The organism is Faecalibacterium sp. i25-0019-C1 (assembly GCF_042854225.1).
Lineage (GTDB): Bacteria > Bacillota > Clostridia > Oscillospirales > Ruminococcaceae > Faecalibacterium > Faecalibacterium taiwanense.
This window is the reverse complement of record NZ_AP031428.1, coordinates 626,166-682,430: the sequence shown is the minus strand read 5'-3', so window position 1 is coordinate 682,430 and position 56,265 is coordinate 626,166. Positions and strand designations below refer to the sequence as shown.

Annotated in this window: 62 protein-coding genes and 13 pseudogenes (2 of these 75 running past the window's edge); 60 read left to right on the top strand and 15 right to left on the bottom strand. The window is 46.7% G+C overall.

Annotated features, from left to right (window positions below; genetic code table 11):
* The 11 genes and pseudogenes from ACGHUK_RS03330 to ACGHUK_RS03280 form a co-directional block, all read left to right on the top strand.
* A protein-coding gene (locus ACGHUK_RS03330; protein ID WP_390574980.1) for an AAA family ATPase crosses the window boundary here: on the top strand, positions 1-39 show its 3' portion. 957 nt of this gene lie to the left of the window's left edge; 39 of the gene's 996 nt are visible here — the last part of the coding sequence; its start codon lies beyond the left edge, outside the window; it ends in the stop codon at positions 37-39.
* An 8-nt stretch (positions 40-47) separates the two neighbouring features.
* On the top strand, positions 48-575 hold the full coding sequence (locus ACGHUK_RS03325; protein WP_002304315.1) for a hypothetical protein: 528 nt from the start codon (positions 48-50) through the stop codon (positions 573-575).
* A 54-nt stretch (positions 576-629) separates the two neighbouring features.
* Entirely contained in the window at positions 630-1,271 is a 642-nt protein-coding gene (locus ACGHUK_RS03320; RefSeq protein ID WP_002588969.1) for a DUF3846 domain-containing protein, read from the top strand.
* 10 nt (positions 1,272-1,281) lie between these two features.
* A complete protein-coding gene (locus tag ACGHUK_RS03315; protein WP_002304317.1) occupies positions 1,282-1,593 on the top strand; it encodes a DUF5720 family protein in 312 nt (103 codons plus the stop codon).
* 36 nt (positions 1,594-1,629) lie between these two features.
* A pseudogene (locus tag ACGHUK_RS03310) lies at positions 1,630-1,851 on the top strand (DUF3801 domain-containing protein); the annotation flags it as partial.
* Positions 1,851-2,420: pseudogene (locus ACGHUK_RS03305) on the top strand (C40 family peptidase); the annotation flags it as partial. The pseudogenes ACGHUK_RS03310 and ACGHUK_RS03305, both read left to right, overlap by 1 nt.
* A 14-nt stretch (positions 2,421-2,434) precedes the next feature.
* Positions 2,435-2,692, top strand: coding sequence for a DUF4315 family protein (locus ACGHUK_RS03300; protein ID WP_002304378.1), 258 nt, complete (start codon positions 2,435-2,437; stop codon positions 2,690-2,692).
* A complete protein-coding gene (locus ACGHUK_RS03295) occupies positions 2,682-3,365 on the top strand; it encodes a DUF4366 domain-containing protein (RefSeq protein WP_002578950.1) in 684 nt (227 codons plus the stop codon). The genes ACGHUK_RS03300 and ACGHUK_RS03295 overlap by 11 nt, the downstream gene beginning before the upstream one ends.
* 151 nt (positions 3,366-3,516) lie before the next feature.
* Positions 3,517-4,749 (top strand): ATP-binding protein, encoded by a 1,233-nt coding sequence (locus tag ACGHUK_RS03290; protein ID WP_002304383.1) that lies wholly within the window; start codon positions 3,517-3,519, stop codon positions 4,747-4,749.
* A gap of 177 nt (positions 4,750-4,926) precedes the next feature.
* A pseudogene (locus ACGHUK_RS03285) lies at positions 4,927-5,241 on the top strand (toprim domain-containing protein); the annotation flags it as partial.
* A gap of 87 nt (positions 5,242-5,328) precedes the next feature.
* Positions 5,329-5,611, top strand: a pseudogene (locus ACGHUK_RS03280) (DUF6061 family protein).
* Between the two features lie 813 nt (positions 5,612-6,424).
* Here ACGHUK_RS03280 and ACGHUK_RS03275 read toward each other — a convergent pair.
* Positions 6,425-6,781 (bottom strand): helix-turn-helix domain-containing protein, encoded by a 357-nt coding sequence (locus ACGHUK_RS03275; RefSeq protein WP_270478675.1) that lies wholly within the window; start codon positions 6,779-6,781, stop codon positions 6,425-6,427.
* 167 nt (positions 6,782-6,948) lie between these two features.
* Here ACGHUK_RS03275 and ACGHUK_RS03270 point away from each other — a divergent pair, with 167 nt between their 5' ends.
* The 14 genes and pseudogenes from ACGHUK_RS03270 to ACGHUK_RS03205 form a co-directional block, all read left to right on the top strand.
* Positions 6,949-7,665, top strand: coding sequence for a LytTR family DNA-binding domain-containing protein (locus tag ACGHUK_RS03270; RefSeq protein ID WP_270478677.1), 717 nt, complete (start codon positions 6,949-6,951; stop codon positions 7,663-7,665).
* Positions 7,653-8,975, top strand: a complete 1,323-nt coding sequence (locus tag ACGHUK_RS03265; RefSeq protein WP_270478679.1) for a sensor histidine kinase — start codon at positions 7,653-7,655, stop codon at positions 8,973-8,975. The genes ACGHUK_RS03270 and ACGHUK_RS03265 overlap by 13 nt, the downstream gene beginning before the upstream one ends.
* A 95-nt stretch (positions 8,976-9,070) precedes the next feature.
* A complete protein-coding gene (locus ACGHUK_RS03260; RefSeq protein WP_270478682.1) occupies positions 9,071-9,634 on the top strand; it encodes an accessory gene regulator B family protein in 564 nt (187 codons plus the stop codon).
* 15 nt (positions 9,635-9,649) lie between these two features.
* Positions 9,650-9,802 carry a hypothetical protein gene (locus ACGHUK_RS03255; protein WP_270478684.1) on the top strand — a complete coding sequence of 51 codons (153 nt, stop codon included), beginning with the start codon at positions 9,650-9,652 and terminating at the stop codon, positions 9,800-9,802.
* Between the two features lie 257 nt (positions 9,803-10,059).
* Positions 10,060-10,791, top strand: coding sequence for a hypothetical protein (locus tag ACGHUK_RS03250; protein WP_270478686.1), 732 nt, complete (start codon positions 10,060-10,062; stop codon positions 10,789-10,791).
* Between the two features lie 24 nt (positions 10,792-10,815).
* Entirely contained in the window at positions 10,816-11,073 is a 258-nt protein-coding gene (locus ACGHUK_RS03245; RefSeq protein WP_223388074.1) for a hypothetical protein, read from the top strand.
* A 99-nt stretch (positions 11,074-11,172) separates the two neighbouring features.
* Positions 11,173-11,490, top strand: coding sequence for a DUF3847 domain-containing protein (locus ACGHUK_RS03240; protein WP_390507694.1), 318 nt, complete (start codon positions 11,173-11,175; stop codon positions 11,488-11,490).
* Between the two features lie 269 nt (positions 11,491-11,759).
* Positions 11,760-13,337, top strand: a complete 1,578-nt coding sequence (mobQ, locus tag ACGHUK_RS03235; RefSeq protein WP_390575766.1) for a MobQ family relaxase — start codon at positions 11,760-11,762, stop codon at positions 13,335-13,337.
* Positions 13,338-14,226: 889 nt separating this feature from the next.
* Positions 14,227-14,568, top strand: a complete 342-nt coding sequence (locus ACGHUK_RS03230; protein WP_097786354.1) for a replication initiator protein A — start codon at positions 14,227-14,229, stop codon at positions 14,566-14,568.
* Between the two features lie 223 nt (positions 14,569-14,791).
* Positions 14,792-14,974, top strand: coding sequence for a hypothetical protein (locus ACGHUK_RS03225; protein WP_005924684.1), 183 nt, complete (start codon positions 14,792-14,794; stop codon positions 14,972-14,974).
* Positions 14,975-15,055: 81 nt separating this feature from the next.
* Entirely contained in the window at positions 15,056-16,693 is a 1,638-nt protein-coding gene (locus tag ACGHUK_RS03220; protein WP_390574974.1) for a recombinase family protein, read from the top strand.
* A complete protein-coding gene (locus tag ACGHUK_RS03215) occupies positions 16,680-18,500 on the top strand; it encodes a DNA topoisomerase (protein ID WP_117506259.1) in 1,821 nt (606 codons plus the stop codon). Before ACGHUK_RS03220 ends, ACGHUK_RS03215 begins: the two co-directional genes overlap by 14 nt.
* A pseudogene (locus tag ACGHUK_RS03210) lies at positions 18,497-18,910 on the top strand (LPD16 domain-containing protein); the annotation flags it as partial. The gene ACGHUK_RS03215 and the pseudogene ACGHUK_RS03210, both read left to right, overlap by 4 nt.
* Positions 18,911-19,248: 338 nt before the next feature.
* Positions 19,249-19,557: pseudogene (locus ACGHUK_RS03205) on the top strand (23S rRNA (uracil(1939)-C(5))-methyltransferase RlmD); the annotation flags it as partial.
* 588 nt (positions 19,558-20,145) lie between these two features.
* Here the strand turns inward: ACGHUK_RS03205 and ACGHUK_RS03200 are convergent.
* The 3 genes from ACGHUK_RS03200 to ACGHUK_RS03190 are packed head-to-tail and all read right to left on the bottom strand — an operon-like array spanning position 20,146 to position 21,407.
* Positions 20,146-20,589, bottom strand: a complete 444-nt coding sequence (locus ACGHUK_RS03200; RefSeq protein WP_015534247.1) for a hypothetical protein — start codon at positions 20,587-20,589, stop codon at positions 20,146-20,148.
* 3 nt (positions 20,590-20,592) lie between these two features.
* Entirely contained in the window at positions 20,593-21,051 is a 459-nt protein-coding gene (locus tag ACGHUK_RS03195; protein WP_015537323.1) for a DUF1700 domain-containing protein, read from the bottom strand.
* Positions 21,048-21,407, bottom strand: coding sequence for a PadR family transcriptional regulator (locus ACGHUK_RS03190; protein ID WP_015534245.1), 360 nt, complete (start codon positions 21,405-21,407; stop codon positions 21,048-21,050). The genes ACGHUK_RS03195 and ACGHUK_RS03190 overlap by 4 nt, the downstream gene beginning before the upstream one ends.
* 157 nt (positions 21,408-21,564) lie before the next feature.
* Between ACGHUK_RS03190 and ACGHUK_RS03185 the strand changes: the two genes are divergently transcribed.
* Together ACGHUK_RS03185 and ACGHUK_RS03180 are read left to right on the top strand one after the other, a co-directional pair.
* A complete protein-coding gene (locus ACGHUK_RS03185) occupies positions 21,565-21,891 on the top strand; it encodes a TnpV protein (RefSeq protein ID WP_390575764.1) in 327 nt (108 codons plus the stop codon).
* Between the two features lie 16 nt (positions 21,892-21,907).
* Positions 21,908-22,207: a hypothetical protein gene (locus ACGHUK_RS03180; RefSeq protein WP_005933668.1), complete on the top strand. Its 300-nt coding sequence runs from the start codon at positions 21,908-21,910 to the stop codon at positions 22,205-22,207.
* Between the two features lie 27 nt (positions 22,208-22,234).
* On the opposite strand, the gene ACGHUK_RS03175 is transcribed toward ACGHUK_RS03180, so the two are convergent.
* Positions 22,235-22,603 (bottom strand): helix-turn-helix transcriptional regulator, encoded by a 369-nt coding sequence (locus ACGHUK_RS03175; RefSeq protein ID WP_005933665.1) that lies wholly within the window; start codon positions 22,601-22,603, stop codon positions 22,235-22,237.
* 144 nt (positions 22,604-22,747) lie between these two features.
* Between ACGHUK_RS03175 and ACGHUK_RS03170 the strand changes: the two genes are divergently transcribed.
* From ACGHUK_RS03170 to mobQ (ACGHUK_RS03120), 11 genes and pseudogenes are all read left to right on the top strand, one after another.
* Complete coding sequence (locus ACGHUK_RS03170; RefSeq protein ID WP_005933662.1) at positions 22,748-22,936, top strand: helix-turn-helix domain-containing protein; 189 nt, start codon at positions 22,748-22,750, stop codon at positions 22,934-22,936.
* Positions 22,929-23,621: a response regulator transcription factor gene (locus ACGHUK_RS03165; RefSeq protein ID WP_007037412.1), complete on the top strand. Its 693-nt coding sequence runs from the start codon at positions 22,929-22,931 to the stop codon at positions 23,619-23,621. Before ACGHUK_RS03170 ends, ACGHUK_RS03165 begins: the two co-directional genes overlap by 8 nt.
* A gap of 5 nt (positions 23,622-23,626) precedes the next feature.
* Entirely contained in the window at positions 23,627-24,544 is a 918-nt protein-coding gene (locus ACGHUK_RS03160) for a sensor histidine kinase KdpD (RefSeq protein WP_002596319.1), read from the top strand.
* A 135-nt stretch (positions 24,545-24,679) separates the two neighbouring features.
* Complete coding sequence (locus ACGHUK_RS03155; protein ID WP_002594743.1) at positions 24,680-25,606, top strand: ABC transporter ATP-binding protein; 927 nt, start codon at positions 24,680-24,682, stop codon at positions 25,604-25,606.
* A pseudogene (locus ACGHUK_RS03150) lies at positions 25,599-26,383 on the top strand (ABC transporter permease). Before ACGHUK_RS03155 ends, ACGHUK_RS03150 begins: the two are co-directional and overlap by 8 nt.
* Before the next feature lies 1 nt (position 26,384).
* Positions 26,385-27,164: an ABC transporter permease gene (locus ACGHUK_RS03145; protein ID WP_390574970.1), complete on the top strand. Its 780-nt coding sequence runs from the start codon at positions 26,385-26,387 to the stop codon at positions 27,162-27,164.
* Positions 27,165-27,180: 16 nt separating this feature from the next.
* Positions 27,181-27,549 (top strand): YxeA family protein, encoded by a 369-nt coding sequence (locus ACGHUK_RS03140; protein ID WP_390574967.1) that lies wholly within the window; start codon positions 27,181-27,183, stop codon positions 27,547-27,549.
* A gap of 474 nt (positions 27,550-28,023) precedes the next feature.
* Positions 28,024-28,413 (top strand): annotated as a pseudogene (locus ACGHUK_RS03135) (RNA polymerase sigma factor); the annotation flags it as partial.
* Entirely contained in the window at positions 28,353-28,838 is a 486-nt protein-coding gene (locus ACGHUK_RS03130; RefSeq protein ID WP_390575761.1) for an RNA polymerase sigma factor, read from the top strand. The pseudogene ACGHUK_RS03135 and the gene ACGHUK_RS03130, both read left to right, overlap by 61 nt.
* 28 nt (positions 28,839-28,866) lie before the next feature.
* On the top strand, positions 28,867-29,157 hold the full coding sequence (locus ACGHUK_RS03125) for a DUF3847 domain-containing protein (RefSeq protein WP_390574965.1): 291 nt from the start codon (positions 28,867-28,869) through the stop codon (positions 29,155-29,157).
* Between the two features lie 186 nt (positions 29,158-29,343).
* On the top strand, positions 29,344-30,789 hold the full coding sequence (gene mobQ / locus ACGHUK_RS03120; RefSeq protein WP_390574963.1) for a MobQ family relaxase: 1,446 nt from the start codon (positions 29,344-29,346) through the stop codon (positions 30,787-30,789).
* Between the two features lie 107 nt (positions 30,790-30,896).
* Here mobQ (ACGHUK_RS03120) and ACGHUK_RS03115 read toward each other — a convergent pair whose 3' ends face one another.
* Positions 30,897-31,187: a type II toxin-antitoxin system YafQ family toxin gene (locus ACGHUK_RS03115; RefSeq protein ID WP_002596328.1), complete on the bottom strand. Its 291-nt coding sequence runs from the start codon at positions 31,185-31,187 to the stop codon at positions 30,897-30,899.
* On the bottom strand, positions 31,184-31,462 hold the full coding sequence (locus ACGHUK_RS03110) for a type II toxin-antitoxin system RelB/DinJ family antitoxin (RefSeq protein ID WP_005924829.1): 279 nt from the start codon (positions 31,460-31,462) through the stop codon (positions 31,184-31,186). The genes ACGHUK_RS03115 and ACGHUK_RS03110 overlap by 4 nt, the downstream gene beginning before the upstream one ends.
* Before the next feature lie 126 nt (positions 31,463-31,588).
* On the opposite strand from ACGHUK_RS03110, the gene ACGHUK_RS03105 reads away from it, so the two are divergent.
* Positions 31,589-31,987, top strand: coding sequence for a cysteine-rich VLP domain-containing protein (locus ACGHUK_RS03105; RefSeq protein WP_390574960.1), 399 nt, complete (start codon positions 31,589-31,591; stop codon positions 31,985-31,987).
* A gap of 113 nt (positions 31,988-32,100) precedes the next feature.
* Positions 32,101-32,247 (top strand): annotated as a pseudogene (locus ACGHUK_RS03100) (phage replisome organizer N-terminal domain-containing protein); the annotation flags it as partial.
* Here the strand turns inward: ACGHUK_RS03100 and ACGHUK_RS03095 are convergent.
* Positions 32,225-32,383 (bottom strand): annotated as a pseudogene (locus ACGHUK_RS03095) (Tat pathway signal sequence); the annotation flags it as partial. The pseudogenes ACGHUK_RS03100 and ACGHUK_RS03095 sit on opposite strands and share 23 nt — an antisense overlap.
* Positions 32,376-32,909 (bottom strand): RNA polymerase sigma factor, encoded by a 534-nt coding sequence (locus tag ACGHUK_RS03090; RefSeq protein WP_390574958.1) that lies wholly within the window; start codon positions 32,907-32,909, stop codon positions 32,376-32,378. The pseudogene ACGHUK_RS03095 and the gene ACGHUK_RS03090, both read right to left, overlap by 8 nt.
* A 382-nt stretch (positions 32,910-33,291) precedes the next feature.
* Here ACGHUK_RS03090 and ACGHUK_RS03085 point away from each other — a divergent pair.
* A pseudogene (locus ACGHUK_RS03085) lies at positions 33,292-33,570 on the top strand (DNA topoisomerase); the annotation flags it as partial.
* A gap of 88 nt (positions 33,571-33,658) precedes the next feature.
* Entirely contained in the window at positions 33,659-33,940 is a 282-nt protein-coding gene (locus ACGHUK_RS03080; RefSeq protein ID WP_390574956.1) for a DUF6061 family protein, read from the top strand.
* A gap of 776 nt (positions 33,941-34,716) precedes the next feature.
* Here ACGHUK_RS03080 and ACGHUK_RS03075 read toward each other — a convergent pair.
* The 6 genes from ACGHUK_RS03075 to ACGHUK_RS03050 all read right to left on the bottom strand — a co-directional run bounded on the left by ACGHUK_RS03075 (position 34,717) and on the right by ACGHUK_RS03050 (position 38,908).
* Entirely contained in the window at positions 34,717-35,688 is a 972-nt protein-coding gene (locus tag ACGHUK_RS03075) for a trypsin-like serine peptidase (RefSeq protein ID WP_390574954.1), read from the bottom strand.
* Between the two features lie 166 nt (positions 35,689-35,854).
* A complete protein-coding gene (locus tag ACGHUK_RS03070; protein WP_015536562.1) occupies positions 35,855-36,562 on the bottom strand; it encodes a hypothetical protein in 708 nt (235 codons plus the stop codon).
* Between the two features lie 11 nt (positions 36,563-36,573).
* The gene (locus ACGHUK_RS03065; RefSeq protein WP_223383318.1) at positions 36,574-36,966 is read right to left on the bottom strand and encodes a hypothetical protein; all 393 of its coding nucleotides are present in this window, start codon (positions 36,964-36,966) and stop codon (positions 36,574-36,576) included.
* Between the two features lie 156 nt (positions 36,967-37,122).
* Positions 37,123-37,509, bottom strand: a complete 387-nt coding sequence (locus ACGHUK_RS03060; protein ID WP_223383317.1) for a hypothetical protein — start codon at positions 37,507-37,509, stop codon at positions 37,123-37,125.
* Positions 37,510-37,680: 171 nt separating this feature from the next.
* Positions 37,681-38,376 (bottom strand): DUF4367 domain-containing protein, encoded by a 696-nt coding sequence (locus ACGHUK_RS03055; RefSeq protein WP_005924698.1) that lies wholly within the window; start codon positions 38,374-38,376, stop codon positions 37,681-37,683.
* On the bottom strand, positions 38,369-38,908 hold the full coding sequence (locus ACGHUK_RS03050; RefSeq protein WP_223383315.1) for an RNA polymerase sigma factor: 540 nt from the start codon (positions 38,906-38,908) through the stop codon (positions 38,369-38,371). The genes ACGHUK_RS03055 and ACGHUK_RS03050 overlap by 8 nt, the downstream gene beginning before the upstream one ends.
* Positions 38,909-38,988: 80 nt before the next feature.
* On the opposite strand from ACGHUK_RS03050, the gene ACGHUK_RS03045 reads away from it, so the two are divergent.
* The 18 genes and pseudogenes from ACGHUK_RS03045 to ACGHUK_RS02960 form a co-directional block, all read left to right on the top strand.
* Positions 38,989-39,312, top strand: a complete 324-nt coding sequence (locus ACGHUK_RS03045; RefSeq protein ID WP_005924694.1) for a DUF3847 domain-containing protein — start codon at positions 38,989-38,991, stop codon at positions 39,310-39,312.
* A 269-nt stretch (positions 39,313-39,581) separates the two neighbouring features.
* Positions 39,582-41,159 carry a MobQ family relaxase gene (gene mobQ / locus ACGHUK_RS03040; protein WP_390575758.1) on the top strand — a complete coding sequence of 526 codons (1,578 nt, stop codon included), beginning with the start codon at positions 39,582-39,584 and terminating at the stop codon, positions 41,157-41,159.
* 771 nt (positions 41,160-41,930) lie between these two features.
* The gene (locus ACGHUK_RS03035) at positions 41,931-42,395 is read left to right on the top strand and encodes a replication initiator protein A (protein WP_242699957.1); all 465 of its coding nucleotides are present in this window, start codon (positions 41,931-41,933) and stop codon (positions 42,393-42,395) included.
* 223 nt (positions 42,396-42,618) lie between these two features.
* Complete coding sequence (locus ACGHUK_RS03030; protein WP_005924684.1) at positions 42,619-42,801, top strand: hypothetical protein; 183 nt, start codon at positions 42,619-42,621, stop codon at positions 42,799-42,801.
* Positions 42,802-42,882: 81 nt separating this feature from the next.
* Positions 42,883-44,520, top strand: coding sequence for a recombinase family protein (locus tag ACGHUK_RS03025; RefSeq protein ID WP_390574950.1), 1,638 nt, complete (start codon positions 42,883-42,885; stop codon positions 44,518-44,520).
* The gene (locus ACGHUK_RS03020; RefSeq protein ID WP_390574948.1) at positions 44,507-46,321 is read left to right on the top strand and encodes a DNA topoisomerase; all 1,815 of its coding nucleotides are present in this window, start codon (positions 44,507-44,509) and stop codon (positions 46,319-46,321) included. Before ACGHUK_RS03025 ends, ACGHUK_RS03020 begins: the two co-directional genes overlap by 14 nt.
* Positions 46,321-47,208, top strand: coding sequence for an LPD16 domain-containing protein (locus tag ACGHUK_RS03015; protein ID WP_390574945.1), 888 nt, complete (start codon positions 46,321-46,323; stop codon positions 47,206-47,208). Before ACGHUK_RS03020 ends, ACGHUK_RS03015 begins: the two co-directional genes overlap by 1 nt.
* An 8-nt stretch (positions 47,209-47,216) precedes the next feature.
* Positions 47,217-47,732 (top strand): YodL domain-containing protein, encoded by a 516-nt coding sequence (locus tag ACGHUK_RS03010; protein WP_390574943.1) that lies wholly within the window; start codon positions 47,217-47,219, stop codon positions 47,730-47,732.
* Positions 47,722-47,925 carry a transposon-transfer assisting family protein gene (locus ACGHUK_RS03005; protein WP_044954181.1) on the top strand — a complete coding sequence of 68 codons (204 nt, stop codon included), beginning with the start codon at positions 47,722-47,724 and terminating at the stop codon, positions 47,923-47,925. The genes ACGHUK_RS03010 and ACGHUK_RS03005 overlap by 11 nt, the downstream gene beginning before the upstream one ends.
* Positions 47,926-48,028: 103 nt before the next feature.
* Positions 48,029-48,481 carry a VOC family protein gene (locus ACGHUK_RS03000; protein ID WP_005945543.1) on the top strand — a complete coding sequence of 151 codons (453 nt, stop codon included), beginning with the start codon at positions 48,029-48,031 and terminating at the stop codon, positions 48,479-48,481.
* Between the two features lie 54 nt (positions 48,482-48,535).
* Entirely contained in the window at positions 48,536-50,062 is a 1,527-nt protein-coding gene (locus ACGHUK_RS02995) for a hypothetical protein (RefSeq protein ID WP_390574940.1), read from the top strand.
* Between the two features lie 211 nt (positions 50,063-50,273).
* Positions 50,274-50,498: pseudogene (locus ACGHUK_RS02990) on the top strand (hypothetical protein); the annotation flags it as partial.
* A 33-nt stretch (positions 50,499-50,531) separates the two neighbouring features.
* The gene (locus tag ACGHUK_RS02985; RefSeq protein WP_044954185.1) at positions 50,532-50,735 is read left to right on the top strand and encodes a transposon-transfer assisting family protein; all 204 of its coding nucleotides are present in this window, start codon (positions 50,532-50,534) and stop codon (positions 50,733-50,735) included.
* Between the two features lie 218 nt (positions 50,736-50,953).
* A complete protein-coding gene (locus ACGHUK_RS02980) occupies positions 50,954-51,256 on the top strand; it encodes a DUF6054 family protein (protein WP_242821966.1) in 303 nt (100 codons plus the stop codon).
* Between the two features lies 1 nt (position 51,257).
* Positions 51,258-51,644, top strand: a complete 387-nt coding sequence (locus ACGHUK_RS02975; protein WP_015536783.1) for a DUF2500 domain-containing protein — start codon at positions 51,258-51,260, stop codon at positions 51,642-51,644.
* Between the two features lie 41 nt (positions 51,645-51,685).
* A pseudogene (locus tag ACGHUK_RS02970) lies at positions 51,686-55,555 on the top strand (DEAD/DEAH box helicase family protein); the annotation flags it as partial.
* A 1-nt stretch (position 55,556) separates the two neighbouring features.
* Positions 55,557-55,886, top strand: coding sequence for a plasmid mobilization protein (locus ACGHUK_RS02965; protein ID WP_154261224.1), 330 nt, complete (start codon positions 55,557-55,559; stop codon positions 55,884-55,886).
* A 108-nt stretch (positions 55,887-55,994) separates the two neighbouring features.
* Positions 55,995-56,265: the 5' portion of a hypothetical protein gene (locus ACGHUK_RS02960; protein WP_154261226.1), read on the top strand. 8 nt of this gene lie beyond the right edge of the window; 271 of the gene's 279 nt are visible here — the first part of the coding sequence; the start codon lies at positions 55,995-55,997; its stop codon lies beyond the right edge, outside the window.

Genomic DNA, 56,265 nt, shown 5'->3' with positions numbered 1-56,265 from the left:
CAATGGCAGAAAAAAAGAGAAAAATCAATGGAAAGGTAAGGTAAAAAATGTTTACACCCAAAAACATTCAGGGCGCTTTGGAAGAACTCTACGACCTTTGCGATCCTGATTATATGGTAGATATGCTCGTAAACTACAGTGAGGAGTTCGATGATATTTCTCCTGCGCTTCTGGCAAAGTCGTTTCAGAAAAATGCCGAGATGATTAGCGAGTATCGAGTATTGTCCTCTGCTGGTGAGGGTATCGACTATCAGGGAAAGGTACTTCTGAACAGCAGAGCCGTGCGGCTTCTGTCCTATGTAGAAGATATGAGCGGCGATGAAAAAGTTCGCACGATTCAGAGCAAGGAGCTGTGGTTAGCAGAAGATATGACATTCTATGTGGTGTCCTGTATGTCTACGATCACGATGGACAAGGAAGAAGCCATTTGTCTTAACGAACACCGCAGCGTGGTTACTACGGTGGAATGCGAGGACGATATTTTCTTCGACATGGGTTCCCTGATTTGCGAACTGGACGATATTTGCTTGTTCGAGCTTTTAGCCGATGTGGATGCGACTATTTATGAACTGTAACAGGTTCATGGATGGTCGCTTTTCTTATTTCCAAAGAAACGGAGGTATCGAAACTTGAAAGAATACGATGTGAAGATCACCGAAACCTTGGAGAAAACGGTTACGGTGCAAGCAGAATCTCACGATGCGGCAGAGGAACAGGTTAGAGCCGCTTATTACAATTCGGAGTACATTCTGGACTCCGAAAACTTTACCGGTGTTGCGTTCGGCACGACCGAGGAACGGGAGGTTCAGAAAGAACAGGCAGATACCATGAATGTGTTGCTGGTAAAGCCGTTCATGTATCCGCAGGCTGTGCAGATCGGCTGTGAGCTGGAGGATTTGCAGAAAGCCGTAGGTGGCGATATTGAGGCAACTTATCCGTTCAATGAGCCGGTTGCACTGGTGATGCACGACGAAGGTAAACTCGTAGGCAAAGAACTGAACCGTGCGCTGCGTGATGATGACGGCGATATTTATGACATTATCGCCGGTGATTTTCTGGTTGTGGGATTGGGCGAGGATGATTTTTGTTCTCTGTCCCCGGAACTGATGAAGCAGTTTGAGGAACACTTTCATCAGCCTGAGACTTTTGTACGCATGGGGCGCAGCATTATGGCGCTTCCCCTGCCGGATGACATGGTGAAGAAAGAAGATGCACCTGTCAAAGCTGATTCGGTTCCCCACAAAAGTAACCCTGACCGAGATGTTCTGTAAGGAGGTTCTTATGCAAAGAAATTCGACGATTGGAGAGCTGATGGAGCGAAAGCGGATTCAGGATGGTGCCAAGGAGTACCAGGGACATACCTATATGGACTTGGCACGATTTGATGACGCCACCAAGCACATGATTATTTTCGATGTGCTGACCGATGAATCGCCTGTCGGTTGGAAAGGCGAAAGAAATCGCCTGTATTTGAGCGATGTGGGTTATCAGAAGGCTCTGGATAACCAGAAAGCTGGCAATATCAAGATTATCAGCCATGCCGCAGTTGCCAAGGGCAATCTGTATTACGACCACAGAGATATGGCACGATAATCTGTTCACTCTACTGCTTGCAGGAGGTGATGAATCATGCAGGAAGAAGTTGAAAACAGAACAGTAAACCTGGCGATCAGCACAACCAAGCTGACGGGGCGCACTATCATTGCCGGTATCCGCAAGTATTTGCAGCACCGGGAAAAAGTGAAGATGAAAAAGGCACGAGACCCTGCCGTTCATGGAAAGCAATCCGTGAAACAGCTTTTGGGACAGAATCAGGGTGCTACGAATGTTGAGATCGACAAAGAGAGTATGTGAAGCTCAGAAATAAGGGCTTGAACAGTGTGATTTCAAATTCCGGCTTGTCGGAAGATGATATGGAGCGATATAGAATTTTGCTTCAGACAAGGGGCAACAGACCGGATATTTTCGGAAATGACATTTACGCCACCCCTGGCGGCGAGTACACCGATTATGATATTCCGGGCGAAGCGCTGACAGACACAAGATTTGCCAATATGATTCGGGAAGCTGAAAAATATCTGGGATACCCGTATGTGTGGGGCGGCAGCAGCCCGTCTACCTCCTTTGACTGCTCCGGATTTGTTTCCTATGTAATCAATCACTGCGGAAACGGTTGGAGTGTTGGTCGTTTGACCGCAAACGGTTTGATGGGCGTATGCGACATTATCCCGAAAAGCTCTGCCAAACCGGGAGATTTGATTTTCTTCCAAGGCACTTATGATACCTCCGGTGCATCACACGTTGGTATCTATGTTGGCAATGGTATGATGATCCACTGCGGAAACCCCATTTCCTACGCTTCTATCGAATCGAATTACTGGCAACAGCATTTTTACTGCTTCGGCAGAATCAGAAACTAAAGGAGGGATGGCGATTGAGTGCCAAGTTAGACAGAATAGGTGCAGACCTTGAAAAAGCCCGTAAGAAACGGGCAGAATGGGATGCTAAGGTGAAAGACCTGGAACGCAGATACCGTGAGGAGGAAAATTCCGAAATCCATGAGATGGTTCATGCTGCGAACCTGAATCCCGAACAGCTTTCCGAGCTGCTCCGTATGTTTGCTGCGGATATGGCTCCGAAGCCTGATACGATCAATACTATGAATGAGGAGGAAACGCAGAATGAGATTTAAGAAAATTGGAGCCGCATTGCTGGCGTGTGCAATGTGTTTTGGCGTGTTTTCTACAACGGCATTTGCCTATGTAGATGAAAGCGTAGCGACTGAAGAACCTGCGGTCGAAGAAAAAGTTCCCGAAACAGAGCCGGAGGAGCCGATGCTACCGCTTACTCCCGACGGCAATCTGACTTTGGTTGATGACGCTGGCTCGCCTACGAAAAGCGGAAAGCAGTTCATTACCGCTGTAACCAAAAACGGAAACTACTTCTATATCATCATTGACCGTGATGATAAGGGCGAGGAAACCGTGCATTTTCTGAATCAGGTGGATGAAGCCGACCTGCTCAAGCTGATGGACGAGGAAGAAGTTGCAGAGTTCACCAAGCCGGTTGAGGAAACAAAGCCGGAAGTAGTTGAAACAGTTCCTGAAATTACAGAACCGACACCGGAGGAAAAGCCGAAATCCACAAATATGCTCCCGGCGATTCTTACTCTGATTGTGCTTGCCTGTGGTGGTGGATTCTTCGTATTTAAGAAAGTCCAGGAAAAGAAGAAGGCACAGGAAGCGGCAAAGCCTGACCCAGATGCTGATTATGTGGACGATGACGAGGACTATGGGTACGATCCGGAGTTTGAGGACGACGATGAAGATAGCTCCGTCGATGAAGATGATAATGAACCTGTGTAAACAGGATAGGCTTGATGCCTGGGGCAGCCTTCGGGTTGCCTTTACATAGTTTCCGCTTTCAAAAAATAAAAAAATTTGCGTTTTTGAAAGTGACATCTTGCATATACTATTAGCAGACAGTATAATAAGTACAGCGAAGCGGTTTCGAGAAATGAAAAAACTTCAATTTTTGAAAGCGGGTGACTATATGAAAACAATCACGAGAGCAAAATATCTCGATAGAATCATTGAACTGAATGGTACTCCTGACATCAAGATCATCACGGGCATTCGTCGATCTGGTAAGTCCAAATTGATGCAGGCGTATATTGCGTATCTGAAAAGCAATTTTGAAAACATCAATATTATCTTCATCGACTTCATGGATTTGGCGTATGAAGAAATCAAGGAATACCATGCCTTACACGCCTATGTGGAAGAACATTATCAGGAAGGAAAAACGAACTACCTGTTTGTAGACGAGGTTCAGATGTGTCCCAAGTTTGAGTTGGCAATCAATAGCCTGTACTCTAAGGGAAAATACGACATCTATGTAACAGGCTCTAATGCTTTCCTGTTGAGTGCAGATCTGGCAACTCTGTTTACCGGACGCTATATTGAAATTCATGTGTTTCCTTTCAGCTTCCAGGAATATTGCCAGTATTATGATGATATTAGTGACAAAGATAAGCTCTTTGATGAGTACGCTATCAAGGGCGGTTTAGCAGGTTCCTATGCTTATAGAACCGAAAAAGACAGAACAAACTATATCAAAGAGGTCTACGAAACGATTGTTACAAGGGATTTGGTACAGAAATATACTCTCCCGGACACTTTGGTTTTACAACGTCTGAGCGAGTTCCTTATGGATAATATCAGCAACCTGACTTCTCCGAATAAGGTCAGTCAGCTACTGACAGCAAATGAGACTCCAACCAATCATGTAACCGTCGGCAAGTACATTAAGTATTTGTGCAATGCTTTTGTATTTTATGATATTAAGAGATATGACATCCGAGGTAAGAAATACCTTGAAAGCTCTGAAAAGTTCTATTTGTGTGACAGCGGTATTCGATATGCAATACTGGGAAGCAGAAATATAGACTATGGCAGAGTATATGAAAACGTTGTTTGTATCGAGCTTCTTCGCCGTGGATATGATGTCTATGTCGGCAAGCTCTATCAAAAGGAAATCGACTTTGTTGCTCAGAGAGGTAGCGAAAAGATTTATATTCAGGTCAGCGACAACATTTCCGGGCAGGAAACATTTGAGAGAGAATGCTCTCCTCTGCTTCAGATTCGAGACGCTTATCCGAAAATGATTATTGCCAGAACCAAACATCCCCAATATAGCTATGAAGGAATCGAAATTCACGATATAGCCGATTGGTTGCTACAAGAATAAGCAAGGTGAAATATCTCCGTCATTCTCTTTTGAAATGATGGAGATATTTTTATTATGACGGAGATTGTAGAACAGAAAATTGTATCAGGTTGCAAAAATCCTTTCCGAACTTTTTACATAGCAGTCATGCACTACGGTGTGTGGCTGCTTATTTTTTTGTGAAAGGAGCAGATGCAAATGAAATTAGTTTTGGCTGAAAAGCCTTCGGTTGCACAGAGTATTGCCAAAGTGTTAGGTGCTGCCAAGCGTGAGGATGGCTACTTAGAGGGAAACGGATATGTGGTCAGCTGGTGTGTAGGGCATTTGGTGGAGCTGGCACAGCCGGAAGTCTATGATGCGAAGTACAGCAAATGGGCTTATGCAGACCTTCCTATCTTCCCGATGGACTGGCAGTATGAGGTTTCTGCCGGTACGAAAAAACAGTTTGGGATTCTGAAAAAGCTCATGGCCAGAGAAGATGTTGCGAGTCTTGTGTGTGCAACAGATGCAGGATGGTGCGGTTAGGTGACTTAAGAGAAAGAAAAAGAGACCTCATATCGTTGAAAATCAAATTTCAAAATCATTAAAGGAGCTATTCAAATGAAACGAAATCAGAATTTCGACCATAATCACTCTCAAAAAGTGCTTTCCTGCCGCTACAACATGGACACCAACCGGGTGGAAGCCCGGTTCGGGGATGGCACTACCCTTTCCATCGACTGCATCGTCATTGAGGACGAATATGGCAACACCCCGGCACAGCGAGCAGAACTGGACTGGCTACTTATATAACAAGCCCTTGGAATATACCCAGCTTATGCTGAGTGGGGAAATCGAACATTATCTTTCACTTGGTTGCGATCACGGTAGACTAGAAGATTGACCTTTTTTCATAGAAATGTGATTGGCTGTTACAGAATGGCTCTTCAAAAAGCATTACAGAAAATCCGGAAACTTTTTTGAACCATAATAACTCAAAAAAGTTTCCGGATTTCTGTTTTTGTACGATTGCTATCGTATTTTCATTTTGCAATAGTTTTCATAATTGACCATTGTCCATTACAGAGAATATAGGTCTCTTCCTATAATTGGCTGACATTTTATAGCACACACATTTATTTCTGCATGGAATACCCACTGCTTCCATAAAATATTTACTCGAATAATTTTCCGCAAAATGGACAACGATCTTTCACTGTTAGTACAATTGAAAAGTGCTTCCCACAAAAAGGACAACGACGTGTTATAAAATCAAAAATATAGTCTATCAAAAGTACAACAACAGCTGCTATACGAAACTCAAATGCCCATAGTGCGCATACGACTATTGCTATGAAGATGAATACAGCTTTGCATAATGTGAGTTTTGTTTGGAATTTCATTTTTTATTCTTCTTTCAAGCATTTTCCTTATAAGACGGAAGATTATACGTTTCTTCAACTCTGCATTGGAATCACCCTTTCATGTAAAAACAAAAGACACGAAATTGTTACGTCCACCTTAATTCTTAGATTAACTATTGATAGCATCAAAGCACAATAATCAATCGCTGTCCATAATTTTGTAACAACAGAGAGAAAACTTGTAACGAAATCGGTGTAGCTGCAAATAATATGACCCTCAACACTGGGCATCCAGTATTGAGGGTCATATCTAAATAATCTTTTTGTACCAGCACTTTATTGAAAATCAATCGTTAACCAAAGGCTTTTATTATGTCATGAAGAATTTCCATTTGCTGCGGCGAAAGATCATTTCCTTTTTGACTTGGTGAAAGCAATTCATCACGGAGTTTAATCAAAGTTTTCTTTTGCGCTTCAGTCAATCCAGAAAGAGATAGTACTTTTGGCGCATCCAGTCCTAGGAGTTCATCTGTTGAAATGCTAAATAAAGACGAAATGCTTGCAAGAACATCCAACGGAATTGCATGTGCATCACTTTCATATCCACTGACCGTGGATACAGCCTTATTTAACCGTTTAGCCAAGTCCGCCTGCGTCCAGCCACGACCTTCTCTCAGCTTTTTTAGCTTTTCTCCTAAATAATGCTCCATTCCCGTACACTCCTATCCTATATAAAGTGTACTATTTGAAATTTCAACATAATCGTACTATACTACATATAATGTTCGATTATGTTGAAATTTGATTGACTTGTGAGGAGCAGGGCTGTATGTTGTGTGATAAAAAGCATTCCCTTGTGCAATGGAGGGATTTCAAAATGAATGTCTTGGTTTGTGACGATGACCAGCAGATCGTTGATTCTATTATTGAAGAACTCAAAAAGAAAAGCGAGGAAACGCATGTATCATCAAGATTTTATGGTTTTTCTCAACCAAGCCAAATAGACTTATCACTTCCTTATGATATTGCGCTTCTGGATATTGATATGGGCGAAACAAATGGAATTGAGCTTGCCAGAAAGTTACGAGCGAGCAATGAAAACATTGTGATTATCTTCATTACGAATTTCATTCAGTATGCTCCAGAGGGATTTGAGGTTCAAGCCTTTCGATACTTACTAAAAGCAGATCTCTCTGCTAAACTTGATTCTTACTTTGATTCAGCCGTCCAAGAAGTGCTTCGGCGGAAACAGCTTATCACAATTTCAATCAACTCTGAAATTATCGATGTACCTGTAAATGACATTCTGTATTTAGAATCTCATCGAAGAATCATTGTCATGCACCTGTTGGACGAAAAACGTCCAGCATACCAGTTTTACGGTAACATAACGGAACTATCCGAAAAAATTGAGCCACTCGGTTTCCTTCGTATTCAAAAAAGCTATCTTGTCAATATGCACTATGTCGAAATCTTTCAATACAATAAAGTCCAATTGCGCGGTGGTCTTTGTCTGGCTCCAAGCGAAAAGAATTATAGTGAGCTAAAACAGAAATATTTACACTGGCGAGGTAAAAGTAGATGGATGCTTTAATCAGTTTGGTTTACACAATCATAGATTCAGTCTGTGTATGTCTGTTTTTAGACGCTTTTGCTTCGCACCGTTGGAGGGATCATAGATTCCTTGTCGGTGTAATAGTTCAAACTATTTTAATGTATGCATCTATTGAATTCAGTGTTATTGCCTTAAATCGAAACCAAATCGTCAAAATTCTCTTGATTCTACTATCCTGCTTTATTGTTGCCAGAACTCTATATGAAAATATCTCAGGAAGGTTTTTATTATTTCTTATTGTTGTAGAATATCTCTTGACTTATAGTTTATCTTTTGCAGTCGGAATGCTTGCAACTTCGGTTTGTGGGATGGATGCTCAGACGTTTCAAGCCGATAAGACTTTATCTCTAATCTATGGAATCTCTTATTATTCTGCTGAATTGTTTATTATTGCACTGTTTCGTAAAATAATGCTTCAGCGTATAGGCAACAGACCCAGAAGCGATGCTCAACATTCGCAGCTGATACTGTACTTTCTATTTCCATGCGCATCGTTTGTAATGCTTGTGATCCTACTTTACGTTACAAGCGGTCATAATATAGAAGAGTTTGTTTCTGCTGGCTGTTGTATTCTCATTTTTATTTCAAATGTCGCAGTCCTCTTTTTATTGGAGCGAATGGAGTATGCCGCATTGGAAAGAGAACAGTTATTGATGCTTAACCAGCAGATTCAGCTGCAATCGAAAAACATGACTTCGGCAAGCGAACTTTATTCTGCCCAAAGGAAAAAAGTTCACGATTTTCGAGCGCACCTGAATATCCTAAATCAATTGATGAAGAATCAAGAGTATTCTGCCGCTGAAGAATATCTTGAAAAAATCACCGAACAGCAAACTGATCGGCTATTCCTTGTCAACACACATCATCCCATCTTGGACGCACTTTTCAATACAAAAGCCGCCGAAGCAACTCAAAAGAAAATCAGCATTGATTTTGAAGTGAATGATTTATCAAATCTTCCATTTGATGCCTCTGATATGGTAGTACTTCTATCAAACCTTTTGGATAATGCCATTGAAGCGTGTCAGCAGTATGATAAGGGCGATAAAGCGATTCATGTCATGGCCGTTGCACAGCAAGACTTTTTTGTCTCTGTCCGAAACACATCGGAACCTGTTGTAATTATAAATGGTTCCATTCCAACTACAAAACCAGAACCACAGCTACATGGTTTTGGACTTGCGAACATCCGGCTGATTCTTGAAAAATACAGTGGAGAGTATACGATGTTCTATGAAAATGGGTGGTTCCAGTTCACCGCTGATATACCGTTCACTCCGATTTCGTGACAAAAGAAGTCCATTTCGTTACATTATTGTGGAAATTACGGCTCAACTTGTGTATTCTTTCTTTCAAGAAAGTTCTTTTAATGAGGATTGTCGCAATGAAAGATTTTGCAATGCAATTAACACAAAAGTGCGTGTCGATGGGATTGCTTGATGAATCTTATTCTGAATGGTTTGCATATAGCATCGAAAAAAGAGTGGCAACCTTATTAACTTGGCTTGTGCAGTGTCTGATTGGTGGTTTTTTCTTTGGCTGGACCTTAACAATCTCATTTTCTGTGTTCTTCCTCTTAATTCGGAAATACACAAACGGTTATCATGCTGCTACTTATAGTAAATGCCTGTTCCGTTCCATTTTATTAGAAGTAGTTCTTCTTGCTTCAATCTCCTACGTTTTCCGTACAGGCTTGGCGTTGTTTTTCTTAACTATAGTTTCTGATGTTACAATTTGGTGTATTGCGCCGGTTAACAATAAAAGCATTCATTGGTCAACAGATGAATTTAAGGCTGCAAAAATAGCTGTTCGTTGGTTATTATTGATTCTAAATATTTTTGCAATTTTGTTGGTGGGAGTTCAAATTGCTCCTTCCATACTACAAGGGTTGGTCGCAGCATTGACTGCTGATGCAATAACACTATCCATTTCACGCTGTCAAAATTGAAAGGAGGGCATACAAATGAAAATTCAAGTCAAACAGTTCACCAAAAAGAAAATTGAAGCTCTGGTAAAGAAGGATATGCAGGAGTGGCCTCCGGGTTGTGCGGGCTGGATGTATCAGCCGAAGCGTCCCTATGTACCTGAGAAGCATCTGCAAGAAAAACGAAAATAAGTTTAATCCTGAGATGGCATGGTTGCTTTCCTGTTTCACCAACAAAAAGCACTATGCCATTTTTCTTTGTTGGTGACTCCGATTTCGTTACGAATTTTCTCCATCTTATTACAGAAACGTAGACAATATTGCTTGCTGCGTATACAGTGTAAGAAAGGATGGCACAATGCACAAATCGAAAGGAGTTACTCCGATGCAGCAATATAGCTTTGAATGAAATTCAAACTTATCCATTTAATGAGAAAGGATTGCTTATTATGAAACATAAAAAAGTATCACAGCTTTTAGCTGCTTCGCTTTCTTTCTTGATGATTGCGATGCTTTGCGTTTCTAGCGTTGCAATGGAACCTTCTATGAGAATCGGCAGTGTCACCGTTCATTCTTCGCTCTTTGCTAAAATGGCTTCTGAATCGCCGGAAAAAGATTTGATTACCCAATCTAATATTGTTAAGGCAACCGATGAAATGATTCAGTTCGAAGAAAAAAACGTTCTGGATGTTCAACATTTGGATGATGGTTCGTCCCTTACTTCCTATCGAAAAGATGTCGCAACCATTCTGCCTAGCGAATTTCCAACATCTATAAGCCCCAGTGCAGATGGAAGCATCAACCAAGATTCTTGGGACTCAAGCAACACCGTACGAGCATATACTACAATTTATTATGATATTGTTAAAGACTCCGGCGATCGTTCGTATTATAAGTTGACAAAGGTTACTGGAAAGTACTATTGCAATAACTCTGCAACAAAAATTACGAGCCAAACTCTAAGAATTGGTCAAACTGGATGGACGAGTAACGGATATCGAGAGCAGACCAAGGATTTTGACATTCCTGCATCTCAGAAAAACTGGACAAAATACCCTGATTCCTCTTGGGCTGGTGTTCTGGTAGATGCGACAAATCACGTTGGCTGCTACTATGTTGTCAATATTGCTGCAAAGACCGGAAAGACTTGGTATGTTGAAATTTCAAATAATATCCGATAACCGTTTTTGAGCAAGGAGTTTTTTATGCTACCGTTTTTCAATCAAAAAGAGCTGGTTGTTTGCTCGAATCAATCTCAATACCAAAAATACACATCTCTTTTAGAAAAAGAAGGAATCGGATATAGAACAAAAGTACGCGATTTATCATCACCGTCTCTGTTTTCAATGGGAACCCGTGAAAGAGCCGGAACGGCATTTCAAAAGGTCAATTATCAAATGCTCTACACAATATATGTTCGCAAAGCCGATTACGAACGCGCTGTTCACGTTATCACTGTTTGATTAAACCACCAAAACCATATACGCTTTTCCTCGCCAAACAATCAGTTGCAAAGCAGGTCTGATTGTTTGGCTCTTTATTTTGCAAAGGAGCGTGATGCCATGACCGAACCCAAATCCGACCTTGCCTATCTCCGCAACGAAAAAGCCAAAGCAGAACAGAAGCTGCGCTCTTGCCAGCACCGGGAAAAGATCCTTAAACGCAGGATGTCAGAGCTGAACCGGAGAGAGCGTGTGCACCGTCTTTGTACTCGTGCCGGAATGCTGGAAAGCTTTCTGGTCTGTCCGGGAGAACTGACCGACGATCAGGTGATGGAGCTTTTGAAGATCTCATTCCGTCAACCTGAAGTCGTGCTGGCGCTTGCAAAGATGGTGCATGACGTTCACGAACGAAGCAACGTCCAAAACCCTTTAGAATAAAGGGCGCAATTATACACCGTTCCGGTGAAATTGCGGTCTTGCAGACGGCTCGATGAAATCGAAGCTGGCGTTTGTGCGCCAGCCCGATTCCATCCCAAGGAAAACTGCATTTTCCTTGCGCTGCTTTGCAGCTATCCTTTTGCGGCTCCCGCCTAAGAACGAAGCGCACAGCACTCCGTTCCAAGGCGGCGAGCAAAACCGAATACGATTCCAGACCGTTCACCAAGAGCAATCTTGCTGGGCGGTCTTTTTGTTTGGGGGTGATGCCTATTCCGTGTCCGCATTTCAAAATCACGATCGTCAAGCGCAGCCAAGGGCAGTCCGCTGTTGCCGGGGCCGCTTACCAGAGCGGCGAACGGCTGTTCAGCGAGTACGACCAGAAAACGAAATTCTACAACAAGAAGAAAGAACTTGTCCATGCCGAGATCATGCTGCCGTCCCATGCGCCGCCCGGATATGCAGACAGGGCAACGCTCTGGAACGCCGTAGAAGCCGTGGAGAACCAGTGGAACTCCCAGCTTGCCCGGCGCATCGTGCTGGCGTTCCCGGTGGAGGTGCCGAAGGAGCAGTATTTGTCCATGATAAAAGAGTTTTGTCAGGAGCAGTTTGTTTCCAAAGGGATGATTGCCGATTTTGCCATCCACGACAAGGGAGATGGAAACCCACACGCCCACATTCTGCTGACGATCCGAGCAATGGACGAACACGGCAAGTGGCTTCCAAAAGCCCGCAAGGTCTACGACCTTGACGAGAACGGTGAGCGCATCCGGCTCGCTTCCGGCAACTGGAAGTGTCACAAGGAAAACACGGTGGACTGGAACGACCAGAAGTACGCCGAGGTCTGGCGGCATAGCTGGGAAACCATCACCAACCGCCATCTGGAAGCGGCTGGCAGACCAGAACGTGTTGACCTGCGCTCCTTTGAGCGGCAGGGCATCCAGCAGATACCAACGGTTCACCTTGGTCCCGCCGCACACCAGATGGAAAAACGCGGCATCGAAACTTTTCTCGGCAATCTGAATCGTGATATTCGAGCCGCCAATAGCCTGATGCAGTCCATCCGCAGTGCGATTCGTGGGCTGCAACGCTGGATCGCAGACCTGAATGAAAAGAAGCAGCTTCTTCTGGACGCTCTGGAAAAGGCGAAGGAACCCACGCTTTCTGATTTGCTGGTGGACTACTTCAACCTTCGCAATGAGCAGCGCAGCGATTGGTCTGGTAAGGCAAAGCTGAAATGCACCGTTCGGGACTTCGAGGAAGTCAAGCAGACGGTGGACTACCTGAAAGCCCATTCCCTGAACACCATTGAGGATTTGAACCAAGCCATTGACAGCTTAAACCAGACCGTCGCTCCTCTCCGCAGGCAGTTGAAGCAGAACGAAAATCGTATGCGGGCAATCACCCAAATCAAGGACGCTGCCGCCGTCTATGCTAAGCTAAAGCCCATCCACGACACCTTTATTAAGAAAAACTTTAAGCTGACCAAGGACGCTTATGCTGCCCAGCACAAGGAAGAACTGGACACCTTCAACAAAGTCGTCCGCACCCTGATGAAGCTGAACGGCAGCACAGCGGTGGATTTTTCGGCATTGGATGCCGAATTTTCTGCGCTGCAATCCAGCAGCGCAGAGCTGCACACCCAACTGGAAACCTTGCAGCCGGACGTCTCCGCACTGAAAAATATCCGCAAGTATATCGACATGGTGCTGAATAAGCAACAGCTTTCTGCACCGGGCGGTAAGATGCCGGAGAAGGAATCGGTGCTGAAACAGCTGGAGCAGTTTCAGCAGAAAAAGTCCCACCACAAAACGACTTCCACTACCCCAAACCGCGAAGAATCGCTCTAAACGATCTTTCTGTCACCGATATGCCGTTGCAATCAGTGGCAGAAATACATAATTCGTTTTTGTTGGCTTTTGGCTATTCTCGTTGGCTAGTGAGTAAAGGCGCATTTTTAAGGTGGAAATTTTCTCCAACACCCCCCATTTTAGGCCACTTTTTCTGTTAATAGTAGAAACGCTTCTTTGAAGGCTAGTCATTTGTGACCTTTTTGTTAATTCTCAAAAAGATGGTTGTCTTTTGGTCTTTTTCGTCGGCTACCTATTGAGAGGACTTTTTCAAAGCCGGAGATTCGGTCTCAAGAATTACAATTCAATTACAAGTTTCTCACCAATGCTACGAAACAGGCGTTCTCGATGCCTACCAAGTGTAGGGCATCTTTTTCAAGACCACTTTCAACTTTAGGCACTGCCATTGTTGCAAAGTTCCGTCCTCCATCGGTCGCCCCATGGGTCAATGTTATTTTAATCAAACAGCCACCTCAACTATATTTTCCAAAAACTTTTCAACAAATTTCTTTTTCAGGCTATTTTTTGGCCGTTTTCGATGGCTCGTAAGTAGAGGGACAATTTTTCGGAAGCCTTAAATTCCGAAGATTTTCTATAAAACTCCGTTCTTTGAAAACAGAATAGTTCAATCGTCCGGTACTTCACAAAAGGTACTTCTGTAACTCGCAGCCCGGTCATAACGAAGACGGGGTGGCTGAAATGCCAATGGTGCGGTGCAAGCCCGCCGCCGGACGATTCCCCACTCCTAGGGAAGTCGAGGACCAATATGGGAGACCTTAACTTATTAACGCAGTTGAGCACTTGTTTCGTGCTTTTCTGCGACTGGAGAATTGGAACCCACCAATTCTCGTTACATACTCTTTGTTCCTGATTTCTGCTTCAGCTGGAGGTGATCAACATTTCAGAATATCTTACCACGCAAACTCTGCTGCCGCCGTTTCTCCCATACCCACGCTTCCTTTTGGAACTTGACCTGAGCCAGACTGCAAAAATGACTTATGTGCTGCTGCTTGACCGTGCCACGCTCTCGCAGAAAAATCTCTGGATAGATGAACGTGGTTTCGTGTTTGTCATTTTTACGATTTGCTCTTTGGCTGAGCAGCTAGGGCGCAGCACGGTCAGTGTTTCCAGTGCGCTTAAGGAATTGGACGCTGCAGGATTGATTGAGCGCAGACGAACGCGGTTTTCTTCGCCCAATCACATCTTTGTGAAAATTCCAAATGTTGAATAGTTCTGCGTTTTTCACGATTCAAGAACCGCCAAAATCACGATTCTGTGATGCAGATTCTTAATGGCATCTGCAAAAGAGATTTTTCCTATGCAGTATAGCAGCCTTTAAGACTGTATCAAAGAAAACTTTCACCTAACCAACGTAATAAAACAAAAAGAGAAAAACGAATAGAATCCATCCATTCCTTTCCGTATTTGCACCACATGAATGAGGAGGTCTGCCCTTGAACAAAGAAAAATCTGAGAAGAAGCCCACCACACGCAAACGTGCGCCGAGAAGTCCGAAGTCCGTGCGCCTGATCGTGGAACGCCATTATATCGGCAATGTGCCGATGAATACGCTTTTTCAGCGGCTTGCGGAAGAAGAAATTCGTAAAACTGCCGAATCGTATCTCGCCGCTGGCTAATTGGACGTTTTACTGCGGAAAAGGGCTTGCATCATCACGCAGCATCCGCTACAATGTGATTGATGAGGTCTCTTTTCCATTATGGAGGTACACATGGAAAAGGACAAAAAAGTAACTGCTTTATACTGCCGGCTGTCAAAAGATGACGGTTCAAACAGCGAAAGCCTGAGCATCCGCACTCAAAAGGCGATGCTTATGGAGTATGCCACACGCAACGGTTTCGGGAATTGCCAGTACTATGTTGATGATGGTTACAGCGGTACGAACTCTGACCGCCCTGCCTTTCAGGAACTTCTGGATGATATCCGGGAAGGAAAGGTGGCAACAGTCATTACCAAAGACCAGTCCCGACTTGGACGCAACCACATCGAAACCGGAACGTATATGGAAATCTTCTTTCCTGAACACGGTGTCCGCTATATTGCAATCAACGATGGTTATGATTCCAACGAGCAATCTCAGATGGATATTGCCCCGTTCCGAAACATCATCAATGAAATGTACGCTAAAGACACTTCCCGAAAAATCAAGAGTGCCCTTCGGACACGCAAGAAAAGCGGAAAGTATATCTCCAGCGGCGCACCGTTTGGCTACCAGAAAGACCCTGCCGACCACAATCACCTTGTGATCGACCCGAACACCGCCCCCGTTGTTGAGTATATCTATTCAATGGCAGCGGAAGGGCTGGGGCTTCACCGCATCGCCAAGCGGCTCCACGATGAAAAAGTCTTGAAGCCGTGTTACTACAAGAAAGAGATGTTTGGCCGCTTTATTGATGATGAAAAGATGTATGATTGGGACAGTGCCTATATCAGTCAGGTTCTGCACAGCCCAGTCTACGCCGGACACATCATCTACGAAGCCAAGCCCACCGTGTCCATGAAATCCAAAAAGCGGCGTTATATTCCGTTTGAAGAACGCGCTATCGTTCCGAATACACATGAAGCAATCATCCCACAAGACCGTTGGGAGAACGTGCAGCGAATCCTTTACAGCCGTTCCAGTAGTTTTATGTGCGATAAGACCGACTACGACAATATCTTCAAAGGCATCGTCCGCTGTGCAGACTGCGGCAGAACGATGTTAGTCAAGGTTGAGCACAGGCGCAAACGTAACAGTGTTCTGGATCAGACCTTTTATTGTTGCAGCACTTATCGGAAATATGGTGCGAAAGCCTGTGACTCTCATAATTTGGAAGCACGTGTTCTGCATGAAGCTGTCTTTGCGGACATTCAGGCACACGCAAAGGCCGCTGTGAGCAATCGGGAAGCCCTTGTGAAGAAGATTGCAACTCAGATGCACCTCCGGGTGTCCTCTGACCGGGCGCAGCACAAACGGGATTTGAAGCAGTGTAAAGCACGAATCGCAGAAATCGAAGACCTGTATGCAAAACTTTATGAGGACGTATCAAAGGGACTTCTCCCGGAGAAACGTTTTCAAATGCTTGCAGATCGCTACGACAAAGAACAGGCTGAACTGACCGAGAAGATTGAGCAGTACGAGCGGGAAGGCCGTGCTGAACACGATCAGCTGGACAAGATTCAGGATTTTATTGATGAAGTCAGCAAGTACGCTGGCATCACCGAACTGAACTATAAGATTCTGCATCAGCTGATTGACAAGATTCTGGTATCCAAAGCGGAAAAGGTCGATGGCGAATACGTCCAGAAAATCCAGATTTTCTACCGCTTTATCGGCCCATTGGATGCCATCGAGTAACAAAGTCAGAAAAGTCACCTCCGAGAACTATCCTACAGATGCCGGTCGTGAGGGCGAGCTGATCTTTCGGTTGGTGTACCACAAAGCCGGGTGCAGAAAGCCGTTTGAGCGGCTTTGGATTTCCTCGATGGAAGATGTAGCAATCAAGGAGGGCTTTGAAAATCTCAGGTCTGGAACGGAATATGATGCTTTGTATGAAGCAGCACTGTGTCGAGAACGAGCCGACTGGATTGTTGGTATTAACGCTACTCGACTTTTTTCGACCCTTTACGGGCAGACCCTGAATGTTGGTCGTGTTATGACCCCTACCCTTGCTATGGCTGTTATGCGAGAAGCTGCCATTTCCGCATTCAAGCCTGAACTGTTCTACACAGTTCAGATTGGATTGGATGGTTTTACGGCTGCAAGCGAACGCTTCAAAACCAAGGCAGCAGCCGAAGCTGTCAAACAAAGCTGTTCGGTGGCAATCGTTCAGAAAGCTGAATGTAAGGAGAAAACAGAAAAGCCGCCTGCGCTCTATGACCTGACCAGTTTACAGAGAGAAGCCAACCGTGTGCTTGGCTACACGGCACAGCAGACCTTGGACTACACGCAGAACCTCTATGAAAAGAAACTGGTCACTTATCCCCGTACCGACAGCAGGTTTCTGACGGAAGATATGGCACATAGCCTGACCGACCTCGTAAAGCTGGCTTTCCACACATTCCCCGTGGAGGATGTGGATAACATACCAGTTCATGCAGAGCAGGTTGTGAATAACAAAAAGGTCACAGATCACCATGCCATCATTCCGACCAGAGAATTGCAGAAATGCAATCTGAGCGAACTTCCCAAGGGTGAACTTGCAATTTTGCAACTGATCTCGAATCGGTTGTGCGTAGCTGTTGGCGATCCGCACCGATACGCAGAGACAGTTATTGAGCTGGACTGTGGCGGTACCGTGTTTTCCACCAAAGGCAAAACTGTTGTGCAGGATGGATGGAAAGCTCTGGTTCAGAAAAATGATTCGACAAAATCCGACGAAAACGTGCAGACACTCCCTTCTGTTTCCGTTGGTGACGAAATGACCGTCAGCGGCACGGAAATCAAGGAAGGGAAAACATCTCCCCCTAAACACTTTACCGAGGATACTCTGCTTTCTGCTATGGAAACTGCCGGTGCGGACGAAATGCCTGATGAGGTGGAGCGCAAAGGTTTGGGAACGCCTGCGACCCGTGCCGGTATCATTGAGAAGCTGGTTCGCATCGGTTTTCTGGAGCGTAAGGGTGATAAGAAAACCAAACACCTGATTCCGACCCACAAGGGTACGGCTCTGGTAACAGTCATGCCGGAACAGATTCAGTCCCCATCCATGACGGCGGATTGGGAAGAAAAATTGTTGCTCATTGAGAAAGGCGAATATGCCAGCGAGGACTTTATGGACGAGATCAAAGATGTGATTGCCGGTCTGATTCAGAACTATGAAGTAATCCGTGATTCCGAGGTTATGATGTCGAAAGAAGCCAATTCTATCGGCAAATGCCCGCTCTGCGGCAGTGCTGTAGAGGACAAAGCCAAGGCATTTTTCTGTTCCAACAGAGCTTGCAAATTTGCCCTCTGGAAAAACAATCGCTACTTTGCGAGCATCGGCAAGAGCATGACTTCTGCCACGGCGCAGAAATTGCTTGGTTCCGGCAAGGTAAAGCTCAAGAATTGCAAGTCCGAAAGAACGGGCAACACCTTTGATGCCACCGTCTTTATGGAGGTATCAGATGATGGCAAAACGAAGTTCAGTATGGAATTTGAAAATGGAGGAAAGCGCAAATGACAAATGAGTACAACCCGGATGGTAAGGAAATCCGATTTATCGACAGCCATTATAAGGATTTGTTTCATATCCCCGATGGCAGCTGTGTGCAGATTCACTACCCGGATGAAATGGTTGTGAAGCCCTGCACCTTCATTGACGAGTATCATACGCAGATCGGATACAATGTGTTTCATATCTGCCAGTTTGCAGAAATTATGGAGCGCAACGGCGCAAGCTATATGCCGGAGCCTGAGATTATGGGCGATGAAGCCGCATGGAAGGTCGGAAAGGATAGAATCCTTGCGGTGCAGACCTGCGAAGATGGTTACGACTACACCCTGTTGGATGAAAACTACAACGAGATTGATGGCGGTCAGGTTGATAACCCTGAACTGTCCATGCTCGAAGTCCGCCGGGATATTCTGGAATCCTTCGGGCTGGAGCGCCGGGAACTGCGGGCAATGTTCTATGAGGATGTCATGGAGCAGGCTTTTGAAGTCGGCAGACAGGCGGTGGTGGTCAATGACCCTATCGCTGAGCTTGCTTTTAAGCTCGACCGTTTTGCAGAGAACTTCGACCCCTATGAATATATGGATCAGGTCGATGATGTGCAGGCGCATATCCAAGAAATCAAGGCAGATCTTGCCGCTGGTAATACGGCTCCGTATCGTGAGTTCCTGAATACAGCCATTGAAGAAGCCCGTGAGGAAACTGCGGTTGAGGTTGCCAAAGTGCTGAAAAGTCAGCTGGATAAGCTCGACTCTCCGAGACGGTTGTTTTGCTTTCCAAGGGAGAAATCGACTCAAAGAAGGTGCGGGTGGAGTTCTCGCTGGAAGATATGGATATGTCCGGCTTCCAGAAGGGCGCGACTTATGAGCAGATCAAGGCGTATGTGTTGGAGCATACCGGTTTGAAGGTATCTTCCCTGTACATCTCACAGATAAAGCGCAAGTGCGGGCTGGATGTGGGGCAAAATTATAACCTGTCAAAGAAGGAAGATGCCAAAGTGCCAAAATGTCCGCCGGAGAAGGAAGCGGCGATCAGGGATGCGTTGAAATATTTTCAGATGATTTAAGAGTCTATTGAGCAAAAAAGCAGTAAATCAATTTCAGATTTACTGCTTTTGCTGGCCGGGCCGGTGAGCTACGAGCATTCATGACTTTTTGATAACTTGTTCCATACTGATATATTAAGCGGAAAGTTGTGGCCCTGTTTTTTCAGAGGGAAACGAATGCTCCTTGAATATATCCCACAAAATATGCCATCGCTATACTCAGTGCAATGCAACATATACATAGTATTTCAGCAATTACCTTTTTTTCGATTATTTCATTTATGGACTTTCCGTAATCAATAGTAGACCATACCATTGAAAGCAAAAATAGAATTGAAATCCATTGAGTATGAAATGATAGTCCCATGCTAACAAATACATAGTTTGAGATGATGTAAAAAGCGCTTCTGACTACAACTTCTGTCACTTTTACAATCCGATTTCTCATAGAATTCTCCCTCTCTGATAATACTGTGGGCGGCAGCACTCCTTGCTGTCGTCCCTTGATTGCCTATCTGCAAAGGCGGGCGGGGCTGTCAACGGCGGCGCTTGCGCCGTTCATCTTGACCGTTGACTGGCTCGGCTGGCTTTGCTATTCCGTGATCTCTTTCAGTTATTGTCAAAGGAAATGTAGATAGTTAGACTATTGGGTATGTAGCTGATACTTAACCACTTTTCGTCGTTTGATAAAAGTGTCCCGATAGAAACATAGTTTTCTCCCTCGATTTCCTCTGACACATTTTCAATTACGGAAAAGCCTTCTTGGTTCAAAAGCTCCATATACTCGTTATAGTCGTTTTCGCTAATACCGGTAAGGTTGATATTACAATTCTCATGTTCTGTATCAAGTGTAGCCCATGCAACCGTACCAGGCGCAACAGGAAGCCCCTCTGTGTACTCATTCTCAGGCCAAACACCCTCGTCCAATTTTGTAACACTATTAGATTGCGTATTGTTCTCATTGCTTGTCGGTGTAGATGAGGTATTTTGATTAGAACACGCAGCCAAAAAAATCATAATCATGATTGTGAATACAGAAATATATTTCTTCATTGGTTACCTCCTGTTTTTGTGTATGGTTCGGATAATTAACAAAAGAGCAATAGCTGTTGCTGCAAACCCAATAGCCAAAAGGATTTGCGAAATATCAAAGGCAAACGCGCCCTCAATCTGTATATTTGTTGTCGCGTCGGCTTGTCCGATTGCTCCTTCTGGTACTTTTCCTGATTGTGTAACAGCATATACCGAAAAGGCAGCAGCCGCGATAACAAGCGCAGCAAGAGTAGAAATGATACCGTTCCTTTTTTTCGATTTGGTGTTATCAATGCCAAACTGTTCTGCGGTGCTGTCTGCAAATTCTTTTGGCGTCCCCAAACGCTGGATAATCTGCTGCTCTGTTTCTCCATGCTCCATAGCAGACGCAAAAACTTCATTCAAGTCACGTACAACCTCTTTTTTCATTTTGCGTGGTAAAGATAGTTCCTTTTCAACCTGTTTGATATATTGTTCTTTCATTTGGATACCCTCGCTTGTTGATAACTTTCTATAAAGCCGTTTACGCAGTTTTCATAGCTTGACCAAAATAAGATTAGTTCATCAAGTACATTCCTGCCTTTATCCGTTAAAGAATAATACTTTTTTGAGCCGCCATTTGCCGCAGCCGGAGCCAATCGGCATTTGATTAGTTCTGCTTCCTGCAAACGATACAAAATGGGGTAAATGGTTCCCTCTTTCGCATATCCCAAAACAGACGCACTATTGTTCAATTCAGTTATAATTTCATATCCATAAGTCTCCTTGCGTCCGATTAGGCATAAAAGTATCATTTCCAGAGAGCCTTTTTTGAATTGCTGGACATATTTGTTATTCATATCGTCGCCTCTCTTTAGCTTTGCTATTTAGGATCGCTAAGTAGCAACTATATTATATCTCTTCCGAAGTATCAGAGTCAATAGGCTTAACGAAAAAGTTACAAGATGTCTGTGTAAGGTAATGACAGAATAGCGGTGTGCTGGCGAACTATGCTTTATTTTGTTTTTTATACCCAACCTAAAACTTTCTGAACAGCCGGAAACTTCTATCGGCAAGTACGGCAGGATGCGAAAGTCCTACCTGAAGGAACACCGTCCTATTCTCTACAACCAACTGCTGATGAGCGAGAAACTGTATCCGCACCTGTTAGAGATTGATTGGACAGCGCAGGAGCGCGTGGACACCATGTTGCCTCACATGATGGAGACTGCGGGTGTCACGGAAGAACTGAAAGCCTGTGATCCTATGCGCTGGGTAGGACTGATGAACACATTAACGGCACAGATTGAGGAAATTTTAATCAGGGAACTGATTTGCAGTTGAATGGGAGGTGTGGGAAATGCTGACCTTTGAAAAGGTTCTGGAAGTGTTTCAGGCATATCTGGATGATGATCCTCTGTATGAGGTGGTGCAGACCAGCCACGGTTATACATTGATGGCATGGGAACCTCACCGGAATGACTGGTACAGCGCCGAAATACAGAAAACTCCGGAGGATTTGCGAAACGCCTTGCTGGATACATACGCCAACTTTCTGGAAGATAAGATTACCGGAAATGACCGCGATCTGACTGTGACAGAAACCGGAGAAATCCAGCAGAGGTGCCGGGAACTTTGGGAAAAGTGCCGGGAAACTTGATATAGAAACGCCAGAAGGAGGCCGCGATTATGCGTCCTCCTTCTGCTTCGCAGTCTGTTCCATTTTGAGCGCCCCGTCTATGGCACCTTCGATAATCGGCAGGTATTCTTCAGGGCAAAGCTTCAGCTTGTGGCTGACTCGTTGCCGCTGTTCGCTTTCTTCCCGCATGATCTCCGGGTTAAAATACCGTTCCACGGGAAGTCCGCAGACCTTAATCAACTGGATCATCACAGGCAGGCTCGGAATCGCACCTTGATTCTCAATGTTGGCAAGATACCGCCATTCAATCCCAACCATTTCTGCCAATGTTTTTCGTGCCAGACGCTTTGCCTCTCGTGCGGCTTTGACATCTGCGCCGAAGGTTTCAAAACCGGGACAATCTTCAACTTTCGCCATATAACATCACCCAGTTACATTGTATAATTCATACTTTGCCTGTGGAATGTTGCTATATGCAGGTTGGTTGAAGTTTATAATTCACATTCCGTTTCTTGCATTGTTCGAGAAAGAGAACTATAATGTACTCTGTGGAGGTGCGAAATGGACTATATGACATTGAAAGAGGCCGCCGAGAAATGGGGCGTGACACCTCGTAGGGTAAATTATTATTGTGCCGGTGGGCGTATCCCCGGCGCTGTGAAAATGGCCGGTGTTTGGCTGCTCCCTAAAACTGCGGAGAAGCCGCTTGATGGCCGGACAAAACAAGGAAAGGAACTACGCCATGAATAAAATTTTGATTATAGATGATGACAGAGAACTGTGCGCTTTGATTAAACGCAGCGTACAATCGGAACATATAGAAGCCGATTTTTGTAATACCGGAAAAGAGGGCTTGCAGAAATTAAAAGAGCAGGAGTATCAGCTTGTGGTGCTGGATGTGATGATGCCCGGTATGGATGGCTTTGAAACGCTGGAAGAAATCCGCAAAGAGAACAGCCTGCCGATTTTGATGTTTACATCCAAAAATGACAGCATTTCTAAAGTGCGGGGCTTACGGGCCGGGGCGGACGATTATCTGACAAAACCGTTTGATATGGACGAACTGATTGCCCGTATTGCGTCCCTCATTCGCCGCTACACCCGCTTTAATCATCAAGCCGGAGCTGTGCAAAAACTGGATTTTGATGGATTGCAAATTGACCTTGAAAATCGTTCTGTTACGACGGAAAATGGCACTTTTGAACTTCCACCAAAGGAATTTGATCTGCTCCTGTACTGCGCAAAGCATCAAGGAAAAATTTTGACAAAACAGCAGATTTATGAGGAAGTTTGGGGCGAAGAATATTTCTATGATGACAGTAACATTATGGCGATTATCAGCCGGCTTCGTAAAAAATTAGAAGTCAATCCTTCAAGCCCAAAGTATATCCAAACGGTCAAAGGGATTGGCTACCGCTTTAATAAGGAGGTATAGCCAATATGGAAATCATCGTTTTCTTGTCCATTGTGATTGCTGTTGTGGCTGTGCTGACTTCCATCGTTCTCGTTCGGCGCGTAAAAAAACAAATCGCAGAAATGACCGATGTGCTGGTTGATGTGAAAAACGGAAATGGCAACCGGCGTATTCTGTCTGCAACAAATGAATTGACAGCACCTCTTGCCTATGAAATCAATGAGATTGTTGTGTCCTATGAAAGCAGACTTTCAACTGTACGGCAGACAGAAGAAACCAACCGCCAGCTTATGACGAGCCTTTCCCATGATGTTCGGACACCCCTTACCACTCTGATTGGGTATCTTGACGCTGCACACAAAGGACTGGTCACAGGAAAAGACCGGGATGATTATATTGAAACCGCCCGACGGAAAGCCCATGATCTGAAAGAATATATTGATGTGCTCTTTGACTGGTTCAAGTTAAATTCCAATGAGTTTGCTTTGGAAATCCAGAGCGTTGAGGCCGCAGAGCTGACAAGAAATATCCTGATTGACTGGATACCGATTTTTGAGGATAAACAGGTTGATTATGACATTGATATTCCCGAACAGCCTGTCCGGGTAAGATTGGATATGGACAGCTATATGAGGATCGTCAACAATCTCATTCAAAATGTAATCGCTCACAGCCATGCAGACAAAATCAAAATTGTCCTGTCAAAGAAGGAAAATAACATGGAGCTGCTGCTGGCGGATAATGGAGTAGGAATTGAGAAAGACGATTTGAAACACATATTTGAACGGCTTTATAAGTGTGATAAAGGACGCTCCGAAAAAGGAAGCGGACTTGGTCTTTCTATTGTCCATCAGCTTGTAGAAAAGATGGGTGGAAGCATAACAGTTGAAAGCTTTCCGGGAGAAGGAACTGAATTTATGTTGCTTTTCCCTTTGGAGATTTAAGCGGGTTCCCGTCTTTATGGCGGGAACCTTTGTCATTTTTGCCGGATTTCAAATTGCAAGGTTAATGCAAGGTTGCGGCAAGGTTAATGCAAGGTTGGCGTGATAGAATACCTTACAGAACAGGAGGTTTTGAATATGGATACAAATTACATCATTGAAACAAAAAATCTGACGAAGCAATATGGCTCACAAAAGAGTGTGGCTGACTTAAATATCCATGTGAAGCGTGGGAGAATTTATGGTCTGCTGGGCAGAAACGGAGCCGGAAAAACCACTACCATGAAAATGCTGTTGGGCTTAACGAAGCCGACTTCCGGGGAGGTCAAAATCTGGGGGAAACCCTTGCAGGGGAATGAAAAGAAATTGCTGCCCCGTATTGGTAGCTTGATTGAGTCTCCCGGCTTTTATCCCAATCTGACCGGCACAGAGAACCTGCGTATCTTTGCTACCCTGCGGGGCGTACCAAACAATCATGCCATCAAAGACGCTCTGGATTTGGTCGGGCTACCTTACAAGGATAAAAAGCTGTTTTCGCAATACTCTCTTGGCATGAAGCAGCGGTTGGCGATTGCCCTTGCAGTCATGCACGATCCGGAGCTTTTGATTTTGGATGAGCCGATCAACGGTCTCGATCCCATCGGTATTGCAGAAGTGCGTTCCTTTATTCGTGAGCTTTGTGACGCGCGAGGAAAAACCATTTTGATTTCCAGTCACATTCTTTCGGAGATTTCCTTGCTGGCTGACGATATTGGAATTATCGACCACGGCGCATTGCTGGAAGAAGAAAGCCTTGCTGAGCTGGAGCAAAAAAGCAGTAAGCATATCCGGTTTACGCTCTCTGATACTGCACAGGCGGCAAGAATTTTGGAACGCAATTTCCATGAAAACCATTTCTCCATACAGGACGACCACAATTTGCGCCTGCACAACCTTGATCTACCTGTGGGGAAAATTGTAACTGCCTTTGTAGAAAACGGATTGGAGGTATCAGAGGCGCATACCTGTGAAGAAAGTCTTGAGGATTATTTCAAGAGAGTAACAGGGGGTGAGGGAATTGCTTAAACTGGTTCAATGTGAGTTCGCGAAATTGAAGAAAAAAAAATCATCCCGCTTGTGTTTTTGTCCGCTTTTTTATTCCCTATTCCCATTACCTTTCTGATGGCAACACCGAGAATGTTGGAGAAGTACCCAAATAAATCAGTCCTTTTTGATGGATTGTTCAATATGGTTATGGGATATGGCGTTATTTTTCTCTTGCCGTGTATCATCGGTGTCATTGCAGCAATGCTGTTTTTTATGGAACGGGACAATGACACTTTCAAAAATTTACGCACAATCCCGGTAACAAGTACACAGATGATTATGGCAAAGATCATTGTGCTATTTATTTTTGGAGTTATCTTTTGCCTTGCTTCCATGCTTGCTACCATTGTTTGCGGCAGTTTCTCAATGGAAGTGCATGGTCTTACCTATAAACTACTTGTTGCAGTTGAACTTGGAATATTCATTACAGCGGGAACTTTGCCAATTATCGTACTTGTGGTCTTTTTCAGCAAAACATACATCTTCTCCATTCTGCTATGTGTGTTTTACAGTGTAGTGAGCCTTACCGTCGAAACATTGTTCGGAACATTGCCTAAATGGTTATGTTGGCTCATGCCTATCCCGCTTACAACGCTCTGGGGTGCGGGAGATATGGTGAAACATGGGTTTCCATTGAATGTAAATGCCTTGGAAGCAATTATTCCCTCAACCTTTCAGACGGTTATCATTCTTGGGATAATGGCTGTTGCATCAATCTCATTGATCGACTTCTTATACAAGAAAAGGGGGGAATAAAATGTATCGGATCATTAAAACAGAATTATGGAAGTTAAAGCGGTATCATATCATTTGGGCTGGTATTCTGCTAATGCTTCTTTCCGTTGGAATTACTCTTTTTGCTTCTACTGCATTAGATGGTACAGTTTGGACTTTCCCTCATTTGGTCGAACGCGTCATTCAAAATAATACGACAACCATTTTTCCTATGTGCATTACTCTGATTGCAGGATATATCATTGCTCGTGAAAAATCAGATGATACCTTAAAAAGCATTATGACAATACCTGTTTCCTACCCTGCGTTGATTGGCGGAAAACTGATTGTTTGCGGTTTCCTGTCCGTATTTTTGGGTATGGCAAGTACATTTTTTACTGTCGCTGCGGAATTACTTGTTGGCTTTCCGGGATTTTCGGTAACAGCCGTAATACAGGCTTTGATACAGATCACCCTTAATACCTTATTTTTGTATATAGCCGTAACTCCGATTATAACCTTTACCGCCCGTATTCCTAACGGGCACATGATAGGTGTTATTCTTGCATTTGTCTATGGCTACGGGGGAATGTTCGCAGCCGGAAATATGTCCCTTGCAAATCTCTATCCGATTACAGCGAGTATGGGACTGATCCAGTACCGAAGCCATGATGCGGCTGTTCATTGGAATATAGGCTTATGCAGCCTAAGTATGATAGTCGTCTTATTTATTTCTGTGGCTATTGTAGTTACAACAAAAAATGTTTCATCCGCAAAAGTTGTTAAAAAGCCGAAAAAAACCGCCCTCAAAAAAGGCTGGTAAACAGGAGGACTTACACATGAAGAAAAAAATATTGATTGGGATTGGTGCCGGTGCTTTCGTGGCAATCTGTTTTGGTATTTTCCTGCTTTCAGGTGCAGGCAGCACCTATTACTATTCACAGATCGACAACACCAAGATCGAGCAGACGGGATCTGCCGGAGGTGTAATTAACTTTGGGGGAAGCATGGACTACTCCTACACGCTGCGTTGTTATGACGAGGACGGAAACGAAAAGGACATTACCTTTGGAACATCGAGGGAATTGAAAGAGGACGCCTTTATTCGTCTGACGGTAATGCCCATTCGTGGAGTGCTGGAATGGGTTGAAGTTCAGTATGACGAGCTTCCCACAGTCGTACAAAAAGAATATACAGCACCGCAATAAAGAGAATAGATAATTGATTATCACCTAAAATATAGCTGCCGCACGACGGCAAAAGAAAAAAAGCCGTCGTACAGCAGACACATTTTCACGCGCCTATGAAACGGCGGCTTTGATTTTCAGAGCCGCCGTTTCTTTGCGTTTACACAAACCTATGACGACTTGCAGGGACACGGTAGCCGATTGGAGGTTAATTTACCGTGTCCTTCTTCTTATTTCGCAGTATCCATGATCTGCACCAGTTAAAAAAAGCCTGTTCCCAGCAGCGGAGCAATGCGGTCAGAAGTATGCACTATACCATGTAACTAAACAGCAAAATATACTCTATTACGCTCGTATGGCTTTATGCCGTCCGGGCGCTTTTTTGTCCCTATGGAGCCGAAACATCGGGCCAGCATGGCCCGAACCCTGGCCCCAGTGCCGTTCTCCGCCGCCCCATTCAGATTTACCAAAAAAATCTGAATGGAGGAAAGGCAGATGGAAGTTACCATCAATTATAACGGACAAGCTGTGACCGTGGAGGTCACGCTGGAAGTCTATGAATTTCTTGACCGGGCCGATCACAAAACGGAGAACCTGTTCCATGAACAGCGGCGGCATTGGGATGGCCGGGAGTTTGACGAGTACATCATTACCACCGAGGGTGTAGGGATCTACGGCGAAACGCCGGAGGAATACCTTTGCCGCATGGAAACGCTGCATGAGCTGATGGCTGTTCTGGACACCTGTACCGAGGCCCAGCGCCGCCGGTTCCTGCTCTATGCGCTTGACGGGCTGAGCCTTGCAGAGATCGGTGTGCTGTGCGGCTGCTCCAAAGTGGCTGTGTATCAAAGTGTGGAGGCGGTCAGAAAAAAATTTATCCATTTTGCAAAGAGGACATTTTTGTGGAGGTGTCCGATGAGATCGTCGAAGCGTTTCTTCTGGACAAGAGAGCCGAGGCCGCCAGAGATCGCAAGATGTTCCGGTATAAGGCGTTTTATTCCCTCGATTGTAACGACGGAATCGAAAATGCCGCCATCGGCTGGGCGCAGCCATCGCCGGAGGATCATCTGATAGAAAAAGAAGAATTAGCCGAATACGAAGAATTGATACGGCGATTGTACGAAGCCATTTCTTCCCTGCCGCCTATGCAGGCTCGCCGTGTCCATGCCCGCTATATGCTGGGTATGAAAGTGAAAGATATTGCCGCAATGGAGGGTATCACACCATCACAGGCGGGAAAATCCATCCATGCCGCACTGCGGAGGCTGCGCCGGTACTTTGCTCGACAGAAATGGACGGTCAATCTATGAGTATTTCCAAAGAAAAGAGGTGCCTGACATGAACGAAAAAATTACAGCCCACCCCCAAAAAGAAGAACGGGAGAAAGTCCTGAAGGAGATTCGGCAGCTTGAAAACCGAAAGAAGATTTTGGAGAACAAGCAGCGGAACGAAGAACGCAGGGTTCGCACCCGCCGCCTGATTGAGCGTGGAGCCGTTTTGGAGGGGATTTTCCCGTTGGCTCCCGACCTTTCCGGCGCGGAGGTCAAAACATTTCTGATTGCCCTGTCCCATCTTCCGGGGGCTGCGGAATTGACTGAAAACCTGCCAAAATCCGGGGACACGCCATAAGTCCCTTGTTTACAAGGGCGCACTTATACACCGTTGCCGGTGCTGTGCGCCCTGCCGGGGGCGTTGCGTGCTTCGTCCACGATGGGAAGCTACGCTCCCCAAACCCCTTGTGCGCTCTGCGCAGCCAGACACCCGCTTTGCGTTTGTCCGGCTCCACAGAGCCTGTTATCCCCTCACTGAAAGGAGGTGTTCCCCATAGATTTCTGTCATATCCCCGTCAGTATCATCAAGCGCAGCGCGGGCCGTTCTGCCGTTGCCGCAGCTGCTTACCGCAGCGGAACCAAGCTGACAAATGAATGGGATGGAATGACCCATGACTACACCCGGAAAGGCGGCATTGTCCATACGGAGATCATGCTGCCTGCCCACGCGCCGCCGGAATTTGCAGACCGATCTATCCTCTGGAACAGCGTGGAGCAAATCGAGAAAGCAAGGGACAGTCAGCTTGCCCGCGAGATTGAAGCAGCCCTGCCCCGTGAACTGTCCGGCGAACAGCAGCTTGCCCTTGTGCGCGCCTATGTGAAGGACAACCTTGTAGACAGAGGAATGTGTGCTGATTTTGCTATCCATGACAAGGGAACCGGCAACCCTCATGTCCATATCATGCTGACGCTCCGGCCTCTGAAAGAAAATGGACAGTGGGGCGCAAAGTGCCGCAAGGCATACGATCTGGACGAGAACGGACAGCGTATCCCGGATGGGAAAGGCGGCTGGAAAAATCATCGGGAGGATACGACCGACTGGAACGATAAAGGAAATGTGGAGATTTGGCGGGCGGCATGGGCGGCTTATACCAACCGTGCATTGGAGGCCGCCGGTCAGCCCGCCCTGGTAGACCACCGCAGCTACAAGCGACAGGGAATTGATAAAATCCCCTCTGTCCACCTGGGGCCAGCGGCCAGCCAGATGGAGAAGCGTGGTATCCGCACCGACAAGGGAGAAGTCAACCGGCAGATCGCCGCCGACAACAAGCTGCTCAAGGAAATCAAGGCCCGCATTACCCGCCTTTACAACTGGTCTAAGGCCGAAGCCGAAAAGCCGGAGGGGCAGCAGCCCAGCATGATTGACTTGTGGGAGGCTCAGCAGCAGTTGAACGCTCCCCACACCCGCACCGGCAAAATCCGGGCTTTGCAGGAAAGCGCTGCACTATTCAGCTTTTTGCAGGCAAACGGCATCCAGTCTATGCAGCAGCTTCATGAAAAAATCGCTGATATGAACAGCCGTTACTATGACCTGCGCGGAAAGATCGTCAAGGCCGAGCGCCGGATCACTACCCTTACCGAGCGCGGGGAGATGTGGGAACAGTACAACCAGTACAAGTCCATCCACAAGCAGCTTGCCAAAGTAAAGCCGGAAAAACGGGAACAGTTTGAACAGCGCCACAGCCGGGAACTGATTCTGTATGACGCAGCGGCCCGGTATCTGAAAGAACTGAAAGACAGCGGCGAGGCAATCACCCCAAAGGCATGGCAGCTGGAAATTGACCAGCTGGCCGCTGGAAAGCAGACGGACACGCTTGCCATGAAAGCCATGCGGGAGGATTTGAAAGCAGTGGAACGGCTCCGCAAAACCGCCGAGCAGCTGTCCCGACAGGAAAGGGACAAGTCTCACGACCGTGGGTCGGATCGGTAAAGGATACTGCATTTTGGCGTACCCCTGTCAAGTGCGTCGCATTTCACGACATACTTTTGCACACAGAAAAACCGCCGTACAGGTTTCCCCATACGGCGGCAGACTGTTTATTTGCCGAACAAGTCGCTGTGTGTGCCGGTGCGGGCCAGCGTCAGCACCAGAACATCATCCTCTATGCGGTAGACAAGCAGCCAGTCCGGGAGAATGTGACATTCCCGATGGCCTGCCCAATCGCCGGACAGGTCATGGTCACGGTTCTTATCCGGCAGCGGTTCGCCCATTGCCAGCAATGCTACGACCTGCTCCAGCAGCTCGATCTTCAAGCCACGCTTGATGGCTCGTTTGTAGTCCTTTTTGAAACTGGTCGTGTACTTGACGGTATATTTGGTTTCTTTCATCTTTTCAGGTCAGCAAACAACTCGTCAAGGTCATTATAGCCCTTTACAGACGGGTCTTTTGCAATCCTTTCCGCTTCCAGCATGGCAGCAACCGTTTCTTTGTTCGGCTGTTCCAGCCTTACTTCAAAGGGAATGCCGCCTTCACGAAGCGACTGGCGCACAAAGATGTTAAACGCCGTAGTCAGGTTCATGCCAAGTTCAGTAAACAGTGCGTCCGCCTGCGCTTTCAAATCTGCGTCCATGCGGATACTGATGTTTGTGGTATTTCCAGCCATACGATCAACCCCTTTCTGCTGGCAATTATAGTATATGCCATTTGCACGAAGAAAACAATACTTTGCACGAATATTTAAAAATAAATTCATTCAAGGAGGTTAGCTACACTATGAAAGAAATCATTTATGAAGAACAATAAGTTTGAACCTATCCCTGTCATGGATTACCGCCAGTACCGCAGAGCGCGGAGGCTGGTGCATGAGTGCTGTAACTACATCGACGGAAACTGTATCGCCCTGGACGATGGGGAGGAATGTGTCTGTGTCCAGTCTATTTCCTACTCCCTGTTGTGCAGGTGGTTTCGGGCGGCGGTATTGCCGCAGGATAAGGAACTGGAAACGGCGCTGTTCCACCGGCTGAATGCGAAGAAATGCGCCATATGTGGGGCGCTGTTTACCCCCGGTTCCAACCGGGCCAAATACTGCCCGGAATGTGCCGCACGCATGAAGCGGGTCAACGCCGCAAAGCGCAAGCGAAAACAACGGGAGAAATGTCACGCTTTAGGGGCTGAAAAACCCTTGTAAATCAAGGCTTTTTTCGAGGGTGTCAAAGGCAGGCTGATAGATTTATCCTCTGACCCCTAAAACGGCCTTAAAATGCGTATAGAATCCCCAGAGAACCCCCAAGGAGGAACCCTATGTCAGACAACCGAAAATATTATTACCTGAAACTCAAAGAAAACTATTTTGACGATGATTCCATCGTGCTGCTGGAAAGTATGCAGGATGGTGTGCTGTATTCCAATATTCTGCTCAAGCTGTATGCAACGCCGCTTGCAGGCGGGCATCCCATCGGGAAGTGTCCGGGTAGCGTTCTTTAAGCTGCGCCGGAGTTGGTAGCTCGTTCAGTTCTTTCTGTGCATCTGCATGGATTGCCATCATCAACGCAGTGTCAAAAGAAACTTCTGTCTGCTCACTCATAGTGGTTCAACTCCTTCCACAATAGTTTTCTTCCACGGAAAAGCCGCATCCGAACCACTTCGTCCGTCAGTCCAAGCGATTTGGCAATCTCCCGGTTGGTGTAGCCCATTGCCAAAAGGCGCAGTGGGTCACGGTACATCGGTTTCATCTGTCCGATCAGTTCTGTCAGGTGTTCGATGTTGTCGGCGCTGACTGCTGCATCATCCGGCACCGGGGCACCATCTGGTGCGTCCGATACTCCTTCCAGCAGCTCTTCTCGCTGATTGCGAAGCATATCGTATGCACGGCTTCTACTACAACTAACGAGATAAGCGGCAAGTTCGTGACAGTTTTCTCGATGAATTTTAGAAAAATTTTTGGCAACGTACAAAAACACTTCTTGCAGTACGTCTTCTGCCAGATACGAATCGCCCATAATTTTGTAAGCGGTATGATAGACCAGCCGCTTGTAAGTATTATATACAGCTATAAACTGTTCTTCATTGCTTTGATCGTCAAGAACAGCTAAGTACAGAGAAAGCAACACAACCACCTCCAACTGATTCGCAACGATTGGATGTAGTGTACCACGAACCAACAAAAATGTCGAATGTCACTAATGTTGTAAAGGAGCGTGATGCCATGACCCAACCAAAAACTGACCTCGCCTATTTCCGTAGCGAAAAAGCCAAAGCAGAGCAGAAGCTGCACTACCGCAGAAGAAGCCCTTGACCCTGATGCAAACTACACCGAGGACAAGGGCGACTTCGAGATTCCCACCGAGGACGAGCCGGAGGAACCCGGTGAGGAAGATACCGAACCCATCTGATTTTAAGGCGGCATTTTGCTGCCTTACATATTGCAATCCAAAACAGATTGGAGGGATTTTTATCGCAAAATTAGTCGTGGCGGAAAAGCCATCCGTCGCTATGTCCTATGCAAAAGTCCTTGGCGCTACCAGCCGCAAAGACGGCTACCTTGAAGGGAACGGCTATTTGGTGAGCTGGTGTATTGGTCATTTAGTGGAGCTGGCACCGCCCAATGTCTACGATGCCAAGTACGTTAAGTGGAGCATCGCAGACTTGCCCATCCTGCCGCAAAAGTGGCAGTATCTGGTGTCTGCGTCCACCAAAAAGCAGTTTGGCATTCTGCAAAAGCTGATGCACCGCCCGGATGTGGAGAGCATTGTGAACAGTTGCGATGCAGGATAGTGCGGCTGGGTGACTTAAGAGAAAGAAAAAAGAGACCTCATCTCGTTGAAAATCAAACTTTGAAATCATTAAAGGAGCTATTCAAATGACCCGGAATCAGAATCCTGACCATAATCACTCTCAGAAACTGCTTTCCTGCCGCTTCAATATGGACACCAACCGGGTGGAAGCCCGGTTCGCCGATGGTTCCGCCGTTGCCATCGACTGCATCGCCATAGAGGACGAGTACGGCAACACCTCGGCACAACGAGCAGAGCTGGACTGGCTACTATACAACAAGCCCTTGGAGTGCGTCCAGCTTGTGCTGAGTGGTGAGATTGAGCATTATCTCTCACTTGGCTGTGACCATGGCAAACTGAAAGACTAACCTCTAAATAGGCCAAACAACCCGCTACTTGCAGTCGCTGCAAATGGCGGGTTGTTTGCTTATTTTAAGTTTTTCCTTTGCTCATAGTAGTGCAAAATCAATGTAGTGCAAAATCAATGGCCCAACGGTCAAAGAAATCACAAATATCAGGCAAATCTACTGGTTTCTTATAAATGTCATTCTAAAATTCAATGGATTTTGCTATTTCTAGCACTTGTTTTTTCGACACGAAAGTCGATTTAACCCTATATTTTATGTATCTCTCGATGATTTCAAGTTTGCCATTTTGGGGGCTTGATTATTGAGAAAATTCTAAATTCCAAAAAGGTCTATCATTTTCATCAATCGCATCGTTATTGAGAATAAGCACTGCACCACCACTTAACAGAGGAGGCAGCTGTAAATAGCTTATATTATTTATTGAGAAAATGAAACGCTATTGCAACAGTTGAATACTGTATATTTTATCAAATTGATACGGATCTGATAGCAACACCTTACCGTTTGATATCACAAGAATGCTTTCGCCTTCTTTAAGATACGACAACTGAAGATTTCCTTTCAAGTAGTTTGATACGCCATAAATTATATAATTGTCATCCGTATCATATAATTGATTTTTTGCAGTCGCATAAATACAATTGTTCTTCAGGTCAACTTCTTCAATTATAAGTTCCGATTTTTTTCTTCCGAATGTATTCGATTGAAATAGAATGCAGAGAACCACTGCCACAAATGCTATGCCAACCATAATCTTCCGTTTGCATTTCATTTTATCAACCTCTGTATGAAAGGAACAGCGTATAAAGCGATTGTGTTATTCTCAATGCCCCTGTATAAGAAGTTGGATATGAAGAACCATCAATTGTGCTTCCATCTTTATGGATTCCGATAGCTACATACCCAGCTCCAGAAATATATTCTACAAGAGGACCACCACTAAAGCCACCTGTCAAATCCCAATCGCCCTTGAGATATTTTGAAGTCTGACTTCTAATATACCCAGAAGATTTACACATCCGATATCTCGCATCGGCACCATTTATTTGGCTCGGATAGCCATAAGCATACACCAACTGTGATGATGAATAATTGCTAGACTGCCAATGTAACCCAAGCCATCCCGTTTTCGTTCCTAAATTATTCTTGAGCGTAATAATCGCCCAATCCTCCGAACTTGTTCCAGCAAGATAAGAATCACTAACAATCATCGAACTTGCCGATACATTTTCGCTTCCAAAAGGTTTACTATTATCAGATCGAGCAGGTGCGACATTTACCGACTTAACGTAGGCTTTTTCCTTTATACTGTATAGATTATGTGCTGCTGTTGCAAGTGCATTAGGCCCAATCATAAATCCAGAACCATAATTTGTCCCTCCATTATTGGTCGTTATCTGTAGGCATACCGTACTACAATATGGTGTTGCCGTTGGATTATCAACAACAGTGATATCATTGCTTCCGATAATCGCATACAGATCGGATAGATCAATATCCGAAATCTTTCCATTTGGAAAATAGCCTGCAGTTGTCTCTCCATCCGTGAAGGAATTGGTTTCAACTATAATTTCCTCTATAGATTCTTCTTTTGTATCAAAATCGTATCTATGGTATCTCTCGATATGAGATTTGCTTCCATCACTTTGATTATCTGCAAAAGCAGTCAGCCCAGAGTTAAGCTCCATTGAAGAAAGAGCCACAATCCCACTTGCTTTCAAAAAAAATTCTACGAGATATTTTTTCACTAGCTATTTTAATTTTCCTTCTTTACTTTTAGAGTATACACAAGATTTCTTATACATCAGTTGCTCTGCATTGGAAACACCTCCGTAAAATTTTTCATACGTTAGAGCCATCCTTATTTTAGATTTCAACTTTTACTTTCGCAAAAAAATAAATACCACTGATTTTTTATCCAATAGCCGTGCTAAGATTTATCTCTATGGGATTCAACACATGCGTCTGCTGGCACAACCAAGCCCAATTGTTCACTGTAGTAGTAAACAAGTCGTCATAGTTGTTGTCATATGCAAAATCAAATGTGTCATGAACGGTAATCAAGTAATACATTATAGAATTACCAATCATGAAGCCTGTTCCAGAGGTGCTTACCCTATGCAATGCATAGAATAAATCTGCATTATCAGACTTTTGAATTGTAAAAGACCAACTTCCTCCACTAAAATCTTTCAAGCCACTATTAAGTACTTTGTTTTTATAATTATTAAAAACTGTTGTCGTGTTTAACTTGTCAAGCAATGGCGTCGAAGAATCCGTCACACTCTCAGAATAGTCAATATTATATACAGAGAATTCAACCATAAGAGCCGCACATTCATATCCCTTATCCCGTGCAATTTGCGCAGCTGCCAACCATGCAAGCTGTGTATTATTTAACAAATTTCCAGATGCACGTGTTTGATCTTCATCTTTCATCTTATCGATAAACTTATTTAATTCATCTATCGACATTCCCGAAAAATCAACATGATACTTATCATTCATGCTTTGAATAACAGGATTGCTAGCTTTACGGCTGCTTATGTTAGCAGCATAAGACACAGTATTTATCGAAAACAAAAAACACACTGAAAGAATTAATGATACGAACCTCTTCATAACGAACCTCCTTAAATTCTGTACTCTACTATATAAATTGTGTGCTTCTCATCATCCCAGACAACGAGACTAAAATTCACATCTTCAGAATGTAAAAGCAATGTATTCATTTCGGCTTCCGAGCGTAGTTCCTTATGCTGACTATTATCATAAAGAAAAAAATTTCCACTTGCAATTTCAGGAATCACAAAATCTAATCCAAAATATGACGACACATTTTTTAATATAGAAGATATGGTTGGAGAATCATTAATTTTCTCCCATGAATCGAGTTGATGAATAATTTTGGCTGCATCCACATCGTAGTATACCGCTAACATTATCCCATCATTTTGCAATCCGCCATAAGCCTCATATATCAACGATTCAGAGTATGTTGCTTTTCCAATTTTGAATTGTTTCAAATAATCTCGTTTTTCATATTTGCTTTTTCTTCCAAGCATAAAGCCCAAAAGCAAGCACAGTGCGACTATAGCTAGGTATCGGATAACTCGCGTTGGTCTCGCCTTTATAATTACCTCACACCTTTCTAACTTGCTGAAATATATAACAAACTCCACTTATCTACTGGTACTTCCGGTAATGGTTTCGCTCCGTCCATCGGAATAGCTAAAGGTCGCAGAATACTCAAGCCTATAAGATTTTCCGGGCTTAGTGTTAAAGCTACTGCTCACCATGCAGGTTGAGGTCGTGCTGCTGTTTGAGCAGCTACTTACTTTTTGCCATGTTCCAATTGTCCCCTTTTCATAGAGAACGCCTGAAACGCTGATTTTCTTTACTCCAGTTCGAGTCTGGGCATCAACCTGATAGTATGTTTGGTAAATAGATCCGTTGACCGTACTATCGCCTACATACCGTTCAGACTTTTCAGCGGCCATTGCGGTGCAGGCAAAGCTCAAGAGAATCACCGCTGAAACAACAATGGACAACAAACGCTTTTTCGACATAGACATACACCTCCGTTTTTTTGCTCCCATCAAGAGCCTTTGTATAATCAACGCAATTCGCATTCGCTTCGTTTCAATTTTCAGGAGAAAATTTTTCAAATTTTCCATCTTTGTAAGTTCAGACAAAAAGAAAGCCAGACATTTGTGAACTCTCACAAGTGTCCAGCTTTCTTAACGGATACCTTCCGCAATTTTCATAATCTCATCGTATGGAATGTTTCCCATAACGGTATGTGTAATCCCCCGATGTTCCCAACTTAGAGTATAAACATTCTTTCCATGTTCATCCGTACTGGTTCCAAGTACACCATCTGCTTCTCCGACCTTTACGGTTTCGTACACTGTATGCTCATTATCAAACAGGGACTGCTGCCCTGGCTGGATAATTGAGCAACGGACTGTGTAGCTTTCCTCTGTTTCTTTTGACGAGTAAACATGTAAAAAGTTTTCTGCTCGCTCAAATTTCTGCACATCGTCCATTTCAAAGCCGTTCGGCACATAATGGTCGCTGTATCCATCCGGGAGCCACTCCAGCGGTTCGCCATCCACCTGATAAGTCAGCTGCATCTCAATGGGCAGAAATTTTTGAATCATCGTATAGACTGCCCTGCGGAAATCAGCGCTGACCGCAAGAGCACCAACCGTCAGCATTACGAGTGTCAATGCCGCAATTAGTACTCGTTTCAACACTGGGTGGTGCTTTTTCTTCTTTAAGGCCTCTGTCATTCGTTCGTCCCATTGGGACGTATCTGGGTAGATTTCCTCAAACTGCTTTGGCGTTGGAAGCGAATCCAGTTCTCTTTGCGCATCTGCACGAAGTGCCATCATCAAAGCCGCATCAAATGAAATGTCTGTCCGCTCACTCATGGCTGTTCATCTCCTTCCATAATAGTTTTCGTCCTCGAAAGAGCCGTGTTCGTACCACTTCATCCGTTAATCCCAGCGATTTTGCAATCTCACGGTTTGTATATCCCATTGCCAAAAGGCGTAGCGGATCACGGTACATCGGTTTCATTTGGCCAATCAGTTCTGTTAGACGTTCAATGTTATCGGTGCTAACTGCTGCATCATCCGGCACCGGAGCGGCATCTGGTTCGTTTGGGACATCTTCCAGCAATTCTTCTCGTTGTTTGCGAAGCATATCATATGCACGGCTTCTACTACAACTAACGAGATAAGCAGCGAGTTCGTGACAGTTTTCTCGATGAATTTTAGAAAAATTTTTTGCAACGTACAAAAATACCTCTTGTAGCACATCCTCTGCCAGATACGAATCATCCATGATTTTGTAAGCGGTATGGTAAACCAGCCGTTTGTATGTATTGTACACCTCGGTAAAATCTTCTTCAAAGTTTCGATCATCAAGCACACTTAGATATAACGCAAGCAACGCAGTCACCTCTATTCACATTGATTGTGTGTAGTGTACCACGAACCAATAAAAATGTCGAATACAACCAACTTTTGAAAAGGAGCGTGATGCCATTGACCCAACCGAAAACCGATCTCGCCTATCTCCGCAGCGAGAAAGCCAAAGCAGAACAGCAGCTGCGCTACTACCAGCACCGGGAGAAAATTCTGGAACACCAGATACCGGAGCTGACCCGCAAGGCCCGTGTGCATCGGCTGTGTACCCGTGCCGGAATGCTGGAAAGTTTTCTGATTGCGCCGGAAGAACTCACCAACGATCAGGTGATGGAGCTGCTGAAAATTGCGTTCCGTCAGCCGGAAGTTGCGCTGGCTCTTGCAAAGATGATTCACGACCTGCACGAAAGCCGCAGCGTTCCGCACCCTTTAGAATAAAGGGCGCAATTATACACCGTTCCGGTGAAATTGCGGTCTTGCAGACGGCTCGATGAAATCGAAGCTGGCGTTTGTGCGCCAGCCCGATTCCATCCCAAGGAAAACTGCATTTTCCTTGCGCTGCTTTGCAGCTATCCTTTTGCGGCTCCCGCCTGAGATCGAAGCGCATGGCACTCCGTTCTAAGGCGGCGAGCAAAACCGAATACAATTCCAGACCGTTCACCAAGAGCAATCTTGCTGGGCGGTCTTTTTGTTTGGGGGTGATGCCTATTCCGTGTCCGCATTTCAAAATTACCATCGTCAAGCGCAGCCAAGGGCAGTCCGCTGTTGCCGGGGCCGCTTACCAAAGCGGCGAACGGCTGTTCAGCGAGTACGACCAGAGAACAAAATTCTACAACAAGAAGAAAGAGCTTGTCCACGCTGAGATCATGCTGCCATCCTATGCGCCGCCCGGATATGCAGACCGGGCGACCCTCTGGAACGCCGTAGAAGCTGTGGAGAACCAGTGGAACTCCCAGCTTGCCCGGCGCATCGTGCTGGCGTTCCCGGTGGAGGTGCCGAAGGAGCAGTATTTGTCCATGATAAAAGAGTTTTGTCAGGAGCAGTTTGTTTCCAAAGGGATGATTGCCGACTTTGCCATCCACGACAAGGGAGATGGAAACCCACACGCTCACATTCTGCTGACGCTCCGGGCAATAGATGAACACGGCAAGTGGCTCCCGAAAGCCAGAAAGGTGTACGACCTTGACGAGAACGGTGAGCGCATCCGGCTCGCTTCCGGCAACTGGAAGTGCCACAAGGAAAACACGGTGGACTGGAACGACCAGAAGTATGCCGAGGTCTGGCGGCATGGCTGGGAGACCATTACCAACCGCTATTTGGAAGCGGCTGGCCGCCCGGAACGTGTTGACCTGCGCTCCTTTGAGCGACAGGGCATCCAGCAGATACCGACCGTGCATCTCGGTCCCGCCGCACACCAGATGGAAAAGCGTGGAGTGGAAACTTTTCTCGGCAACCTGAACCGGGATATTCGCGCCGCCAATAGCCTGATGCAGTCCATCCGCAGTGCGATTCGTGGGCTGCAACGCTGGATCGCAGACCTGAATGAAAAGAAGCAGATTCTTTTGGATGCACTGGAACAAGCCAAGGAGCCAATGCTGTCCGACCTGCTGGTGGATTACTTCAACCTCCGCAACGAGCAGCGCAGCGATTGGTCTGGCAAGGCAAAACTGAAATGCACTGTCCGAGACTTTGAGGAAGTCAAACGGGCGGTGGACTATCTGAAAGCCCATTCTCTGAACACCATCGAGGATCTGGATACCGCAATTTCTAACCTGAACCAGACCGCCGCCCCTCTCCGTAGGCAGTTGAAGCAGAACGAAAACCGTATGCGGGCAATCGCCCAGATCAAGGATGCTGCCGCCGCCCATGCCAAGCTGAAGCCCATCCACGACACCTTTATCAAGAAGAACTTCAAGTTGACCAAGGACGCTTATGCCGCCCAGCACAAAGAGGAGCTGGACACCTTTAATAAAGCTGTCCGCACTCTGATGAAACTGAACGGCAGCACAGCGGTAGATTTTTCGGCATTGGATGCCGAATTTTCTGCGCTGCAATCCGGCAGCGCAGAACTGCGTACCAAACTGGAAACCTTGCAGCCGGACATCTCCGCCCTGAAAAACATCCGCAAATATATCGACATGGTGCTGAATAAGCAGCAGCTTTCCGCACCGGGCGGTAAGATGCCGGAGAAGGAATCGGTGCTGAAACAGCTGGAGCAGCTTCAGCAGAAAAAGTCCAACTACAAAACGATTTCTACCACCCCAAACCGCGAAGAATCGCTCTAAACGATCTTTCTGTCACCGATATGCCGTTGCAATCAGTGGCAGAAGTACATAATTCATTTGTTTTTTGCTGGCTTTTGGCTATTCTCGCTGGCTAGTGAGTAGAGGCGTACTTTTAAGGCAGAAATTTTCTCCAACACCCCCCATTTTAGGCCACTTTTTCTGTTAATAGTAGAAGCGCCTCTTTGAAAGCCGGTCATTTGTGACCTTTTTGTTAATTCTCAAAAAGATGGTTGTCTTTGGGCTGTTTTCGTTGCCTACCTATTGAGAGGATTTTTTCAAAAGCGGAGATTTGGTCTCAAGAATTACAATTCAATTACAAGTTTCTCACCAATGCTACGAAACAGACGTTCTCGATGCCTACCAAGTGTAGGGCATCTTTTTCAAGACCACTTTCAACTTTAGGCACTGCCAATGTTGCGAAGTTCCGTCCTCCATCGGTCGCCCCATGGGTCAATGTTATTTTAATCAAGCAGCTACTTCAACTATATTTTCCAAAAACTTTTCAACGAATTTCTTTTTCAGGCTACTTTTTGGCCGTTTTCGATGGCTCGTAAGTAGAGGGATGATTTTTCGGAAGGCTTAACCTCCGAAGATTTTCTATGAAACTCCGTTCTTTGAAAATAGAATAGTTCAATCGTCCGGCACTTCACAAAAGGTACTTCTGTAACTCGCAGCCCGGTCATGACGAAGACGGGGTGGCTGAAATGCCAATGGTGCGGTGCAAGCCCGCCGCCGGACGATTCCCCACTCCTAGGGAAGTCGAGGACCAATATGGGAGACCTTAACTTATTAACGCAGTTGAGCACTTGTTTCGTGCTTTTCTGCGACTGGAGAATTGGAACCCACCAATTCTCGTTACATACGCTTTGTTTCCGATTTCTGCTTCAGCTGGAGGTGATCAACATTTCAGAATATCTTACCACGCAAACTCCGCTGCCGCCGTTTCTCCCATACCCACGCTTTCTTTTGGAACTTGACCTGAGCCAGACTGCAAAAATGACTTATGCGCTGCTGCTCGACCGTGCCACGCTCTCGCAGAAAAATCTCTGGACAGATGAACGAGGTTTCGTGTTTGTCATTTTTACGATTTGCTCTTTGGCTGAGCAGCTAGGGCGCAGCACGGTCAGTGTTTCCAGTGCGCTTAAGGAATTGGACGCTGCGGGATTGATTGAGCGCAGACGAACGCGGTTTTCTTCGCCCAATCACATCTTTGTAAAAATTCCAAATGTTGAATAGTTCTGCGTTTTTCACGATTCAAGAACCGCCAAAATCACGATTCTGTGATGCAGATTCTTAATGGCATCTGCAAAAGAGATTTTTCCTATGCAGTATAGCAGCCTTTAAGACTGTATCGAAGAAAACTTTCACCTAACCAACGTAATAAAACAAAAAGAGAAAAACGAATAGAATCCATCCATTCCTTTCCGTATTTGCACCACATGAATGAGGAGGTCTGCCCTTGAACAAAGAAAAATCTGAGAAGAAGCCCACCACACGCAAACGTGCGCCGAGAAGTCCGAAGTCCGTGCGCCTGATCGTGGAACGCCATTATATCGGCAATGTGCCGATGAATACGCTTTTTCAGCGGCTTGCGGAAGAAGAAATTCGTAAAACTGCCGAATCGTATCTTGCCGCTGGCTAATTGGACGTTTTACTGCGGAAAAGGGCTTGCATCATCACGCAGCATCCGCTACAATGTGATTGATGAGGTCTCTTTTCCATTATGGAGGTACGCATGGAAAAGGACAAAAAAGTAACTGCTTTATACTGCCGGCTGTCAAAAGATGACGGTTCAAACAGCGAAAGCCTGAGCATCCGCACTCAAAAGGCGATGCTTATGGAGTATGCCACACGCAACGGTTTCGGGAATTGCCAGTTCTATGTCGATGATGGTTACAGCGGTACAAACTCTGACCGCCCTGCCTTTCAGGAACTTCTGGATGATATCCGGGAAGGAAAGGTGGCAACAGTCATTACCAAAGACCAGTCCCGACTTGGACGCAACCACATCGAAACCGGAACGTATATGGAAATCTTCTTTCCTGAACACGGTGTCCGCTATATTGCAATCAATGATGGTTATGATTCCAACGAGCAATCCCAGATGGATATTGCCCCGTTCCGAAACATCATCAATGAAATGTACGCCAAAGACACTTCCCGAAAAATCAAGAGTGCCCTTCGGACACGCAAGAAAAGCGGAAAGTATATCTCAAGCGGCGCACCGTTTGGCTACCAGAAAGACCCTGCCGACCACAATCACCTTGTGATCGACCCGAATACCGCCCCCGTTGTTGAGTATATCTATTCAATGGCAGAGGAAGGGCTGGGGCTTCACCGTATCGCCAAGCGGCTCCACGATGAAAAAGTCTTGAAGCCGTGTTACTACAAGAAAGAGATGTTTGGCCGCTTTATTGATGATGAAAAGATGTATGATTGGGACAGTGCCTATATCAGTCAGGTTCTGCACAGCCCAGTCTACGCCGGACACATCATCTACGAAGCCAAGCCCACCGTGTCCATGAAATCCAAAAAGCGGCGTTATATTCCGTTTGAAGAACGCGCTATCGTTCCGAATACACATGAAGCAATCATCCCACAAGACCGTTGGGAGAACGTGCAGCGAATCCTTTACAGCCGTTCCGGCTGCTTTATGTGCGATAAGACCGACTACGACAATATCTTCAAGGGCATCGTCCGCTGTGCAGACTGCGGCAGAACGATGTTAGTCAAGGTCGAGCACAGGCGCAAACGTAACAGTGTTCTGGATCAGACATTTTATTGTTGCAGCACTTATCGGAAATATGGTGCGAAAGCCTGTGACTCTCATAATTTGGAAGCCCGTGTTCTGCATGAAGCTGTCTTTGCGGACATTCAGGCACACGCAAAGGCCGCTGTGAGCAATCGGGAAGCCCTTGTGAAGAAGATTGCAAATCAGATGCACCTCCGGGTGTCCTCTGACCGGGCGCAGCACAAACGGGATTTGAAGCAGTGTAAAGCACGAATCGCAGAAATCGAAGACCTGTATGCAAAACTTTATGAGGACGTATCAAAGGGACTTCTCCCGGAGAAACGTTTTCAAATGCTTGCAGATCGCTACGACAAAGAACAGGCTGAACTGACCGAAAAGATTGAGCAGTACGAGCGGGAAGGCCGTGCTGAACACGATCAGCTGGACAAGATTCAGGATTTTATTGATGAAGTCAGCAAGTACGCTGGCATCACCGAACTGAACTATAAGATTCTGCATCAGCTGATTGACAAGATTCTGGTATCCAAAGCGGAAAAGGTCGATGGCGAATACGTCCAGAAAATCCAGATTTTCTACCGCTTTATCGGCCCATTGGATGCCATCGAGTAACAAAGTCAGAAAAGTCACCTCCGAGAACTATCCTACAGATTCCGGACGGGAGGGAGAATTGATCTTCCGACTTGTCTACCAGCAGGCCGGCTGCAAAAAGCCTGTTTCTCGCCTGTGGCTGTCCAGCATGGAGGAAACCGCCATCCGGGAAGGTTTCGCCCATCTCAAACCGTCAACTGAATACGATGCGCTGTACAACGCAGCACTCTGCCGGGAACGTGCCGACTGGATGGTCGGCATCAATGCGTCCCGGCTTTTTTCGTGCCTGTACAACCAGCCCTTGGCGGTAGGGCGTGTTATGACCCCGGTGCTTGCCATGACGGTGGTTCGGGAAGCTTCCATTGCCGCCTTCACGCAAGAGAAATTCTACACGGTTGCCCTGACCCTTGCAGACGGCGGCACTGCATCCAGCAAACGATTTGCACAGAAAGCGGATGCTGAACTACTGCTTTCCAAATGCCGAAAGGAGGGACGTGTCACAGTGCAGAAGATGGAACGCAAGGAAAAGTCCGAAAGTCCGCCGCAGCTCTACGACCTTACCGCATTGCAGCGGGATGCAAACCGTCTGCTGGGGTTTACGGCACAGCAGACCTTGGATTATGCCCAAAGTCTTTACGAAAAGCGGCTCATCACCTACCCCCGCACGGACAGCCGATTTTTGACGGAGGATATGGCGGCATCCCTGCCGGGGCTGGTGACGAACACGGGCAAGGCGTTTGCTGTGGAAGAGCCGTTTCCCATCCATGTGCAGCAGGTCATCAACGGCAGCAAAGTCACCGACCACCATGCGCTGCTGCCTACGAAAAGCATGGCAAAAGCAGACCTTGCCGCCCTCCCTGCCGGGGAGCGGAATGTCCTGCGGTTGATTGCCGCACGGCTGCTCTGCGCTGTGGGCGAACCGCACTGCTATGCAGAAACTACGCTCACCACCATCTGCGCCGGAGAGGAATTCTCCGCAAAAGGCAAGTTGGTGCTGTCCGATGGATGGAGAGCCATGGAGCGGAAAATGCTGGGCGAACTGTTGGGCAAGCAGAAAGAACAGGCTGTTCTGCCCGATGTGCAGGAGCAAAGCCAGTGCAGCGTTGCCAGTGCTGAACTGAAAGAGGGGCAAACGTCCCCGCCGAAGCATTTCACCGAGGACCTTCTACTTCATGCGATGGAAACCGCCAGTGCAGACAGTATGCCGGAGGGCGTAGAACGTCAGGGCATCGGTACCCCGGCCACCCGCGCCGCAACTATTGAAAAGCTGGTGCAGAAGGGCTTTCTGGAGCGCAAGGGCACCAAGAAAACCAAGGTGCTGCTGCCTACCGACAAGGGCAAAGCCCTTATTACCGTAATGCCCGAAGAGATCCAGTCCCCGGAAATGACCGCCGATTGGGAAACAAAACTGCTGCAAATCGAACGTGGCGAAATGGAGCCGAGTGAATTTATGACTGAGATCAATATGGTGATTACCGAACTGGTAAAGAACACGGAAATGAAAAAAGGAGCGAATGCACTTATGAAAAGCAAGATTATTGGTGTCTGCCCGAACTGTGGTGCAAATGTTGTGGAGCGTGAAAAGGGCTGGTTCTGCGAGAACCGGGAGTGCCGTTTCGTGCTGTGGAAGGACAATGCGTTCTTCAAGCGTCTGGGCAAGCGTCTGGACGCTCATGTGGCGGACAAGCTGCTGCGGGATGGTCGGGTCCGCCTGAAGGACTGCAAGAGTGCCAAGGGCAAGACCTACAATGCCACCGTGCTGCTGTCCTGTGAAGCTGATGGCCGCAGCAAGTTTTCTCTTGAATTTGAAGGTGGTTGCTGATGGAGCAGAAAAAAGAAGCGGTTTACCTTATCAACGATGAACGCTATCTCCACCTCCGGGAAAATGGCGCAGGAGTCGGCTTTGCCACCTACAACAAGGTAACTGGTGAGCCGCTGGAAAGCGGGCAGATCTCGGAAAAGAACCTGCCGCCCGATGGCAGGAACGCCATTTCTGCCGCCCGGAACTGGTATCTGTTTGAACTTTCGGACGATGACCGCAAGGCCATCCAACAGGAAAGCGTAAAGATCCTCGAAAACATCCCGCAGGCGGGCATCGGCAGACGGCGCATCTGGGAGCCGGAAACGCTGCCGAGGGATATTCGTCTCATCAACAGCCACTATGATGACCTCTATCGCATTCCAGATGGCGGCGTGATTCAGGTGGATTACCCGGATGGGCACAGTTTTACGGCACGGGTGGAACATCTGGATGATTATCACTTTGACATGGGCGGTCTGGGCAATGTGTTCCACATCTGCCAGTTTGCCGAAGTCATGGAACGAAACCATGCCGACTTCTACCCGGAGATTCAGACACAGGACGAGCAGGCGGCGTGGGAACTGGGCGGCAAAGGCTACCTTGCCATCCAGTCTTGTGAGGATGGATGGGACTACACCCTCTACCACAGCGATTATTCCGTGATGGACGGCGGGCAGTTGGATGCCCCGGAACTGACCATTCAGGAAGCCCGTGAGCAGATTCTGGAAGCGCACCACATGGAAAAGGGGCGGCGGCTGTTGCAGGACTACGATGCCGTCATGGACAAAGTTGCGGAAGCTGAGGAACTGAGTGCAGACCATCGCCCTTCCACACTGGAAAAGCTGGCAGAACTGGCAAGTGATACGTCTGCGCCAAAATCGTCTGCACGTTCTGCGCCAGAACTGTGAGGTGGACGATGCAGCAAAAATGGAACCAGAATTTTGACGGCGAACCCATGGCGGACATCCCGCAGAAATTTCTGAACGCAGGGTGCGATGTTTATATGGTGATGCAGCTGCGGCATGACGAAAAAATCCTTGATGAAAGATTTGCTTCTATGCGGGAGTTGAATCGTCGAGGCAAAACGCCCGACCCGGAGCATTACGAGGTCACCTACTATGCTGATTTGCCCGCCATGTGGCAGGATGTGCCGAACAACGAGATTTTGGAAGAACTGTTTCAAGTGTTCAACCTCTCCCGTCCGCAGGATTTTGAGGGGCATAGCCTGTCGGTCAGCGATGTGATTGCACTCAAACGCAATGGCGAGGTGTCTGTGCATTATGTGGACAGCATCGGCTTCAAGGATTTACAGGGGTTTCTGGACAAGCAGCCGGAACGCCCTTCGGTACTGATGAATCTCAAGGAAAAGTGCGATGCCCCGGAGTGCAATCCTACCGTCTGCCGGAAAGCGAGGGATGGACATGAACTTTAACCACGAGGAACTCATGCTGATGATGCTCTACAACTCCGGCACCCGGCTAGGGCTTATCCACGAACTGCGGCTCATGCAGTGCTACCTGATGCCGGATGAAACCGCCCTGCGAGAACTGTCGGAGGGCGTTATCGAAAAGCTGAAACTGGTGACCGATGCAGAGTTTGCCGAGTTGGAATTTCCGCTCGACTGACTTTTGCCGCCTGCGGGCGGCATACATATTCTCTTTTACAATGCCATTTGGTGTGGTATACTGAACTCGACAACTCGGAATTTTCTCAGGAGGCTATAAAAATATGATTGGAAGAATTTATCATGTTGGATTGACCGTTTCTGACTTGGATCGCTCGGTTGCTTTCTACAGAGACATCCTTGGACTTGCGTTTCAAGGAGAGATTTTTATGGAAGGCAAAGAAACCGATAAAATGTTTCGCAAGTCGAATTGCAAAGCAAGGGTCGCTTATTTGAACGGTTCTAAGGCTATTGAAACGCCACCGGTCGAGCTGATTCAGTTCGTAGATAGCGAGATCCATAAAGAACAATCAGATTTGTTTACGACATCCATCTCGGAAGTATGTTTCTATACGGATGACATTGATTCTGTCTATAAAACCCTTATCGAAAACCATGTTGAGTGCTTATCTGAACCGCAGTATTTCGACTTTAGAGCAAATGGATTTGGGGAGAGCCGAGCTTTTTATTTCAGAGACCCGGATGGCATTATCCTTGAAATGATGCAAACTCTTTGATAAGAAATCATAGGTATAGGAAATTGCCAACTTCCTGTTTAAGAGGATCAGCCGATGGACAAAACATTTCAGAAATTATTACAGACTGACATTGATCTTTCATCCTTAGGCGTAGAACGCCGTACAGATAACGAACCGTATTTTTGCACACCAAAGGGTGCGTCTGTATTTGGTTGGACCGGTGTGGATGGAATCCACTTCTGTTTTGTTCGTGGCTTTGGCGGTATGGTTTTTGCTGTCAGCCCGGCGAACACATTTCCAAACTATGTTCATCCGTTGGCAAAAAATTTCGCTGATTTTCTGCGGCTACTGCTTGCCTGCGGCGATGTGGCAGCATTGGAGCAGGCATGGATGTGGGATAAGGCACAATTTGAAACCTTCTTACAGGACAACCCTCCCACGCAGGAGCAGCAGGAAACCCTTGCGCTTGTCGCTACGAAATTAAAGCTGATGCCAATGGAGCGGCCATGGGCATATATCAAAGAGCTTCAGGCATCTTTTGATTACAGCAAAATCAAGTACACCAAAGAATATTACGATGTTGTGGACCAGAACGCAAAACCAGCTATCCCGGAGTGGAAAGTCTACTTTGAGGGAAACTTCTGGGGACATTCGGGAAAAGAACGTGCCGGAACAGAAGTCCCCTTGAATCAGCAATTTGAATGGGCCGGGCATCATTGGATCATTCCTGCGGCGTATTCGTGCAGCAAGGGGTTCGTTGTGGACTTTTGTATGCGTACCCCGGAGGAAGACATTCGCAAGTTCATGACTAAATGGGATTTACACCCCGAAAACGACTCTTGTGAATACTTCACGCAGGAGCAGCAACTGCAAATAGATTTAGAAAATCCACTTTGTCTTGACTTTATTCCTCGTTTGGAATTGAACGGGAAAACAATGCTGACCTCCCACGGTTGCTCGGTGGTCTTTAATCCATGTTTGCCAGACGGGATGATCAATGAAGCGGAAGCAAAGTGGGCATTGGAACACTATGATTTGGATACATCCTATGGGTGGATGATTTTTCGGGCGGCATTTCCGTGGACAAGCAAACGCCGTCCTGAAATAAAATCCCTCTCCCTTACGATGGAGCAACGGCCATGCCGTGTGCCGGGACCACATTTCCAGACACACGCTCCCGGTGATTCGTTTTCTTTCCTCCATCCGGTCAGCGGAACAAACTATACATTGACCGTGCAGGAAATAGAGCAACAAACAATTCCTCAAAAGTGTTTCGGTTCTGACCTCTGGGTTTATCCGACACATTTTACCGTCATGCGTTATACGCTTTTCCCTGAATCGGAGGAAGATATCTCGATTTGTGATTGCTGCGATGGAGATAAGCCTATGGAAATTGCTGTGGAGGGAGACTCCTTCACGCCGGAAACCCAAAATAATGCTTGCGTAGGCATTATCGGTGGAGCTGACGGACCAACAGTGATTATGACTGGAGAAAAATCACAAGGCAGGCTTTATGCTGCTTGCTCAGCACTGCACTTTGAGCCGGTTCGGGATGATGTAGAGTGGTGCACAATGTTCAGTATTAAGAATTTTGATGAAACGACGATCAACCTTATATAACAGGAATACGATGACGACTTTCAGTTTGTCGATGGTTGTCAACTGGGATAATGTCATAGGGCATTGTTCCGAAATTTTTTCATAACCCGCAAAAAGTGGGCTTGATAGAATGCTTCCATTCATGCTATAAACTACCATAGATTCCATAAGCGAGTGACCTGAAAAGGCCGCTCGCTTTTTTGTTTACAACGAGATTGAAGGGAGGAACGCTATGCCAAGCAAAACCGAAGAATATCTCGCCCTTGCCCAGCGCACGGCGAATGGTCTGACCCGGTACTGGGAAAGCTGGACGGACTATTTGACCACTGCATCCCGGCTGTACAAGTACCCCTTTGCAGACCAGCTGATGATCTACGCCCAGCGCCCCGATGCCACCGCCTGCGCCGACTTTGACATCTGGAACAACCGGATGAACCGTTATGTGCCCCGGAGTGCAACCCCATCGTCTGCCGGAAAGTGAGGGATGCGCATGAACTTTAACCATGAGGAACTGATGCTGATGATGCTCTACAACACCGGCACCCGGCTGGGGCTCATTCACGAACTGCGGCTCATGCAGTGCTACCTGATGCCGGACGAGACCGCTCTGCGGGAACTATCGGTGGTGGTTATCGAAAAGCTGAAACTGCTGACCGATGCAGAGTTTGCCGAGCTGGAATTTCCACTGGACTGACTTTTGCCGCCTGCGGGCGGCGTACATAAAGTATTTTGTTCTTCCAAAAGATATGCTATAATCAAATTAGACAAAATTCCTCTCTTCAAGCGATTTCTCCGCAATTTTCCTGTGGCTCTGCTCGTATCAAAAATAAGGGACTGAATTTTAATTGTCAGAACGGAGGAACCATTATGGCAATCTTTGAAAAGACCATCTGAAACAAAAACTTTGACAAGCTGCTTCGGAAGCTGGAACAAGAAATCCCGGACAGCAGTTGGTCGGCAGATTTAGAGGCAGGCAGTGATTTCAAAGAGGGCGATGCCCGGTGCAGTGTCCGTGTATTTGAACGGTACAGCATGATGGGCGGCAACCGCCTGAGTCTGACACTGACCCTGTTCCAGAATGGAGACAGTCCGATCCGGCTGTCTGCCATCACCGCAGGAGGCAGTCAAGCGGTGTTCTTCAAGGTGAACACCCTCGGTGAAGAATCTTTTCTGGACGATGTAAAGGACCTGATGGAAGAAATTTTGGAGGAGTAAAATGTTTTTTGGATGGTTTGACGCTATATTCAGCTTCATTTTCCCAATCCTGTTCCTGCTTTTTATTGGAATGTTTTTCTTTGCTCTAATTTCAAATCTCCGCACATGGAACAAAAACAACCACTCGCCGCGGCTTACCGTTCCGGCAACAGTGGTAGCAAAGCGCACCGATGTTTCGCATTCCAGCAGTGCCAATGCCGGAGATATGTCCGGTGCGCACGGATACGACACTAGCACATTTACATCGTACTATGTGACTTTTCAGGTGGAGAGCGGCGACCGGATGGAATTTGAAGTGGACGGAAGCGATTATGGTCTGCTCGTGCAGGGCGACATCGGAAAGCTGAGTTTTCAGGGCACCCGCTATCTTGGGTTTGAGCGGAGCTAAGTGTTTCTTACATTATATAGTATGGAGTGCTGTATGCAAACCTTGCAGACCAGCTTACCGAAGCGGTGCAGCACATCGAGGGCCAGTACACTGCGGTGGAGATTGCCGCTCCGGACGTTGCCGATGCGGAAGTGCAGCGCAAAACTCTGCCCGCAGACCCTACCGTGAAGAATTTCAGCTATACTGTGGTGGATGGTGAAATCTACTACCGCGAGAACTCCATCATGACACAGATTGAACTGTCCGACAACGCCAAAGGCCGTGTGGCTGGCATGGTGGAACTGCGGCAGATCGTCAACGAGTTGATCGACCAGCAGTTGAATGACTTCCCGGACGAGGATATCAAGGCATCGCAGGCAAAGCTGAATTATGCCTACGATGCGTTTACTGCAAAATACGGTCTGATCAACGACAAGAAAAATGCCCGCCTGTTCGATGATGACAGCTCCTATTATCTGCTCTGCTCGCTGGAGAATCTGGACGAGAATAAAAATCTCAAATCTAAGGCAGATATGTTCACCAAGCGGACGATTCGCCCAGAACGTATTGTCACCAGCGTGGATACCCCCAGCGAAGCACTGGCAGTGTCCATCGGGGAGCATGGCAAAGTAGACCTGCCTTATATGGCAGAACTGCTGGGCACTCCCGGTAACTATGAGCGCATCACCACCGAATTGTCCGGCGTGATTTTCAAAGACCCTGCTGCGGATGCTGACGACCCGGAAGCCGGCTGGCAAACAGCGGACGAATACCTTTCGGGTAATGTGCGCGATAAACTACGGATGGCACAACTTGCTGCAGAAAGCCGCTCGGAGTTCAAGGGCAATGTGGACGCACTGACTAAGGCGCAGCCCAAAGATTTGGAAGCTTCTGAAATTGATGTGCGGCTGGGTGCCACATGGCTTGCCCCCTCTATTGTGCAGCAGTTCATGATGGAAACTTTTCAGCCGCCCTATCGTATCCGCTACAACAATGCCATCACCGTTCGCTACTCCCCTTACACTTCCGAATGGCGGATCAGCAATAAATCTGCTACTGGCTTTGGTGACATTATGGCCACCGAAACCTACGGTACCCGCAGGGCCAATGCTTACAAGATTTTGGAAGACACCTTGAATTTGCGTGATAGCCGCGTTTATGATACCATCGAGGAGAATGGGAAAGAAAAGCGTGTGCTGAATCAAAACGAAACCACCCTCGCCCAGCAGAAACAGCAGGCCATCAAGGACGCATTTGCTGGCTGGGTCTGGAAAGATCCACAGCGACGCGCCCTACTGGTAAAAAAGTACAACGAGCTTTTTAACAGCACCCGCCCCCGTGAGTATGACGGTAGTCACATTCATTTTGTGGGCATGAACCCGGAGATCAATTTGCGAGAGCATCAGCGCAATGCGGTTGCCCATGTGCTGTATGGGTACAACACCCTTTTGGCGCACGAAGTCGGTGCTGGCAAGAGTTTTGAGATGGCGGCTTCCGCTATGGAACTGAAACGTCTGGGCTTGTGTCAGAAAAGTCTTTTTGTCGTGCCAAACCATTTGACGGAACAATGGGCCAGCGAGTTTTTACGCCTGTACCCCAATGCAAAGCTGCTGGTTACCAGCAAGAAAGATTTTGAACCCGGTAATCGGAAAAAATTCTGTGCGAGAATTGCGACCGGTGATTATGATGCGGTTATCATCGGACACAGCCAGTTTGAAAAGATACCCTTGTCCGCAGAACGACAGGAGCGTCTGATTCAGGAACAGATGGATGAAATCGAGGAGGCCATCGAAGAAGCGAAAGCACAGGTTGGCGAGCATTTCACAGTAAAGCAGCTGGAAAAGTTGCGCAAGTCTCTGAAACAGAAACTGGAAAAGCTGCAAGGCGCAGACCGTAAAGATGATGTGGTTACGTTTGAACAATTGGGCGTAGACAGGTTGTTTGTGGATGAGAGCCAAGCGTTTAAGAACCTCTACTTGTACACGAAAATGCGTAATGTCGCAGGTTTGAGTACGAGCGAGGCACAAAAATCCAGCGATATGTTCGGCAAGTGTCGCTATCTGGATGAAATCACCGGTGGCCGTGGCGTGATTTTTGCAACAGGTACGCCCCTGAGCAACAGCATGACCGAGATGTATACCCTGATGCGTTATCTTCAGTACAACACCTTACAGCAGAAAGGGCTGACCCATTTTGATGCGTGGGCATCCACCTTCGGTGAGACGACCACGGCCATTGAACTTGCGCCCGAAGGCACCGGATACCGTGCACGCACTCGTTTTGCGAAGTTCTTCAACTTACCTGAACTGATGGCGATGTTCAAAGAAGCGGCGGATATCAAGACCAGCGATCAGCTTCATCTCCCAGTGCCTGATGCAAAATTTGAGACGGTGGTGGTCAAACCTTCGGAAATCCAACAGGACATGGTGCAGGCGTTGAGCGAACGTGCAGCCGAAGTCCACAGCGGTTCTGTTGACCCCTCTGTGGATAATATGTTGAAAATCACGTCGGATGGCCGCAAAATCGGTCTTGACCAGCGGTTGATGAATTCCGCTCTGCCCGATGACCCCAACAGCAAGTTAAATGCCTGCGTCAACAACGTCCTGCGCATCTGGAACGACACCAAGGAGCAGAAGCTGACCCAGTTGATTTTCTGCGATATGTCTACTCCCAAGGGGGACGGTTCGTTCAACGTCTATGATGATATTCGCACCAAGCTGCTCAACGCCGGTGTGCCCGAACAGGAGATCGAGTTCATCCACAACGCAGATACGGAGAACAAGAAAGCAGAACTTTTCTCCAAGGTACGCAGCGGACAGGTGCGTGTGCTGCTGGGCAGCACTGCCAAAATGGGAGCAGGGACCAACGTCCAGACGCTGCTCGTAGCGGTGCATCATCTGGATGTAGGCTGGCGTCCGTCTGATATGACCCAGCGCAACGGCAGAATCATCCGCCAAGGCAACCAAAACAAACAAGTCTACGTCTATAACTACGTCACGGAATCGACATTTGACGCCTACCTCTATCAGACCCTTGAGAATAAACAGAAGTTTATCTCGCAGATCATGACGAGCAAATCGCCTATGCGATCTTGCGATGATATTGACGAACAGGCTTTATCTTACGCAGAAATCAAGGCTCTGTGTGCAGGCGACCCTCGCATCCGGGAAAAGATGGACTTGGACGTGCAGGTAGCAAAATTGAAGGTGCTGCGCGGAGACTTCCAGAATCAGAAATATCGTCTGGAGGATAAGCTGCTCAAAACTTTCCCGGAGGAGATCCAGAAACAGAAAACCCGCATTGCTGCTTTGCAGCAGGATTCACAGATTGCAGCAGCACACCCACAGGACAAAGAAAACTTCTGCGGCATGACTATCAAGGGCATGGTGTACGATGACAAAAAGGCTGCGGGCGAACGGCTTTTGCTGGCTCGGCAGGAGATGCCTAATGCCGACATGATGTTGCTGGGCACCTACCGTGGCTTTGAACTGAATATTCGGTTCGACAGCTTTAAGAATGAGCATCAGGCCGTTCTTCGGGCAGAGTTGAGCTACCCGGTATCGCTGGGCGATGATGCGCGCGGCAATATCACTCGTCTGGACAATGCCATCGACAACTTTACGGACCGTATTGCAGACGCCGAAAATGCTCTGCAAAATCTGGAGCAGCAGAAACAGGCTGCAGAGGTTGAAGTGGCAAAGCCCTTCGCGCAGGAAGAAGAACTGGCTGAAAAGTCTGCTCGCCTTGCCGAACTGAATGCTCTATTGAATATCGACCGTGACCGCAGTTCCTCGCAGGATGCTCCCGAAGAAGCAGAGGAAACCGAAGCACCCGCAACTCGTCCGTCTGTGCTGTCTGCACTGGAAGAAAAAGCCAATCAGCCAGAGCCTGTTAAGCCGTTCAAAAGCTATCTGGATAAGGAGGGCCGATAATTTGAAAAAGCGGGAACACCGTCTCTTTATTCGTGTGACTGATGAAGAACGGAACTGCATTTTAGATAAGATGTATGGCATGGGCATCCACAGCCTGAGTGCCTATATCCGCAAAATGGCATTGGATGGCTACTGCCTGAATCTCGACCTTCCGCAGCTGCGGCGCATGGCTTATTTGCTCCAGAATTGCAGCAACAACTTGAATCAGGTAGCAAAACGCGTCAACGAAAGCGGCAAGATCTATTCTGCCGACCTTGCCGATCTACGCACCCGGCTGGATGAACTGATTGATATCGGTAAGCAGATTCTTTCCAAGCTGGCAGAGCTATAAAAATTCCCGCAGTTGGAGGACTGCGGGTGTACATATAATGCTTGACATCCTTGCAACGTAGTAGTCGATACCTTTATAATAAGGGCGAACAGAAAGGAAGTGCTTGATATGATGTCTATGCTGAAGAAAGTTGTTCTTTTCCCGATTTCTCTCTTTGTGGCGTTTTTGGCTCTCATGGCAAAGTGGCTGCTCACGTTGTCCAGCTATGTGGTTGCTCCGCTGATGCTCTACATCTTCGGCTGCGGCATCTACACCGCCTGCCGTCAAACTTGGGATCAGTTTCTTATCCTGCTGGTGTCCGAGTTCATCTGCTTCATCCTCTTTTTCGGTGCAACTGCCATCACCGAGGGTATCGGGCGTTTTAGTGAATGGCTTGCAG

Excerpts from the sequence above, each read along its gene's own strand:
- ACGHUK_RS03325 (WP_002304315.1), top strand. The coding sequence starts at position 48 with ATGTTTACACCCAAAAACATTCAGGGCGCTTTGGAAGAACTCTACGAC.
- ACGHUK_RS03315 (WP_002304317.1), top strand. The coding sequence starts at position 1,282 with ATGCAAAGAAATTCGACGATTGGAGAGCTGATGGAGCGAAAGCGGATT.
- ACGHUK_RS03295 (WP_002578950.1), top strand. The coding sequence starts at position 2,682 with ATGAGATTTAAGAAAATTGGAGCCGCATTGCTGGCGTGTGCAATGTGT.
- ACGHUK_RS03290 (WP_002304383.1), top strand. The coding sequence starts at position 3,517 with ATGAAAAAACTTCAATTTTTGAAAGCGGGTGACTATATGAAAACAATC.
- ACGHUK_RS03275 (WP_270478675.1), bottom strand. The coding sequence starts at position 6,781 with ATGGAGCATTATTTAGGAGAAAAGCTAAAAAAGCTGAGAGAAGGTCGT.
- ACGHUK_RS03270 (WP_270478677.1), top strand. The coding sequence starts at position 6,949 with ATGAATGTCTTGGTTTGTGACGATGACCAGCAGATCGTTGATTCTATT.
- ACGHUK_RS03265 (WP_270478679.1), top strand. The coding sequence starts at position 7,653 with ATGGATGCTTTAATCAGTTTGGTTTACACAATCATAGATTCAGTCTGT.
- ACGHUK_RS03260 (WP_270478682.1), top strand. The coding sequence starts at position 9,071 with ATGAAAGATTTTGCAATGCAATTAACACAAAAGTGCGTGTCGATGGGA.
- ACGHUK_RS03255 (WP_270478684.1), top strand. The coding sequence starts at position 9,650 with ATGAAAATTCAAGTCAAACAGTTCACCAAAAAGAAAATTGAAGCTCTG.
- ACGHUK_RS03250 (WP_270478686.1), top strand. The coding sequence starts at position 10,060 with ATGAAACATAAAAAAGTATCACAGCTTTTAGCTGCTTCGCTTTCTTTC.
- ACGHUK_RS03245 (WP_223388074.1), top strand. The coding sequence starts at position 10,816 with ATGCTACCGTTTTTCAATCAAAAAGAGCTGGTTGTTTGCTCGAATCAA.
- ACGHUK_RS03240 (WP_390507694.1), top strand. The coding sequence starts at position 11,173 with ATGACCGAACCCAAATCCGACCTTGCCTATCTCCGCAACGAAAAAGCC.
- ACGHUK_RS03220 (WP_390574974.1), top strand. The coding sequence starts at position 15,056 with ATGGAGGTACACATGGAAAAGGACAAAAAAGTAACTGCTTTATACTGC.
- ACGHUK_RS03215 (WP_117506259.1), top strand. The coding sequence starts at position 16,680 with ATGCCATCGAGTAACAAAGTCAGAAAAGTCACCTCCGAGAACTATCCT.
- ACGHUK_RS03200 (WP_015534247.1), bottom strand. The coding sequence starts at position 20,589 with ATGAAGAAATATATTTCTGTATTCACAATCATGATTATGATTTTTTTG.
- ACGHUK_RS03195 (WP_015537323.1), bottom strand. The coding sequence starts at position 21,051 with ATGAAAGAACAATATATCAAACAGGTTGAAAAGGAACTATCTTTACCA.
- ACGHUK_RS03190 (WP_015534245.1), bottom strand. The coding sequence starts at position 21,407 with ATGAATAACAAATATGTCCAGCAATTCAAAAAAGGCTCTCTGGAAATG.
- ACGHUK_RS03180 (WP_005933668.1), top strand. The coding sequence starts at position 21,908 with ATGCTGACCTTTGAAAAGGTTCTGGAAGTGTTTCAGGCATATCTGGAT.
- ACGHUK_RS03175 (WP_005933665.1), bottom strand. The coding sequence starts at position 22,603 with ATGGCGAAAGTTGAAGATTGTCCCGGTTTTGAAACCTTCGGCGCAGAT.
- ACGHUK_RS03170 (WP_005933662.1), top strand. The coding sequence starts at position 22,748 with ATGGACTATATGACATTGAAAGAGGCCGCCGAGAAATGGGGCGTGACA.
- ACGHUK_RS03165 (WP_007037412.1), top strand. The coding sequence starts at position 22,929 with ATGAATAAAATTTTGATTATAGATGATGACAGAGAACTGTGCGCTTTG.
- ACGHUK_RS03160 (WP_002596319.1), top strand. The coding sequence starts at position 23,627 with ATGGAAATCATCGTTTTCTTGTCCATTGTGATTGCTGTTGTGGCTGTG.
- ACGHUK_RS03155 (WP_002594743.1), top strand. The coding sequence starts at position 24,680 with ATGGATACAAATTACATCATTGAAACAAAAAATCTGACGAAGCAATAT.
- ACGHUK_RS03145 (WP_390574970.1), top strand. The coding sequence starts at position 26,385 with ATGTATCGGATCATTAAAACAGAATTATGGAAGTTAAAGCGGTATCAT.
- ACGHUK_RS03140 (WP_390574967.1), top strand. The coding sequence starts at position 27,181 with ATGAAGAAAAAAATATTGATTGGGATTGGTGCCGGTGCTTTCGTGGCA.
- ACGHUK_RS03125 (WP_390574965.1), top strand. The coding sequence starts at position 28,867 with ATGAACGAAAAAATTACAGCCCACCCCCAAAAAGAAGAACGGGAGAAA.
- ACGHUK_RS03115 (WP_002596328.1), bottom strand. The coding sequence starts at position 31,187 with ATGAAAGAAACCAAATATACCGTCAAGTACACGACCAGTTTCAAAAAG.
- ACGHUK_RS03110 (WP_005924829.1), bottom strand. The coding sequence starts at position 31,462 with ATGGCTGGAAATACCACAAACATCAGTATCCGCATGGACGCAGATTTG.
- ACGHUK_RS03105 (WP_390574960.1), top strand. The coding sequence starts at position 31,589 with ATGAAGAACAATAAGTTTGAACCTATCCCTGTCATGGATTACCGCCAG.
- ACGHUK_RS03080 (WP_390574956.1), top strand. The coding sequence starts at position 33,659 with ATGACCCGGAATCAGAATCCTGACCATAATCACTCTCAGAAACTGCTT.
- ACGHUK_RS03070 (WP_015536562.1), bottom strand. The coding sequence starts at position 36,562 with ATGAAGAGGTTCGTATCATTAATTCTTTCAGTGTGTTTTTTGTTTTCG.
- ACGHUK_RS03060 (WP_223383317.1), bottom strand. The coding sequence starts at position 37,509 with ATGTCGAAAAAGCGTTTGTTGTCCATTGTTGTTTCAGCGGTGATTCTC.
- ACGHUK_RS03055 (WP_005924698.1), bottom strand. The coding sequence starts at position 38,376 with ATGAGTGAGCGGACAGACATTTCATTTGATGCGGCTTTGATGATGGCA.
- ACGHUK_RS03045 (WP_005924694.1), top strand. The coding sequence starts at position 38,989 with ATGCCATTGACCCAACCGAAAACCGATCTCGCCTATCTCCGCAGCGAG.
- ACGHUK_RS03035 (WP_242699957.1), top strand. The coding sequence starts at position 41,931 with ATGGGAGACCTTAACTTATTAACGCAGTTGAGCACTTGTTTCGTGCTT.
- ACGHUK_RS03025 (WP_390574950.1), top strand. The coding sequence starts at position 42,883 with ATGGAGGTACGCATGGAAAAGGACAAAAAAGTAACTGCTTTATACTGC.
- ACGHUK_RS03020 (WP_390574948.1), top strand. The coding sequence starts at position 44,507 with ATGCCATCGAGTAACAAAGTCAGAAAAGTCACCTCCGAGAACTATCCT.
- ACGHUK_RS03015 (WP_390574945.1), top strand. The coding sequence starts at position 46,321 with ATGGAGCAGAAAAAAGAAGCGGTTTACCTTATCAACGATGAACGCTAT.
- ACGHUK_RS03010 (WP_390574943.1), top strand. The coding sequence starts at position 47,217 with ATGCAGCAAAAATGGAACCAGAATTTTGACGGCGAACCCATGGCGGAC.
- ACGHUK_RS03005 (WP_044954181.1), top strand. The coding sequence starts at position 47,722 with ATGAACTTTAACCACGAGGAACTCATGCTGATGATGCTCTACAACTCC.
- ACGHUK_RS03000 (WP_005945543.1), top strand. The coding sequence starts at position 48,029 with ATGATTGGAAGAATTTATCATGTTGGATTGACCGTTTCTGACTTGGAT.
- ACGHUK_RS02995 (WP_390574940.1), top strand. The coding sequence starts at position 48,536 with ATGGACAAAACATTTCAGAAATTATTACAGACTGACATTGATCTTTCA.
- ACGHUK_RS02985 (WP_044954185.1), top strand. The coding sequence starts at position 50,532 with ATGAACTTTAACCATGAGGAACTGATGCTGATGATGCTCTACAACACC.
- ACGHUK_RS02975 (WP_015536783.1), top strand. The coding sequence starts at position 51,258 with ATGTTTTTTGGATGGTTTGACGCTATATTCAGCTTCATTTTCCCAATC.